Origin of the sequence: Mycolicibacterium septicum DSM 44393 (assembly GCF_000455325.1) — a bacterium.
GTDB lineage: Bacteria > Actinomycetota > Actinomycetes > Mycobacteriales > Mycobacteriaceae > Mycobacterium > Mycobacterium septicum.
Genome location: NZ_HG322951.1, coordinates 883,172 through 927,002, shown reverse-complemented (window position 1 = coordinate 927,002; position 43,831 = coordinate 883,172). Strand labels below are relative to the sequence as shown.

Genomic DNA, 43,831 nt, shown 5'->3' with positions numbered 1-43,831 from the left:
CGATGAATACGCTCAGCCTGCTGTGCTACCGCAGCCTTATCACGGCCATATTGCTACTCAGTTTCACCGCATTTCGGCCCTCGTGCAACCAGAATGGTCGTCAGCTGGTGCATGCCTTGCTGGCCGGGGCGTTCTTGTTCGGACCTCAGGTGTACCTGTTCTACGCGTGCGCGGCACGCGTAGGAACCGGACTTTCGGTCGCACTCTTTTTCATCTACCCCGCAATGGTAATGGCGCTAAGGGCATTTCGGCTACATCGCAAGCCGGTGTTCACCGACCTCGCACTGGCAGTCGTTGCGATCATGGGGGTTGGATTCATAACGATTGGTCCCGGAGTTAGGACGCCCCCGTACGTTGCGGCCGGCGGGATCCTGTGCGCCGCGGGGCTCTACGCGGTCTACGTGATGTTCGCCGCGGAGATGGCTAATGGGGCTGATCGAGTGATGGCTGCGAGCGCGGTGATGTTTGGCACCGCAGTTGGCCTAGGCGTGCTTGGCCTGTCAACTAGGCAGTTAGTGATGCCGTCCACATCAGCAGATTGGCTCACTCTCGTTTTGCACAGCACGGTCCTCGGCGTGGGGATGCTGTGCTACTACGCCGGCGTCTCGGTCACGGGCGCGCACTATGCGGCGATGATCGACTCTGCACAGCCGGCTATCGCATCGATGACCGGCGTGGTGTTACTCGGTGAACACTTGAGCACCGCCCAGGTCATCGGAATCATCTTTGTCGCCCTCTGCGTACTGGCCGGAACTCGATCGCAGTCTGTGTCCTGATTCCGGCCGGGTGGCACGTCCTCACTTAACGGTGTTGTCGCGGTTATGCGGCGGAACCAACTTTTGCCGCCATCGTCGACGAGTACGGTGGAGGTTTCTTCGACGAAACTACCGAATTCGACGGTTCTCGCCACAAGCATGGAATCGCTCTCTCGCATAACAGCCTTCCATGGTGCCCGCGCGACCGCTCGCAGCACAACGTCGAAGCGAAAGCCAATGCCGACCGGTCACCGACTTTGCACCAACGACTCGAACTACCGCCGAGCCTTAGATCAATCCCAGCTTGATACTCTCCAAAACGAGTGGATCACATTGTCCAAGAATGTATCCCAGATTGAAGGGCCGAACGAGGCCTTTCAGGTGCCCTAACGCCGCTAGTTGGGCACGCTTGCATTCTGCAAGATTGCCGGGGAAGCGAGATGATCGACCACGATGGCAGGGAGGAACTAGTTCAAGGGGGACACGGCAGCCCCTAGTCGATACCCCGGCGGGGCAAACGATTATCCCGGATATCCGACCAGTTCGGCGTCAGCGGTGTGATGCTCTCGGGCGTGGCACAAGGCGACCGGGGTGGCTTGCTATCCGGCACCGCAACCTCATTGCTGCCAGAGTGTCAGCGGTGAGGTTGGAGTCCCCCGACTAGGAGTTGGCTAGCGTAACCACACACCCCCGCGTCGACTCCATTGCGCCAAAGCCCCACTGCGCCACCGTGACAGTCAATTGTGCAGTCCGCCTGAGACGTAGTAATCCCCGATGTTATGCGCACGATGGCGGATAGAGTTGTGTGAGGCGATGATTCGTGCATTTCGCCAGTAGCGGTCGAGACCATGTGTTCGCGAGGTTGCTGAACCTCCTACGCTTTCAAAAATCTGATCTGTGATACGAGTCACCGCAGGCACGATGGCGATTTGAGCGCGATACGTGGCCACGTTGGTCTCGAGAGCTCGCGTCGAATGCTGCGGATCACTGAGCCGCTCGGCAAATGCTGCGTCCAGCGATTCTGCGGCGATAAGTGCCGCGGCTTCTGCAGCGAAGACCTGGCCGCTGATGTCTCCGACCTCGCTCACCAGCAGTGGATCCTGCGCCCGCACGAGTAGGAGACTGCTTCCGAATGGCGGAGTGGTACTTGTTTGAACATGGTGAATCTGACTCGTATGCGCGCGACGAGCGATACCGACCAAGACGGCTAGAAGGGTGAGCTGAAACATGGCTCCCTGAAACCAGGGTGTATCAGTCACGTCGGTAAACGGGCCGATGTTCTCGGGGGAAATGGCAACATTCGTGAAGATCGTGGTACCAGTACCGGTCAGCGCCTGACCGAACCCGTCCCAGTCGTCGAGGATCTCAACGCCATCGGTGTAGCGTCCGACCGCCACCGATCGTTCCCTGTCGCCGAACCGCGCACTGACGTCGATCCAATCCGAGAAAATCGTTCCCGTACTGAAGTGTTTCGTCCCGTTGAGCAACAGCTCGCCGCCAGGAGTCTCCACCACCGAGGTACGACCGAGACGGTTTGGGCCGCCGTGGCGCTCGCTCCACGCACTACCAATCATGTGCTTGTCGGTGACCACCCGCTCCGCCCACCGTTCACGTACCGAATCAGAGCTGGAACTCAGACGTTCCTCGAGGAAGGCGAAGTGGCCCCGGAAAGCATGAGCGATGTGTGAATCCGCCTCTGCGAGTTCAATGAGTGTGGCCATGAACTCGCGCCCGGAGTATCCAAGTCCACCCAGTTCTTCCGGAACCCTCATCGCGCCGAATCCCTCATCGAGCAGCTGGCGAAACTGTTTCCGAGGTAGCACTCGCTCGTTCTCGCGTTCGATCGTTCCCTTAGAAATCTCCGCAAACAGATTTCTAAACGAGCCAATAGTGCCATCATAACGAGACATCTGTGTCCTTCCGGGGACGAGCATCAGGTGACAAATTGTCAGAACTACCTAATGAGTACTGAGAGGGCGTAAGAGCGCGCTCTCCAGCAGCAACTTGGTGTAGGGGTGGACCGGCCGTTCGAAGACGTCCTTGGCCGAGGCGATTTCGACGATCCGCCCGTGGCGGAGCACCGCGATGCGGTCGGCTATCTCGCGCACGACGGCCAGGTCATGCGAAATGAACACGATTGTGACACCAGTCTGCGCCTGGAGTGACTTTAGGAGCTCCACGATCTTTGCTTGCACGGAGACATCGAGAGCAGATGTCGGCTCGTCGCATACCACGATTGCCAACCTTCCGGCGAAAGCGCGGGCGATGGCTACGCGTTGCTTCTGCCCACCCGACAGCTGCGCCGGTAACCTGCCGAGGAGTACCGGCGCGAGTCCAACCTCTGCGGCCAGGTGCTCCACAGTCTGATCGCCGCCCAGAAGCTGTATGGCTCGTTCGAGTGTTTGGCGTACGGTCCGCCGAGGATTCAGCGAGGATTCAGGATTCTGGAAGACCATTTGCACCGCCTGGCTGGGCGCGTGTTTGAACGTGCGCTGGTCCTGGCCGTCAATAGATGGCGATTCCTCCCTGCGAAAGTCTATTACACCTGTGTAATCCACCAGGCCTGCTAGCGCCCTACCAAAAGTCGACTTGCCACTACCGGACTCTCCAACAACTCCCAGGATTTCGCCTCGGCGAAGCGCGAGGTCGATCCCAGCCAAAGCAACGGAATCTCCGTATGTTTTGTATAGGTTGGCCACTTCGGCGACAGACGTTGCAGGCAGGTTCTCACGGGACGGGCCCGGCTCCTCGCCGTTCCGAAGACTCTCGAGATTGAATGCGGGGGTGGCCTGGATGAGGCTTTGGGTGTATTCGTGTCGGCCCGGCCTCCGGAGTTCACCACTCGACGTCGAATCGACCAGACGGCCTTCACGGATGACACCGATTCTATTACAGGTGGCTTCCACCAGTGCCAAGTCGTGACTGATGAGCATCGACGCAAACTGGTGTCGCGTTCGCAAATCGGCTAGCAGCGTGAACATCTCGGCTTGCGTCGTGGTGTCGAGCCCGGTCGTGGGTTCGTCGAGAAGGAGAAGCTTTGGTCGGGCAGCCAACGCCATCGCGATGACCACACGCTGTTGCTGACCGCCGGATAATTCGTAGGGATAGCGGCGCGCGAGCTGTCCGGCATCGGGGAGCAGAACTTCATTCAGGGCACGCTCAACCATCGCGGGTATGTCTCGACGTGGATGTCCCAACACAGCGAACACCTCGCCGATCTGAGATCCAACCCGCATGGTCGGATTCAACGCAGTCGTTGGATCCTGATAGACGATGCCGATCGTCTTAGCTCGAAAGAAACGCAGACGTTTCCCCCTGAGCCTGAGCATATCGGTTTCGGCGACGGAGATCTCTGATGCCTGAATTCTTGAGGTCCGAGGCAGACCGTTGGCGATCGCGAAGGCTGCAGTAGTCTTGCCCGACCCTGACTCGCCGATGAGCCCGTACGCCTCACCGTCATCGATGTCGATGTCGATTCCATTGACGGCGTTGATGACTCGGTCCCCCTGCCGATAGGTGACCCAAAGCCCGCGAACCCGAACCAGATGTTTGGCAGTCACCGGTCGTAGACCTCTTTCAGGTTGTCTGCGAACAGCATCACAGAGATGACCACGGAGGCGAGGCTGGCAGCGGGAAAGGCAAGCGTCCACCACGCTGTCTGCAGATAGAGCCGATTATCGCTGATGGCCAATCCCCAATCGGGGGAGGGAGGTTGGGCGGCGAGGCCAAGAAAGGACAGCGAGGAGATGACGAAGATGGCGTAGCCGAGATTGAGCACGGCCTGAACCACGACCGTGGGAAGGATGTTCGGCAAGATCTCGGTCACCATGATCCGCCGACGGCCTTCTCCCTGCAGGCGGGCCGCCGCGACGTACGGCTTGTCTCGCTGCGTCAGTACAGCTGCTCTTATGATGCGCGCGATAGTCGGCGTGTAGACGATTGCGACGATCACGATCATGGCGGGCGGGCTCGCTCCGACCGCTGACACGACAACAATGAGCATGATGATGGGCGGCAAAACCAGAAAGACGTCGAATACTCGCATCATCAGAGCATCGAACGGGCCGCGGAAGTAACCTGACGTGAGCCCGAGCAACGTTGCCGCGACGGCCGCCAGAACAGCGCCGGCTGGTCCGACGAGCATCGCAGGCTCTGCACCAGCAAGAACTCGTGCAAGTACGTCGCGGCCATAAAAGTCCGTGCCGAATGGGTGGTCTACGCTCGGTTGTCCGAATTTGGTGCCCGAGTTGCTGAAAGGGTCGACGATCCAGCGCCAGCCGATAGCGGCCGAGATCCAAAAGACCAAGATGCCGGCGCTAATGACGAAGGTTGGTCGCCGTAGTAGCTCCCGCCATCGAGGAGACGCTTCCGTTCCGTCCCACGCCACGCTGACCGTTTTCTCCGGCGTCATGAAACCCATTTCTGCTAGAGCTCGATTCGGCGATCGAGCCAAACCACCATCACATCTGAGAGCAAGATGATCAGGAGGCAGGAGATTCCGATAACCATGACGCACGATTCCAGCAGGAACACGTCTTTCTTCACCGCAGCGGTCACCGTGAGAGCGCCCAGGCCGGGGTAGCCGAATACCCATTCGACCACGGCGTTGCCGGAAAGCAGGGCGCCCAGACTGATGCCGAGCAGTGATACCGTCGGAATCATGGCATTTCGTGCTACGTGGTGCGTCACGACCCTCAAAGGCGGCAAGCCTTTGAGGACTGCTGTTCGGTGGTACGGAGCATTCAACGCGCCAACCACTCCAGTGCGCACCATTCGGGAGATGATCGGTATATAAGCGAGCGCGAGAACCGTCGCCGGCAGGACCATCGAGGAGAGCGGCACTCTGAGACTGTCTCCAGTAATGCTGGGCCTCGTCGGCACCACCCCAAGCACGATGCTAAAAAATAGGAGCAACACCACTCCTACGACAAACTCCGGCAACGCTGATATCGCCGAGAGGGCCATGGTGAGTGTTCGATCGATTTTTCGGCCCTCAGTATACGCTTGCAGGCAGCCCAACAATGCCGCGGCGAACCCGGCGATCGCAAACGCGATCAAGCCAACAACAATTGAGTTGTATAAGCGAGAACTCACCAAATCAACCACCGGCTCCCCGAAGACCAGGCTGGTTCCCCAATTCCCTTGAACGAATCCGGTGAGCCACTGAAGGTAACGCTCGGCGATACCACCATCCAGGCCGTTGCGAACGTTCCACGCTTGAATTTGCGCGGGCGTGGCGTGTGCCCCGAGGGCATTGCGCCCGGGGTCCCCGGGTACGACCTGCACCAGCCAGAATGCTGCCATCGAAACGACAAAAAGCACTGCAAATACTTGGAGAACACGCGCCACGATAGGACGGGCGCGGCCACCAGAAGCATTGCGCTCGGCGCGTGAAGATGGGTCAAGGGGTTCGTGTTGAGGAGCCGTCAGCTGCGATTTCGTCATCGTCAGCCTTCGACGGTTATCCCCGCGAACGGGAATCCGGTGGAGTAGTCGACCTTGCCCGAGAATTCTCCCTGAACTCTTGGCCCCAGCAGGAGCTTGCTCCGGACGAACGCGGGAACAATTAGAGGGACGTCCTCCCACTGAATTCGACCGATCTCAGTTGCGAGGTCTTGCCGCTTGCTTGCCTCTGACGTCGCGTCGTATTCAAAAGACAAATTCTGCAGCGCCGGATTCGCGTAATGAGACGCATTGAACAAGGCGCTCTTTGCGTAGATGTCCGCGATGAATTGAGACGGAATTTCCCATGGCCAGTTAGTAGCAGTCAGCGGAGCCGTGAGCCATGAGTTCTGCTCACCATAATAGCGCTCGGTAGTCTGCACCTCGACGCTGACGTCGAATCCTGGAATAGCATTCAGCTGCTGCGAGACAGCCTCGGCGAGTTGTTTGTTGTTCGTCGTAATCGTGAAGGCGAGATTTCGGCCACTCAGGAGGCGCCGAACTTCGTCAACGTTCTGTTCGCGTTGCTCAAGCCCTTTTGGGCGGATTGCGTAGTTCGGAAAGTAAGTCGTGTCATTGCCGAGATCAGCGTACCCGGCATACACGGTATCGATGATCGCCTTCCGATCGATGCCCCAGGCGATTGCCTGTCTTACGGCGGGATCATCGAAGGGGGCTGTAGTTACGTTGAGAAATATGCCGTCGAACCGCTGATACCCGAGGTCGACCATGCGGTACCGCTGGGCGTCCAGCGCACTTAAAGGATCCGATGTCGGAAATAGTGGATCGATGTGGTCAATTTCGCCTGCCTGAAAGGCCAGGATCGGCGCCTGTGGGTCCGAGTAGTAAGTGATGTCGACGCCGTCAAGCAGGATCTGGTCGGCATTCCAGTAGTGTGGGTTCTTGGAGTAATTCGCCCCAACTCCCGGTTTATAATCGCTCAAGATGAACTGTCCGGCGCCTATCGGGTTGTCGATCCAAGATCCCGTTTGATACCCAGCTGGTAAGACAACCGCGTTGGCGTTTGTCAGGAGATAAGGAAAATCGCCAAAAGGTCGACTCAGTTTGAATCGGACGACGCCATCGCCAACGGTCTCGACGCTCGAGAGGACGCCTTCGAAGGTGCTCTTGGCCGGCGACCCGCTGTCGGGAGCGATCAGTAACGAGAATGTGCTGGCAACATCAGTAGCAGTGAGTGCTGATCCGTCGTTGAACTTCGCGCCGCTACGCAGCGCGAAGTCCCACGACAAGCCATCGGGCGACGGCGACCAGCTCTCGGCCAGTCGCGGAATGAGCTTGCCGTCCTTGTCCTGACTGACGAGCCACTCGTTCACTAGGCCAACGAGGATCATCGCGTTGTACTCGCCGACCAGGAGTGGATCCGTATCTCCAACTGGCACTTCAGTACTGAACCGATACACCTTCTTGCCTGCGGCCGCGGACCCCCCGTTCGGGCTGCAAGCAACCACGCTCGCCCCGATTCCGATCGTTGCGAAGGCGGCCCCAGCCACGCGAAGAACATCACGCCGACGAAGAGGGGCGCCAAAGAATCGGTCGGTGGATGCGGGGGGCATGGACTCTCCTGTGTGCTGCAAGTCGGTCGGCGCATCGCTGGACTGAGACCGCGACGGCCAATACACAAGCTTGGCTCCTCGATGGAACCCGAGAAGGCTAGCGGCATTTCGCCCTGCCCCACCGCCCCCGCAAGCCACGAAAGCTCCCTACCGGCGCTCCGAATTCAAATCAGAGGTATCCGAACTCATATCAAGCAACCTCCGACAGCTGGAAGTCGGTTGATGCCGGCTGACGGCGACCACCGAGGTGGCCTGAACCGTGCTGCGCATTGCAAGCGACCCACGAGCGCGCTAGTGTCCGTCATCGCTCGACGTCGGGCCTGTTCCACTCACGGCCGGATGAAAGCTAAACGGCGCTAGAACTCGCTGGATTCGCCGTCGCTGGCAGCCTTTCCACACAGACGATTTGCCGCTACAGGCCGGCGCTGTGACGAAGAGAAATCAGGTAGAAGATGTCCGGAATTCCCAAGAAACAAATAAATATCTTCCTGTTCGAAGCAGCGACGATCAACCAGTTCTACTACGGGATCTGGGCACAGCCTACGGACAAGCGGCACTTGTTTCGACAGCCCGAATTCTGGATCAGACTGGCTAAGATCGCCGAGCGAGGATTGCTCGATGGTATTTTCTTCGCCGATTCTGCCACCGGTTTCGATACGTATCGGAACTCACTCGACCCCGCCGCGGTTGACGGAGTCTTTTTCCCGACCCTGGACCCCTTTCTTATAGCGTCGATCGTTGCCGCCTCCACGACCGAATTAGGAATCGCCGTTACCGCATCAACGACCGATAGTCATCCGTTCAGGCTCGCCAGAACCATCTCGACACTTGACCAGCTGTCGAACGGCAGGGCGGGCTGGAACATCGTATTTGGCAACACCCTTTCCGCAGCCCGGCACTACGGACGGGAGATGCTGACCCCACCGCAGTATTACGAACTCGCCGACGAGGTCATCGATATTATGTTGAAGCTTTGGGAAGGGTCTTGGGACGATGGTGCTGTCGTCGAGGATAAGAAATCGCGTGTCTTCGCACGGCCTGGGTCGGTTCACGGCATCGGCCACGTCGGAAAGCATTTCTCCGTCGGAGGACCATCTTTCGTCGATCCCTCTCGCCAGCGCGTTCCTCTGTTGTGTGAGGCGTCAGGCACCACCCGTGGCGTGGCATATGCGAGCCGCCATGCCGAGCTCCTACTCGTTGGAGCACCAACTCGCCAAGGTGTAGCCGAGTTGGCGCGAACAGCGCAATCGTCAGCGGCAGAGCACGGTAGAGCGTCTGGGTCCCTGAAAGTTACTGCCTACGTTGACATCATCGTGGGCCGCACAGCAGAGGAAGCTCTGGCGAAGGCCGCAGCATACGACTCTTACATCACCTTCGAAGGCGCGATGGTCTTCACCGAGTCCAAAGTCATATACGACGGTCTCCCCGATGACGCGACAATCGGTTCTCTCATCGCCGAGGGATGCCTCCCAGCGGGGGGCGCAGCAGATGGGTTCGGACGGGATCGCACGCTCGGGGAATTCCGGAGCGAATTCCACTTCCTTCGGCTTCCACACCGCGCTATCGGAACACCTGAACATGTGGTCGATCTTATTGAGCAGTGGATCGACGAGGACGGGCTCGACGCAATCAATCTGCGCCAATATCACGTATACGATACGCTAACCGACTTTGTGGATCTCGTGGTGCCCGAGTTACAACGGCGAGGGCGGTTCCGCACCGCGTATAACCCTGGCGAGACCCTTAGAGAACGGGTGCTTGGAAAAGGCCCCTGGGTAGCCGACGATCATCCCGCGACGAAGTATCGCGGAGCGTTCGCTTAACGCCACCCTGATCGTTGAGGCCACAGATTTGAGTTGCTGGTCCGAAATGGTCCTCTGACAGTGGTCCAGTTGTAAGACACTGTTGCCCCACGTTGGTGCGAAGGAGAATTGAGGATGCCATGGCGTCGAATAGTCTCCAGGCGGCACACCTGACCAGATTATTCGTAAACGAGCCTACGGCAACCGACTCCTCGGAGCCGGCCAGTGCGATTACCCAGAATAGGTGGACCCGGTCAGCTTGCTTCCAGCGTGACACTCAGTGTGCGCTCTAGTTGACTGACGCGCGCGTTGCGATCAACGGGTGCTGCGTTTATGACTATGCACCCATCAACTGTGGGCTGCCGGCAATCAATTCAGCTCTTCATGTGTGCGGGTTCGGGACATCTTGACCGTTCACCATCGGGAGATCGTTGACGAGCAACCCGCGCCCGCCATGGTCTTGTTGTGGTCATGTTTGGAGGTTTCGGGGGTTATCCACCGAACGTGACGTTCTGAGGTCGGCGGCCGATTGTTTAGCCGATCGGTGCTTACCGGCTCCCAGACAAGGGTTTTCGTGACCTTACCCATCTGTGAGATCAGCTCCCACATCTCCCTCAGCAGATCACCGCCTTGGCGTGAGGGCAGCATCGTCGCCGCAATGAAACCGGGAGAACCCAATGTCATCACCAGCACCGGAGTATTCGTTCTTGACCCGCCCGATGAAATCGGCATCGCGGGGAACCACAGATCGCACTGGGTAACTTCGCCAGGCTGGTAATGGACCCGGTCCACTGAGTCGATGCCCAAGTACTCGGGTCGGATCTCGCGAAGCCGAACCCGCAGTGGGTTCATCGTGAAGGGCCAGCGAAGCCGTTCCGCGATCACTGTGGCCAGCATTGATGGATACTCGGCCAGCAGGGCCCGAATCTATGCCTCGAACACCTTCACAACCGACCCTCGGGGCGCCCCCCGCTCATACCTCGGCGGCCGATCACTGGTCGACGCCACACGCACCGTGTTACACGCGATCCCGAGCCGGCGAGCGATCTCCTTGATCGGCACCCTCAGCCCAAGGCAGCCGACGGATCTCCGCCCAATCCGCGAGAGCAACCCCCCAGGATCAACCCGCAACAAGCTCACAGTTCAGAAGTTGGAACGGGGTCAGCTTTCAGGAATCAACGACAGTGGTGTTCTACGTCTACAACGAAAGTTATTACCATTCAAATTATTTCGACGAAGCTCTGCGCAGATCTCGCTGTCACAGCGTCGATGGGTTGAGTCGGGTCAAAGAACCGTTACGCGCTGACGTCTTCCAACACCTTCAGACACCGCGGACGCCGAACCCTTGAAACTGCTTGACGATGTCGCCGTCATCCATGGAGGCCACTACTCGATCGGCAGTGTCACCGTTCCTGCAGGATCGAGCCCTCGTTGAGCTGGAAAATCTTGTCGAACCGAGTACAGCCCTTTGAGCCAATGAACCAGCCGTACCGGCTCACACGAACGATTGCACGTTGCGATGACATGGCCGATGCGTGATTGTCAAGCATCCAACATTATCTTTTGCCCACCAAGACTTTCCGTTTCGACACGTTCGTGAGCATGCCTAGCATCCTCAAGCTTCAAGACATCGGCAATTCGTGCATGGCTAGGTAGCGACGACCCGAGAAGTTGCGTCAGCCTGGGCGCATCCTCATGTACAACGAGCTCGGCGATGGAGATTCCACGCTCCGCCACCGCCTTGTCGAAAACGTGCGCGGAGATGAAACGGCCGCCATCACGGACGGCAGCGATGATTCCGGGCGATGCGATCGCGGGGTTAAATAGCGCATCGACGCCATCGGGGATCCAATCACGCACTTGCGCAGCCATTTTAGCAGCGTTGGCTCGTTCAACCACGCCTGCGAAGCCAAGCGAGGCCAGATATTCATCATTTCTGGAACCCGAGACGAAGACGTTGGCGCCGCGCTCTGCCGCAATGATTGCAGCAGCCAGGCCTACAGGCCCGCTAGCACCGACGACCATGACGTTCGCCCCCTCCAGGGGCCCCATAAGATCTGTTGCTTGAGCCGCGGTTAATCCATTCAACGCAAAGAGCGCTGCACAATGTGGATCAGTATCGTGAGCAAGCTCCGCCACGTAGCTAGCAGGGACGGAGATGACGTCGGCGTAGGTACCTCGGCCAGCGTCCGGTCCGATCCACTGCACGTAGCCAGCAACGGGCGTGCCAGCCAGCAGATTGTCAGTCGGATCGAGAAGAGTCCCCGCAAAGTCCCAGCCCAAGATCGCCGGGTATTCGAGATTGCTGATCAGTTGCGGATAGTCGCCACGACGAAGCTCCAGATCGCTGACATTCACGGTACGCGTCGCAACTCTAACCCGCACTCGGCCCGGGAGAGTTAATGGCTCAGGCCGCTCACGAACATGGAGTACTTCTGGACCTCCGAACGCATCAAACTCAACAGTTCTCACTGGCTGTTCCTTCTATTGTGGGTCGAAATCTGCGCTCTAGATGTAGCTTCCGTCCCTCTGCTACATACACGTGCTCGCATCGTGCCAACTTGGCGCGTCGCCTGGCGTCCGATCGCCATGCATTGCCTCCCCGTGATCCGTACTGCAGAAACTCTGGCTGCACCAGCCTGCACCTGGCTCACGTTCGGCCGTACTCCGTGACGGCTTGTTGCGAGTTTGCCGCTGTAGCAACAACTTCCAACATAGATCGGTTGGATCACAGGACACTGAGACATCGTCGTATCCTCTCAACAGGTGACGGCTGAACGGTCACAGTGGGGCCGTTCTTGTCGATCTGGGGAAGATCTGTACGCCGCAGAAAGTCTCAGCCAACCGGGTCCAGATTGGCTGACGCACAAATAATCCGCGTGGTTTCCCCAGCGCCACTCCCTAAATGACGGGTATGCGCCGTAAGAGTAGCCACAACGCCAAGTTCACTGAATAGAACGGCAGCGCCAACCGAGCCGGCGGCTACGGGTCGGTATCAGCGCTAGCTCCCCGCCCCTCCCGGGCCTAGAGGTAATGGCAGCCCAGTGGCCGATGAGCCGGTCCGCCGCAAGTGGCAAAGCGCAAACCGGTTCGGATCTGCTCGCAGCAAATGCGGACAATAGTGCGGGAAACGAGGCCAAGTCACGCAGTAACGGTGTTAAGACCTAGAAACGCGACTCATCTCAACCCAGCTTTGCGATCGGTTCGTTGGCCAATTCGGAGCCAAGCCCCCTGGAAACCTCTCGCCCCCCGTCGATGAGAAGTCGGCGCACCTCATTCCTCACCCCTGCACCAAGAATGTTCTGCTGCACACCGCTGATCGCTAGCGAAGCCCTGATAACTCCGCGGTAGTCGATGATCGGCACCCCGACTGCGGCGATGCCGACAGTCACGTCCCCGTCGCTGACGGAGACACCAGAACTTCGGACATCCTCCAGGATGGGAAACAGCTCATCAGGCGTGACGGGCGTCGACTGCGTCAACCGTTCTAGCGGTTCTGACGACACGTACTCATTCCAGAACTCTCTCGACTCGGCTGCCAGCAGGACCCGTGAGCCCGCGCCAGCGTGCAGCGGCAAGGCACCGCCGAGGGTCAGTGCAAGGCTCTGGACGCGCCGCCCTTCGATCCGCTCGATACACACAGCCTGCGTTCCCCGGCGCACACACAGAAATACCGTTTCACCCGTTTCGTCATGAATCCGTTCCATGACGGGTAATGCCAGCTGCCTTTCGTCAAAACGCGAAACCACGGCAGTGCCTAGACGCAACAAGTGGAAACCAAGTCTGTAAGTACCCCGTCGAGCCCCGGGCTCGACCATATCCAGTCTCTGGAGACTGGCGAGAAGCCGATAGACCGAGCTCCTGGGCTCGCCGATGACTTCGGCAATCCTCGCTGGGGTGGGCTCACGTTCCCGCGAGAGCACATCGAGCACCTCGACTGCCTTCCGCACCAGCTTCAGCTCGCCCTCATTAGCCATTTCCCCATTATCTCGCTAGGCAGCCGAATCGTCCATTCAGTGAGATTGAAGTGGTCGCGTGATCATGCAAGCTCTATACAGCTTTCGAGGAAGCGATCTACGTTGGACCACTACCTGGTGCCACCAGCATATGTGCGATAAGGCCGCCAACTCGGAGCCAGTCTGCCTCTGCCGCCGTATCGATTCGGACTCTGGCATCCAGCTGACGAACGCCCGTCGTCGCACCGCTGACAGTAACGCGCACCGCCGCGTGGACGCCTAATTCGCCTACGAGGCCAGTGATGTCGAAGATCTCAGAGCCATCAAGGTCGAAGGGCGACAAGTCGGGGCACTCGATGGGGAGGACGCCCATGGCTACCAGGTTGGTGCGGTGGATGCGCTCGAAACTACGCGCAATCACGGCTTGGACACCGAGCAGTCTCGTCACTTTGGCCGCCCAGTCTCTGGCCGAACCAACGCCGTACGAGTACCCGGCGACAACGACGGTCGGCACACCCAATTTGGCGTAAGTCGTAGCTGCCTCGTAGATCGGAAGGATCGTGCCGTGTGGCATTACTGCGGTCCAGCCGCCTTGGCATTCAGGGGTGAGCCGATTCAGCAGTTTCGGGTTGGCGAAGCCACCTCGCACCATCACGTCGTGGTTGAGCCGACGGGAACTGTAGCTGCCGAGCGCATTCGGAGCTACGCCCCGGCTGGTCAGCCATTGTCCGGCAGCACTATTAACGTCGATGCGAGCAACAGGCGAGATGTGGTCGGTCGTGACGCCGTTCCCGAGCAATAGCAGGGGTCGGGCCCCGTGGATGTCGCCGTCTCGGTCGGGACGCGTCAATTTGGGGTCGGCGAATGGTGGCCGGCGGATTGATCCTGCTTCGTCGTCCCAATCGAAGGATGTGGTGCTCGGGTGCGGCAAATTTGCCCATTCGGTTGTCGTGAGCGGAAGCAAACGCCCACGGCCCGAAGGGCAGCACTCAGCGGCGGCGACGACGTCGTCGATTTCCCTCTCGGACGGCCAGATTTCGTCCAAGTAGACAGGGACGCCAGCAACGTTGACCGCCAGCGGTTCTTTGGTGAGGTCGACCGTGGTCCTTCCCGCGATGGCCATTGCTACCACGAAAGGCGGCGAGGCTAGGTATGCGAGTGCGACATCTGGGTGGATCCGCCCCGGAAAGTTTCGGTTCCCTGACAGCACGGCCGCAACGGACAAGTTGCGTTCGCGAATTTCAGCGGTCACGTCAGGGTCTAGTGGCCCGGAATTGCCCATGCAGGTTCCGCACCCGAAACCGGCTACGTGAAAGCCTAATTCGTCCAGAGCGGTCTGGAGTCCCCTGGACTGCAGCATTTCTGCGGTCCAGGAGGATCCCAGCGTCAGCGAGGTCTTCGTCCACGGCGCCGAGCGCAGCCCGCGGGCAGCGGCGTTACGCGCCAGCACACCAGCCGCCGCCATGGCGCGTGGATTGGAGGTGTTGGTGCAGCTAGTAATAGCGGCGATCACCACATCCCCATGGCGTAGCCTAGTTTCGTTTTCGGCTGGCACAGATGCCTCGGGATAGTCCTGCGCCAATTGATTAACGCTCAGCTTCTGGTCAGGGCGGAACGGCCCCGATATCGTCGGCTCGACGGTCGCAAGATCGAGTTCGAGGGTTTCGTCATAGCGGGCACTTGCTCGCCCAGGTGCATGAAGCAGCCCTTGCGCACCGAGGTAGGCACGGACTAGGGAAACAGTCGATTCCGGCCGCCCCGTGGCGACCAGATAGTCGATGGTGCGTTCGTCTGGCGGAAAATATGCCATCGTTGCGCCATACTCGGGGGCCATGTTGGCGATGGTGGCCCGATCAGGCACCGACAAACGAGTGAGTGCAGGTCCGTGGAACTCGACGATCCGCTGCACCACGCCATGTGTTCTCAGCAGCGACACAAGGGTAAGTGCAATGTCGCTGGCCAGTACGCAAGGATTCGGCTTACCGGTTAGCTTCACCCCTACGACTTCGGGCACCGGAATCATCAGAGGCTGGCCGAGCACTGCGGCCGTGGCTTCGATGCCTCCGACACCCCAGCCAGTAACCGAAAGCGCGTTAATCATGGTGGTATGGCTATCGGTGCCGACTACAGAATCCAATCTGGCCAGTCGCCGCTGGTTGTCAGTGCCGACTGAGACAACGTTGGCGAGGCTCTCCAGATTCAGCTGGTGGCAGATTCCGATACCTGGTGGGACCACTCGTAATGTGGGGAAGCGTGATTCGGCCCATCGCAAGAATCGGTATCGGTCGCCGTGACGGTTGTATTCGTGTGCGAGGTTCAGACTCGCAGCACCCAGATCACCGGCGACGTCGACCTCCAGTGCATGGTCTACAACAAGGTCCATGCGTAATCTGGGCGAGATCGAAGTTGCGCCGAGACCACGTTCAACTGCACGCTCCTGCAGGGTGATGATGTCTGCGAGCAGCGGGATTCCCGACGCGTCCTGCATCAAAATGCGCTCAGGGAAGAACGGAACACAGGCAGCACTTTCGCCAGCTACAAGCGAACGGGCATGTTCGGCCGTCACTGTATGTCCGTCGCAGTGGCGCAACACATTTTCCAAGAGCGCCCGCTTTACGTACGGCAAGGAGGGAATCGCTCCCAAACCGGCTTCTTCGGCCGCGTGCAAGCTGATATACGCGGTCTCGGGGCAGCCGGCCAGCGGACGCACCAAGTCGCTCAACAAACGCGTCACGACGGGTCCGCACGCGGTGTGGTTCCCGGGATCGTTCGCTCAGGTGGGCCGACGTATGTCGGCAATAACGGTGGGGGGATAGGCCCTTTGATGCGCGTCCCGTTGCCTAGTTCCTCCCACGCATGCGCCAAAATGCCCACTGCCCGTGACATGATGAATAGGCCCCGGCCTAACTCGGGTGCGAAACCCAATTCTGCGTAGACCACTGCGGTGGCGCCGTCGACATTCATTGGCACAGACTGCCCGCGCCTGCCTGCGAGCTGATTCTCTAACTCCTCGGCGATGGCTACGTAGTGCCCGCCGATCGCGCCGGCTTCCACGTGCGCATGCAGTGCTGTCATCAGCGGGTCTCGGCGCGGATCACGGGGATGGAACCGATGGCCAAATCCCGGAATGTACCTGCCGGACGATCGAAAGTGAGTAATCGTCTGAGCAACCACAGATGCGAGATCGCCGTTCTTGGACTCAGCGCGAATTTGTTTCAGAAGTTCCATGCACTGCTGGCCCGCGCCGCCGTGAACGTCGCCGAGGAGACCAACACCGGTCGACATCGCTCCCTGCAAGCCCACACCGCACGTCACCGCCATGCGGGCCGCGGCGATTGAGGGTGCTTGCGGGCCGTGGTCGACTGCCGCGACGAGCGCCCGTTCAAGTAATTGGGCATCAGCTGGCGCCGGAAAGTCGCCCCGAATCATCAACCAGATCAGCTCTGCGAAGCTTGCGCCGGAGATCAACTGTTCGATCGGGTAACCGCGTAGCCTAATTACTCCTGGCTCGATGTCGCTGACCTTGGTAGTCCACCAATCGGTCACATCGCGGCTCGAGGTTCGCATTACGGCATCCTCGCGCGCAGTGCTCATATCGCTTGCTCCTTCCGTAACTGGCCGATCTCAGCTTCTCCATAGCCGAGCTCAGCGAGAATCTCATCGGTGTGCTGCCCGAGTGTGGGTGGTGGCGTCTCAGGTGAAATACATTGCCCATCAATGTGTGTGGGAAGCCCAAGCACGCGTACCGGATTTGCGGTTACAGCAGGCGAGTCGACTGTGGCTACCAGTCCGCGGTGAGCAATTTGATCCGACGCCAGCGCAGTCGGGACCGACACGACCGGCGCGGCCGGTACCCCGGCGTTAAGCAGAATTGCGTCCCACTCAAGCGCCGATCTGTCCCTCAACGATGTTTCGAGTTCTGCGCGTAGCTGGTCACGGTTTCGTTTGCGATCCTCGCGTGTGCAGAAGCGTGGATCGTCGATCAGCTCCTCACGGTCCAGGACGTGACACAGGGTTTCGTACTGTTCCTGTTTGTTCGCCGCAATATTGAGTGCGCCGTCACCGGTGTCGAACGTGCCCGACGGCGCGGAGGTGATGTTCTCGTTCGCCATCGGGACTGGCTCTCGTCCGGCGATTAGATGATCGGATACCACCCATCCCATTGAGGTCAGCGCCGCATCGAGCATTGAAGTGTCGAGAAACGCTCCCTGCCCTGTTCGCAGTTGCCGCAACAGGGCCGAAGCGATCGCGAACGCCGCAGCGAGCCCACCAATGCTGTCGCAGACCGGATACCCCACCCGAAGAGGCGCGGTTTCCGGCGTACCAGTCACACTCATGATTCCGGCCATGCCCTGCACCACCTGGTCATAGGCCGGACGGCCGCGCATCGGTCCAGTCGACCCGAAACCCGACACCGCGCAGTACACAAGCCTTGGATTAATCTGCTGCAGCGTGCCCCAGTCAAATCCCAACCGATTGAGCACTCCGGGGCGAAAGTTCTCTACCAGTACGTCGGCGCCCATGATCAACTTCTCGAAAACCTCTTTTCCACCCCTGGACTTGAGGTCGACTGTTATCGAACGCTTTTGCGCGTTCTGTGCCAGAAATGACGCCCCGAGGAATCCGGCACTCAATTGCAGGTCAGCGCCTAGCTGCCGCGCCAGATCTCCCGTCCCCGGCGTTTCGATCTTGATCACCTCGGCACCCATAAGAGCCAACTGATAGCTCGCGAACGGCCCAGCCAGGACATTGGTCAAGTCCAAAACACGAACGTCTGCCAAGAGATTCGAGATCACAGGAAGACCTCCACGCTCCCCAGTCCTGCGGCACTTATCTCAGTAGCGGCCGCCGTTACGGCATCCACGTAGCGCCCTACCCGATCTGCAGTGAACCGCGACGTCGGCCCACTGGCTGACAGCGCCGCGACCACCCTCCCGTCAGACGCGACAATCGGCGCCGCTACAGCGGATGCACCGAGTTCTCGCTCCCCGTGCGTGACTGCGTACCCCGCCTCACGGATACTTGCAATCTCGCGGCTCAACGACTCCAGTTGAATGTCGGGGCGGATCTCAGCCAGAGCCCTCACCACGTGATCTGGAGCGCCAGTCAGCAGGATCTTGGCCGCTGCGCCAGCCGCGAGCGCATAGGGCACACCAACTTCGACGACGCTGCGCACTGTGGTCGTGCCCTCGACCTGAGCGATCGATACCCGATTCAGATCCTGGCGGATATAGATGTTCGCCGTTTCACCACAGGTGTCCACCAGCCGGGTCATGATCTGCCGAGCCTGCGAACTGATCTCCCACATGGCCTGGGACAGCGCAACCCAACGCAAGAATCCCGCTCCTAGCCCGTAGGTGGAATCTCCGCGGTCAGCGATCAATCCAAGAGCCTCCAACGTCGAGATCAGGCGCACCACCGTGGTTTTCGGAAGTGCGGTGTGCGCCACTAGCTCTCGCAACGTGCGGGTGGAGTGTTCGACGTCAAACAGTTCCAAGACATCCACGGCGCGCGCGATGCTGCGCACGCCGCCGTCGGCACGAGTTGACGCGGTGTCGATATCAGCCATACCGACAACTATAACCCATCTAGCGGATCAATAGGACCGTCTCATGGGTTGACGGCGCCGGGGTCGCGTGATTCTATTGGTGATGCAGCACACAAAACTGTCGTGCGGATTAGGAGAACCGCTTGTCGGTTCATTGAGTCGTACAAAGGAAACCCAATGAGTGAATCGGTGCTCGATCTCGTCGTCGTCGGCTGCGGAGCGGGCGGTTTGGCAACAGCGCTGCAGTTCCTGCAATCAGCACCCGGGGGACGGGTTATGGTGCTGGAGCGAACCTCAAGGGCGCAGCGCGGCGGCAACACGGCGTGGACGGGCGCTTTCTTCCGACTCACGGAAGATGGCTCTCCTGCACACGATTTCGTCTCTCGAATGATGGAACTGAGCGAAGGTAAGACCGATGAGGCCATCGTTCGACGATTGGCTGCGCTGGCCCGGCCGACAATCCAGTGGCTCAACGACAACGGTGTAGCGACAAAGTCCGACCTCACCTACTTTTTGACGTCGAAGGGTCCGCGCCTGATGCCTGCAGGGGGCGGCGCCGCGATAGTCGAGACCTTCGCCGCCCGCGTCGAAGAACTTGGCGGCAACATTGAATACAACACCACCGCACAGGATCTGATAACTGACCGCGGCGACGTCATCGGCGTCGAGGCGCTCGACTCGGCCGGCAGCAAGCGGCGCCTGTTGGCCCGGACCGTAGTCCTAGCGTGCGGCGGCTTCCAAGGCAACCCCGCATTGCTCGACCACCACCTCGGTGGCCGCGGCCATGAACTCTCGCCAATTGCACCAGGTGGCCGGTCAAATCGAGGTGAAGGCATCGAGATGGCCACCCGAGCCGGCGCCGACACCGATGGCCAATTCGACCAATTCCATGGCGAACCCGTCGATCCCCGCACCGGCAGCGCAGAAGCCCTGGTCATGGTCTATCCCTACGGAATCCTCGTCGACCACGAAGCACAGCGGTTCGTCGACGAGGCCGCCGACACCCCCGACAACACCTTCGAAGCCGTGGCCTACAAGATCTGGCGCGATGCAAATCAATACGCCTACCTAATCGCAGACCAAAAACTGATGCGCCACGACATTGCTCGCGCAGTTCTGACTGATCGCCGACCTGAATCTGCACTCACTCTGGAGGCATTGGCGCGCCGCCTCGATCTCGACCCCCAAGCGCTCGCCGACACGGTTGCGCGCTACAACCAAGCTGCCACTCCCGGGCCCTTGGAGCTGAGCAGTCTCGATGGCATATCAACCCGCGGGCTAGTCCCCGCGAAGTCGAACTGGGCCAGACCTATCGATGAACCACCCTACGTCGCATGGCCAGTCACCTGCGCGATCACTTTCACCTTCGGCGGCCTGAGAACTGACGAATTCGCGCGCGTGCTAGATGCTGCCGGAGAACCTATTCCCGGGCTGTTCGCCGTCGGCGAGGTCGCAGGCATCTATCACCACAAGTACCCCGGCGCCACCTCCGTGCTGCGCGCTCTCGCGTTCGGCAGGATCGCAGGCCAGACCGCGGCACACCGTATTCCCAACCCAACTGCAGTCCAATAGTCACTCCTGCCTCAACCTACAGAGGAACCATGGTCACAACTCCACCCCCGCGCACCGGATCGACCAGTGCCCGACGAGCTGCCATTGCCAGCCTTGTTGGCACCACGATCGAATGGTTTGACTTCTTCATCTACGGTCTCGCCGCCGCGTTGGTACTCAGCGACCTCTTCTTCCCAGCCATCGACAAGCACACCGGCCAACTGGCGTCTTTCGCCACGCTTGGCGTGGCTTTCGTCGCGCGACCAGTCGGCGCCGCCATCTTCGGTCATCTTGGCGACCGATTTGGCCGTAAAACCACCCTCATCGCCACCCTCACCATCATGGGTGCTGCCACCGGCCTGATCGGAGTCCTACCGACCTACGACGCCATCGGCCTGTGGGCGCCCCTCCTACTCATCGCGCTCCGTCTGATGCAAGGCCTGGCAGTCGGCGGGGAATGGGGTGGAGCTGTGCTGATGTCTGTCGAGCACGCACCCCCTTCAAGAGTCCGCCTATACGGATCGGCGCCACAGATGGGCAGTCCCCTCGGGCTTGTCCTGGCCACCTCCGTAATGTCGGCGGTGGCCACGCTGCCCAATAATCAACTCCTCACCTGGGGATGGCGTGTCCCATTTCTCGCTGGATTCATCCTCGTCATCGTTGGCCTCGCGATCCGGCTCGGCGTGCAAGAGTCCGAAGACTTTCAGGAAATCAAATCCGCGGGCCAGACTGCGAAACTCCCCGTACGGGACGTACTTGCCAACGCGAAAATCAGTTTAGGACTGAGCATTTCACTGCAAGCGTCGGTTAACGTTGTCTTCTACGTGATTTCGGTCTACTTCTTGACCTATGCCACGAACTCCCTTGGCCTACAGCGAAACACCGCTTTGTTGATCGTAATGAGCGCAGCTTTAGTCGATCTCGCCGCACTTCCATTGCTGGCGGCACTCAGTGACCGTATCGGCGCCCATCAAGTCTTTGCCGCTGGGGCGCTATTCACTGCCGTCGCTGCGTTCCCGTTCTTCTGGAGCCTGACCGGCGAGTCGGTCGCAATAACCTGCATCGTTGTGACTCTCATGATGATCGGCGCACACGCCACCACCTACTCTGTCGTCTCCAGTCTCATTGCAGACCAGTTTGACACCAAGGTCCGGTACAGCGGCACCGCACTGAGCAACGCACTTGGCGGTCTCATCTTCAGCGCCCCTACCCCATTCATCGCCGAAGCCCTCATCGGCGATAGCGGAACCGAATGGTGGCCCCTGGCCCTTATGACCCTCATCGCGGCAGCAATTTCGTTGGTCGCCATCGCATTTACTCCTCGCCGAACAACAACGATAGGCGGCAATCAACCGACCAACTCTCCACCTCATCCAGTGCCCTCCCACACCGCCTGAACCTGCCAACCGCATATCGACGAAGGATCCCAATGTCTGCCACCGACGCCCACACCACGACAGCCATCGAGCACTACAACATGCTCATCGGCGGCCAGTGGCGCCCCTCTTCAGATGGCTCGACTTTTCATTCCATCAATCCGTTTAACGGACGCGCATGGGCTGAAGTACCCACCGCCACCGAAGCCGACGTCGACGCCGCGGTCGTCGCCGCTCGTACGGCATTCGAAACCGGACCTTGGTCGCAGTCCACGCCACTGCAACGAGCCACCCTGCTGCGAAGGTTCGGCGATGTGATCCACGCAAACGCCGATGAACTCGCCCGCACCCAGGTGCTGGAGAACGGCAAGCTGATCCGTGAAGTGGGTGGCCAGACCCTCGCGCTGGCGAACCACTGCTACTTCTTTGCCGGCGTTGCAGAAAGCCCCATCGGCGAAACCTTGGCGAGCAGCGTCCCCAACATGCAAGTCTTCACTGTCCGTGAGCCCATCGGTGTCGTAGCAGCGATCACCCCGTGGAACAGTCCACTAGCCCTGCTTCTGTGGAAACTGTGCCCCGCCTTAGCCTCGGGCAACACGGTGGTCATCAAGCCTTCAGAGATCACGCCCGTTTCCACCCTGGTCCTCGCCCGCCTCGCCCAGCAAGCGGGCTTCCCCGATGGAGTCATCAACGTCGTTACCGGCGCGGGCCCCACGGGCGCCGCGCTTGCAGGCCACCCCGACGTGGACAAGATCGCCTTCACCGGATCAACTGCCGTAGGCAAAAAGATCGCTACCGCAGCTGCCCGGCGACTCGCCCGTGTCTCGCTCGAACTCGGCGGCAAATCACCGAACATCATCTTCCCCGACGCCGATCTGCTCAATGCCGTCAACGGCGTTATCTCAGGTATCTTTGCCGCAACCGGCCAGACCTGCATGGCTGGCTCGCGGGTCCTTGTCCACGCAGACATATACGATGAATTCTGCGCTGCACTGACCGAGCGGACTGGCCAGATCAAACTGGGCGACCCGCTTGACCCTGACACTGAAATGGGCACGGTCGCTTGTCAAGCGCAGTTCGACAAGGTACTTCACTATATTGAAGTCGCCAAACAGGACGGTGCGTGTCTGGCAACAGGTGGTGCCCGGCCCACGGACCCCGAGCTCAGCCAAGGTTTGTTCGTGCAGCCAACGGTTTTCACGCACGTCACCAACGACATGCGCATCGCGCGTGAAGAAGTGTTTGGACCCGTCGCTGTCGTCATCAAGTTCACCGACGAAGACGACGCCGTCCGCATCGCCAACGACACGTCCTTCGGACTTGCGGCTGGCGTCTGGACCCGCGATGTTGCGCGTGCGCACCGCGTGGCCAATCGCCTCCGCGCCGGCAACGTCTGGATCAACAACTACCGCAAGACCAACTACGTAGCCCCGTTCGGGGGCTTCAAAGAAAGCGGTCTCGGCCGTGAGAACGGGTTCCACGCCATCGAGGAGTACACGGAAGTCAAGACCGTCTGGATCGACACCGGCAACACGATCACCGACCCATTCAACCCGCGCGCATAAGCGCAGGCAGACCCCAATGCGTTACTGCTCGAGGGGGTCGACCTCGGCTCTGCGCCTCGACAACGCATGGAGTACTCCTCGATTGTGCGGATCTCGGCAGTCGACTTTCGTCTGTCACCAAACCGCCCACCATGGGGCCTCCTCGTGTGCGACCAGTAGGGCCCATCCAAGCCCCGCTCGGCCGGGCACGCAGATACCTGCACGCTGTCACGCAGATCCTATTCAAGCCATCCGCGCATTGGCATTGTCGAACGACCGACGGTGGGCAATCGGCCTCTACAAGGTCGCCCGACTACCCATCGGCTGCACAAACATGCCTGAATGCCCACGTCAGAAGCGTTGGTCGGGCTCAAGGGCGCGGTTACACTGGATGTTGAACGTAGAACAAGCGAGATGAACATGGCCCTCTCAGTTGTCGAAAAGTTTTCGGTCAAGTCTCCGACCCATACCGATGAGTTTGATCAATGGCAGTGCGAGTTTGCGAACTCACTGGTTGGGGACAAATTCTGGCCCACAACTACGCTGGATGGATTTAAGGGTGCCCTTCAACGCCGCTGGGTCGACGATCTTTTGTTCGTTCAGTTTAGAACAAATGGCTTTGGCGGCCGCTTTAACTCCAATAGCCCCTCGTCGGAGTACATCGGCTTCGGTTTTCCTGATCTAAACGAGCACGTAACATTTCGCGACGGCCACACTATCAATATTCCGCCGGGATGTTTCATATGGGATGTGGCCCAAATCCGAGACTTCACGAACACAGGAGAAGGCGGGGCGTGTTATATTTTTATGCCCCGAAGCGTCCTGCGCACAACCGCAATACGGGAACTTTTGGGATCAGGTTTTGGCGCTCCGGAGAACGCCTCTGTATTGAAGATAATCCGTGGGCTCGCGAGCTCTGTCTGCTCCGGATCCGAACCGTTGACGCCCACTGCCGCCGCGTCGATCCGGAACGCGTTCCTCGAGCTGTTGGCTGGTACGACTTCTGCGGCAAGCAACTCCACCAACGCGGCGGTCAGTGACGCAATGAGGACCAACATCGAACGTTGGGTCGAGACGAACCTGGTCGTAGGCGACCTATCTCCTTCAGACGCAGCGGCTGCGCATGGAATCTCTGTAAGGTCCTTGCACCGACTCTTTTCGGCGACAGACGATTCTTTTGGGTCGCTTGTCCGCCGCAAACGTGTCGACCGCGCCCGGCAGGATCTGCTCCGAGGCGGCGAATCTGTTCAAGCGACAGCAATGCGGTGGCGTTATGCAGACGCGAGCCATTTTTGTCGCGAATTCAAGAAATATTATCAGCAGACTCCGAGCGAGTATCGCGACAGTCAACTTACTGCGAGCTAGAACGCCGCCCGGGGTCTCAACGACCCAGGCAGCCCCAAATAGACGCCACCATCGCTACGCGGCGACGCCGACCGTCTGGAGTTCAGTGGTTCGGTCCCGCGTAGTCCGCCCCGCAGCAGCGGTACCCGGTTGCCATCGCTCAGCCTCCCAGCTCGCCTGGCCCAAAGCGGGCCGAAAGGCCTGTTCACTCTTGGCGCTGAAAGACAAAGTGACGGCACGATGGCACATGCCTTCAAGTGACACGTTGGGACAGACTTTGAGGAAGTGTCCTTGCTCACACCATCCCCCAACGCGGCTCGCGCCCGATCCGGGCGGTGCAACTAGGCGCTCTCAAACGATAACGCAATCACACCGCAGGTTCGCCTACGGCGCGGCTAGCAAGGAGATGCATTGAGCACCACACTGGAATCAGCATCCGATAGCGGCAAGCCACCGCAATCGTCAACGCCACAAGCCGGCCAACCAGCACTCAGACGGTGCATGGGGATGTTCCAGCTGCTATTCACCGTTTTGGCCTTCAACGGCCCGCTTGCAATCATCGTAGGCTATATCACGGTCGTAATAGGAATGGGCAATGGGTTAGGCGCCCCGATGGCGTATATCGCCTGCGGAATACTCATCTGGGTTTTTGCTGCGGGTTTCACCCGAATGGCCCATCACTTGCAAAATCCTGGGGGGTTCTATGCCTTCGTCACGGCCGGGTTAGGAAAACCAGCAGGCTTGGCGGCTTCCTTTCTTGCATTGGCTAGCTACTACTTTATCCTCCTGGGAGCTACCGCTTACAGCGGTCTGCTGATGCAGCAGTTAGTGAGTGGCACGTTGCATGGGCCGCACATACCCTGGTGGGTTTGGATGTCGGTTTGGGTGACGATCACCGCCACATTTGGATATTTGAAGCTCGACCTGTCCGCCCGCGTTCTTACATATCTTTTGGCTGGCGAAATCGTCATTGCCGGAATCTATGCCGGTTGCGTCACCGCGAAAGGCGGAGCGGAAGGCTTGTCATTCAATTCGTTCACCCCACAGATGGCAATGTCCGGTTCGATCGGACTGGCCCTTCTGTTCGCGATTATGAATTTCGGCGGCTTCGAAGCGACGGCGATCTACCGCGAAGAAGTGAAGGACCCTGATCGAACGATTCCGCGTGCAACCAATATCTTCATCATCACGGTTACTGTTCTATTCGCGATCTCGGCATGGGTAATCATTCAGGCCCTAGGCCCCAGCCATGCCGTCGCCGCTGCAGCTGCCAATCCAACTGGCGTGGTCTCTGACACGATTGGCCAGTTTGTCGGACGCTGGGCGCAGCTGGTCGTGTCGATCCTCGTCAATACGAGCGTCTTCGCTGGCATCCTAGCGAGCCACAACATCGCGTCACGATACGTCTACAATTTGAGCGTCGACGGGATCTTGCCGCGACGCCTCGCCAACGTTCACGGACGTCACGGTTCGCCGCACCGTTCATCGGTTGCGGTGTCGATCGCGACAGTGGTCGGGCTGGCACCGTTCATCCTCTTCAACGCCAATCCGCTTGTTCTTTACGCTCAACTGTCCGGTGTCTACGGCTACTCGTTCATTCTCTTGTTACTCCTCACCACTGTCGCCGTCTTTTGTTGGCTGCGACGCCAGACCCTCCCTGGAGTGACAGCTTGGCATCGAACGATCGCACCGGCGTTGGCGGGGATTGGCCTCTGTGGCGTGCTCTGGCTAACCACTACCAACTTCAAGCTTCTACTGGGATCATCTTCTGAACTGGCGTACATCACGATGGGTGGTGTATTCGCGACTGGACTGAGTGGAGTAGCTGTTGCGCTGCTGCTGAAGCGGAAGCGTCCCCATGTCTATCAGCGGATCGGTCGTCAGTGACCGTCCAACGCACGACAGGACCGACCTCGACGCGTGGAATTCAGACAATGATCGATGTTCATATTTCCACCCCTCGGTTTCAAATAGAGCTGACCGTCGTAAAGCCAATATGGCGCTCCACCGTCGTCGCGAAGCCACACCGACGACGGTTACTGCGCGATCACAAGTTCCAGGCCCGGCCGCGCGCCCTCTACGTCCCCCCCGCCCAGGCCGACTCGCATGATGTCCACAACAAGTTGTCCCACGTTGATGTCCGATAGTTGTGAGGGCTCCGGTCCCGGGAGGTGCCAATAGGCTAGCTTCCGACTTTGCCACGACACGGCGCACCTGGCGATGTTTGTCGCGAGACACATTGGAGGTAGTACACGTGGGGCATCCTTTGATCGAATCGATCCGTTGCGTCATAGATTGCGACTGGATGGCAAGAGCGGACTTACGATCACCGCGTCGGGTTACGCCAACCAGGTGCGTATTCCTTCCGTCTTGCGCCGGAGGATTCGGGTCTACGGACAACTGCTCCGACGTCCATTGCGACGACCACGATCTCGTGACGGTCCACAGCGTTCCGGCTGGGTCCGTCTTGACACGCCGGCCTCATACATGATCACACCGGGACAGCACGGTACGTGGCCACCGGGCCGATCTTTACGAGCCGCATACTGCCGTCTAGAAAGCCCAGCGGTACAGAAGGCGACTCGACAGTCACCACCGACACACCCGTCGATCGCAAGTCCGCGGCACGGTGCTTCCCGTACTCCGTCAACCCCGCGCGAGCAGAGGCACACACCGCGCAGCCATCTACATCGGTGCCCCACGCAGTCTGCGTCACATTCACGATGCGGCCCGACCCTTGCGCGGTGAGCAATGGAACGACAGCTTCGATGACGTTGACCGGGCCCAACAACTGACGACCAAAGATCGCGGTGGAATCCTCGGCGCCCGAATCAGGCTGAGCCACATCGTTGACAACGACGTCGATGCAGCCGAACCGTGCGACGCCCGCGGCCACCGCGTCAGCGGCGGCGCAGGCATCGGTCACGTCGACGCCGTACGCCGCCAGATGCGGACCAGCACCCACTGCTTCCACAATCTCGTCGGCCGTGGAACCCAAGGCGATGACGTCATCGCCGCGGTCGAGTGCCTCGATGGCAATACGGCGGCCTATTCCGCTGGATGCTCCATTGATCAACCAAGTCTTCACGACGCCCCTTTCCGAGTGTTTGCTAGACGTCGTTCCGATCACCGGTGCGGCGTAGACTTTGCTCATCGCATCACAGCTACGGCGAGCCCGCCCAGAGGTTGAGTGGCACCGCCGGAACCACACAGGGCGCTGACAATTCAGCTCAACCCGAGACATACTGGGTAAATGGAGGCCAACAGGCGGCTACATCAGTTCCTTCGCGCACGGCGCGAGGCCCTGACTCCGCCCGACGTCGGGCTAGCGTGGAACGCAGAAGGCCGCCGGGTGCGTGGTTTGCGTCGTGACGAGGTCGCCCGCCTGGCCGGCGTCAGCGTCGACTACTACACGCGTCTTGAACAGGGACGTGCCCGCAACGTGTCCGACCAGGTCCTCGATTCAGTGGCCAACGCCCTGAGGCTAGAACCGCTGGAGCGCAGTCATCTCCACACCCTGGCCCACCCGGCAAAGGAAAATGCTGCACCGCCCAATCCTCGGAGGGTTCGGCCGTCGGTACAACTGGCCCTCGATGGAATGGTCTGCCTCCCAGCCTGCGTACGGGACATGCGCATGAACGTACTAGGCGCTAACATCATGTGGCGCAACCTCTTTCGCGACCTTAGCAACATCACTCCGATCCAGAACATTGCACGCTGGACGTTTCTCGACCCGCGAGCCCAAGAGGTGTATCCGGAGTGGGAACGAGTCGCCCGCGAGATTGTTGACACACTTCAGAGGTCGGCGGCTAAATTCCCCACCGACCCCGACCTGGTTCAATTAGTCGGCGAACTCAACATCGGCTCTCCTGAGTTCTCCCGGTGGTGGTCGGACCGGCGCGTGTACCAGCGCTCCACCGGCGTCAAGCGAATCAGAAACACCGTAGTCGGCGAGATCGCGCTGAACTACGATGCATTCAGCGCGGTTGCCGGCGAGGACGAACAGGTGCTGGTGATATATACCGCACCGGTCGGATCTCCCGCCGACGAGCAACTTCGACTACTAGCCAGCTGGGACGCTGAAGCCACCGCCGAACCCGCTGACACCCCAGCTACCGTCACACAGGGAATACAGTCCGCGCCGTTCATCGAATCAACCAACCACCCCGCCTGATCCACCGTCACAGTCGCGAGTTGACCGTCGCTTGCATCGCTGAGGTTCAATTCCATCTCGGCGTCCTCCGATTACATCGGCCACGGTAAATCGTCCATGGCGTAACCGATCTCGCCCAGCGCGCAGTACTTTCCGGTCCTCTCTGGGGCAAGCACCGTGCCCTGTACAGGCGATTGCGAATCAAAACCACGCCCCAGATCGCCGATGGCGGTTGTAAGGAATGTTCCACGGCGTGGAGCCACAACGAACCGATGGGGCTACGGCGCCCGCCATCTCGTCAATTAGGGCGGCTCAGTAGGGCGAAGCCTTTCGACGAAATCAGTCGACATAGTCGGTCGACAACGTCGTGTCCTTCCATGCCTGCAGATCGCTGCTGAGCTGTTCAAACTTCTTCTCGAACCTCGCGAAGCAATCCGACCCCAATGCTAGTCGCACGGGCGGCACGTCGAGATGCGCAATGTCGACGATGATGCTGGCCGCCTTGACTGGGTCCCCGACCTGAGCGTGGTTCGAGTCGATCGACCACTTGCGGGTCCCGGCCGAGGTCTCGTAATCGTGAATGACCGTCGGCGAGGTCATCAGGCTGCTGGAGTCTAGGAAGTCGGTGCGGAATGCTCCAGGCTCGATCGCTGTCGAGTAGATGCCCAGCGGACCCAATTCGGCGCGCAGCGATTCGTTTAGTGCCTCGACGGCGTGCTTGGTGGCCGCGTAGACCCCCCATCCTGGTCCACCTGTCTGTCCAGCCACCGAACTGAGGTGGAGCAATCTTCCCGCGCGTTGTGCGCGCATCACCGGCAGCACCGCTCGGGTCACTCCGAGCAGGCCGAAGACGTTGACCTCGAACACTGCTCGGGCATCGATATCGCAGATCTCCTCGACCGCACCGACGATGCCGTGGCCGGCGTTATTGAGCAACACGTCGATGCCACCAAACCTTTCGGTAGCCTCGGCAATGGCCGCACTGATGCTGGATTCGTCGGTGACGTCCAGGGCCACGGTGAGTAGCCGATTCTTCTCCGACAGACGATTGGCGATCGTTTCGGGTTTACGAGCGGTGGCGACCACCTGGTCCCCACGCCTGAGCGCCTCTTCGGCGACGAGCATGCCGAATCCGCGGGACGCGCCGGTAATGAACCAAGTCTTCATGATGATGGTGTCCTGTCTGTTCGGGCTTGGTTTTGGTTGCTACGTCGATGATGCAACCGGCGATGGCCACAGTCAGCAGGTTATGTGGCACTGCCAGAACCACACGTGCACGGAGCCTCGGCCGGCGGGGAGGCCGCTGCCTCGGGCCGAAACGTGCACGAGCGTCATCCTCAGGAGAACTTGATCGAATCGCCGAACGCTAAGGGGCCCCACTCACCACCTGGATGACAACCCGACGCCACCCAGGCAACCCGAGCCGATGTCTCTACTCTCGCTAGTGCGGGGGTGTGTGGCTCAGCTCTGATGCGGAATCTTGTACACCGAGAGGGCGCCTAGATCAACAATCTGCATTGCGCCAGTGACATACCTAGCCTCGTCTGAAGCCAGGTAGAGAACCGCGTTGCTCACATCTACGGACTCGACATATGGAACTGGCATGGATGAAAGATCTTTGAAGGCTTTAGTGACATCAGGATCCGAAAAGCGCGCACCTTCACGTCCGCCCGAAAACAGCTCAGCAATCGCATCGTTCTCTAGCATGGGCGTCCGAACGTTCGTGGGGTGCACCGAATTAACGCGAATGGAGTGGGGTGCCAACTCGGCCGAAAGGGCGCGCATCAGACCGCTAACGCCGCTCTTTGCAGCCACGTAGTGTGCGACGTTAACCTCGGCAGCAATACCCGCAGTCGAACTGATGAGAATGACAGATCCACCCTCGTTCTGCGTCAACAGAGTTGGAACGGTTGCCTTAATCGTCTTCCACACCCCAGTCAGCCCCACAGCCAGCATGTCGTCCCACTGTTGCTCAGTGAGGGTCCACGCCGGGCCAAATCCGTTGATGTTGCATGCATTTGCAACAACGATATCTAGCCGACCCAGCTGCCCCACTCCGTTCATTACCGCCGCCTCCAAGGCAGTGGTGTCACGAACATCTGCTTGAATCGCTACCATACGGCGTCCAGTCTTCTCGACCAGGCGAACGGTTTCCTCAAGGTCTTCCGTCGACGCCAGCGGGTAGGGGACTGTATCGATCTGCTCGCAAATATCAACACCGATGATGTCTGCGCCCTCTTCGGCCAACCGCACAGCATGCGACCGGCCCTGGCCACGCGCAACGCCGGTAATGAACGCGACTTTTCCGCTAACTCGACCCATGAACACTGCCTCCTCAAATCACATTTTTGAACCAGCACAAGTATCTGTGTCTATTCAAATGTCGAATTGATCAACCGCGTCAACCGGAAGAATCACAACGCCAACGACATTCGGACATCTACACTGCAGCGCCAGCGCCCGATAACGTAGATGGGGCTGGCTCTCCAGCTCAAAATTCCGTTCAAATTCCGAGGAATGGAGCAATTCCGTGACCGCAGACAAATCAAGCCCCTTGACTCCCTCCAAGGGAGCCCGAGTTCTCCCACGCGACTTCCACCCCACCCAACGGCACCACAGCAAAGCCATCACCAAGGGTGATCCCGATACCGCACTATCTCCCTTGCTCGACACCGTGCTAACGAAGCTGGCCGATGGTGAGCCGTGGGCTGGCATCTGGTCATGCGGTCCCTGCGAACTCAATTTCGCCCCACCGCGCAATGTTGCAATGGTCGTGCTCGAAGGGAAGGCCCAGGTGACCTTCGATAATGGCGAATCGGTGACTCTCCGATCCGGCGATCTCATCAATGTAGAAAAGGGGTCGGAGTCGCTGTGGCAGGTTGATGAGTACTACAAAGAGTTCGTGGTCTGGTTTCCGTAGCCACAGCAACCACGTTGTCGATGCCCGCCGGCTGGCGCATCGACAACGTGGTTGCACGTTCGACAAAGTTCCATGGCACGACCATGGGACATTGCCGTGCCGAACCGACTGTAATCACTTGGTAAGAAATGCAATCCGCGGAGACCCGGCGGTCGCTTCTACACGTGGCATCGGCGATCAGCCGGGACTTCCGTCTGCACGCGCTAACACACGCCCAGCTTCGTCCCCGCTGGGATCCAAGCGACGGGTGGTCAGCTCGACCGGCAGGCGATTTCAATAGCGCGTTTCAAATAGCGCGCCAGATGGCCATTGCTTCCTGCCAATTTTCATCAATGTCGTACCACAAGATAGACGAGTCTGGCGTCACCCGCACGCAGACGGGTACCGGGAATGAGCTATCCAAACGCCGCCACTCATCGCCGCAGCACCCTAGCTGCGCATCGCCTCTGGCGACTCAGTTGGGCTCCAAAGACGCACATTCTCTGCGCATCCGCGCTCTAGGGGCCGATTGCTCACCCGGCGTGCACCGTCTCAGTTCGCAGCGGTCGACGCTGCGCGCATGAATCTACGTTGATAGCTGATGACCTGAGGGGAGCTGGTCCAGCGCGAGAGATAGACCGGATCCGTTGTGATCAGCACACGATCCTGCAGCAACACGAACTCTGGCTCGACCAGCATATTGCAGATGTCGGGGAACATCTCATCCCCTTCCATTGAGCACAAGATCAACCGGGTGTCTGTGAGGTTCGAAGCTGCCAACCATCGAAGTGATTGCCTGGCCGCGTCTAGCCCATCCTCAGGATGGCCGTCGGTTCGGTTGCGCAAGTGCGTCTTGGCACTCATCAACACAGTAAGCAGGTCCATATCAGCGTCAGCTTCCGCAAGAAAATCGTTGGAAATAAACCAATCTCGCATCTGCACGAGGAAGCTTCGATCGGCCGACGCTTCCCAGGCCGCCAGCAAGCCTTTAAGTTTCCGCGTTGCGTTGAGCCTGTTACGCAGGAACGCGTTGACGAAATAGGGGCGCGCCTGAAGCGCCAATGGGGTCTGATGCGGCTCGAACATGAGAGTGAAATTGACGCGGTAGCCTCGTGATTCGAGCTCGAGCGCCAGATTGTGGCCCCTCAGGTAGTCCTCGGGATGGCCATTGTCATAGCGGATCGGGAATCGGCCATCACCGCTCAGCAGTGCGTTCCAGTTTCCTGGTCCTATGGGACCAGTGTGTGGCACCTTCACCACTAATCGATGCTTGCCAAGGATCGATTCGTAGCGCAGCACCTCGTCGAGTATGGCGTTGAAGTTTGTCTCGTAGGGATTGTGCAGTTCGACGGAGATGTCACACCCCGGCCCCAGAATCCGACCAATCTCTCGCAGGACTTCATCGATCGTGCCGAACTGATTTCCGACGTTCTTCTCTGGGTCGTTCAGAAAAAGGTCATATACGATGCCCGGATTACACGTGAGATTGGCTACAAGCCGCGACCAGGGGGCGATCTCGCTGGGGTTGACGCTGTCGACCGAGAACAAGAGCGGAGTGGGCCGGCGCCGACTATTACTGTCGTACGCGATGTCCCGAACGAGATCTACTGTCGCAATGCCCGTATCATCGTGATGCCAGTCCAAACGGAATCCGGGGGGCGTTTGGCCGCGTGGTGGTCGGAATGTGTCGATGATTTCCCGGAAGGCGCGCGTAACGTGTACTCGCTGGTCGTGACGTAGCCGCGCTTGCTCAAACGCAAGGTGGTCGACGTATCGCTGCTGGTCGGTTTCCGCCAGGAATCTGTGCTCTTCAGATGGGGCCATCGATTCCTGGGCAGATAGTGCCGCGGCGGTGTTTGTGAACTCTTGCACGGTGCTTGTTCCAATTCCTCTAGTACGTGATGTGAGACTGGGACGAGATCCCTCAGAAGACGCGCAGCGGCACCGCAGCGGGCGCATCGAGTAGCCGGTCGAGTTCATCGTCAAGCTGCACCAGGGTTAGCGATGCACCAGCCATGTCCAAGGACGTGCAGTACTCCCCGACATAGCTGCGAGTCGGGTCAATACCGCGGTGCTGAAGTTGTTTGTGCGCGAGCCCATATAACAGGTACAGCTCGCTGATCGGAGTGGCTCCCAGGCCATTCACCATCAGAGCGACACGATCCGAACGTTTGAATGGCAGGTCGGCGACAATCGCATCCAGCAATTCTTCGACGATCGCCTCTGCCGACGAGATCTTCGCACGCTTACGTCCGCGTTCACCGTGGATGCCCACTCCCATCTCGACCTCGTCGCTGCCGAGGTCGAACAGCGGCGCGCCCTTGGCCGGCGGCGTGCAGGAGGTCAACGCAACACCCATGCTGCGCGTCACACGGTTCGTTCGCTCACCAATTTCGGCAACCTCATCGATACCTGCTCCGGATTCAGCTGCCGCACCCATTGTCTTGATGACGAAGAAATTTCCCGCGACGCCCCTGCGACCTACAGTGAACGTCGAATCTTGTACAGCCACATCGTCGTCTACCAATACAGTGCGAACACGAATGCCTTCCGCCGCCGCTAGTTCCGCTGCCATTTCAAATGCCATGCGGTCGCCCGTATAGTTGTTGACGACGTACACCACGCCAGCGTTACTCGCGAGTCGGCGGGTCGCTTCCAACACATAATCCACTGGAGGCGCCGCGAACACGTCCCCCGGACAAGCGCCGTCAAGCATGCCGAGGCCAACAGCCATTACGTGTGCCGGCTCGTGGCCGGATCCAGATCCCTGCAGCAAGCTAACCTTTCCCGGGCGCGGCGCGTCGGCACGGGCGATCAGGTTGCAGCTGGGGTCGTACTGAAGCGTCCCTGGGTTGGACAGTGCCAGCCCTTCTAGCATCTCTCCGACAAAGGATTTCGGATCATTGATAAACCTCTTCACGGTGGCTCCTTTTCATGTCCTCGTTGCGGTGGAAGTCGGATCGGAGTTCCATAGGCGCCCGGCGATCGCGTCAACCATCGCGGCGATGGCTACGGCGCCTGGATCAGGAGCTCCGAGGCTGCGAGAGCCTGTGTAACTAGCGCGACCACGTTTGGCTACCAGGTTCTTTGTGCCGTCAGCCGCAATCCGCGCAGCTGCGGCGGCGGCAAACGCTGCGTCACGGGGACTGTCGCCCGACTCAACGCGCTCTTCAAACACGTCGATCGCGGGTACCAAAGCATCGAGCAGCGTCTTATCACCCAGATCTGCGTTGCCACGCGCCATGATCCCGAGCACAGCCGCGCGAAGGGCGACTACGGTGCAGTTAGCGTCGTCGGCGCTATTCTGATCTAAAGATGCTGCAGCACGGAGGAATCCAGTGCCCCAGATCGGCCCTGACGTGCCGCCAGTCCGGCTTGTAATGATGACCGAAACGCGCCTCAGAAAGGCGGCGACGCTCGTCCGATCGATCGCGTCCCACTCCGCGACAACTACCTCGAATCCACGGGCAAGTGAGTAGCCGAAATCGCCATCTCCTGCCACTGCGTCGAGATCGCAGAAATACTCTTCATTTTCGATGGCTGTGTCCGCGATTGCACGGACAACCACTTCCGCAATGCCGACTGAACCTGCTGTGCTCATTGAAGTCCCATCTTCTGCCGATCCGCTATTGCCTTGTATCCAGAAGTCTTGCGTCAGCGAGCCACCGAAGGTCACTGAGAGAAACGGGTCCCCGAAGGGTCAGCCCATGAGGATTCTGAATCACTTTGGGAGGCTCCGGGTCACCGGGTTCACCGAGGTCGCGGATGACTAGTGCGGCATTCGAGAAGTTCGCCCCCGCTGTGTACTCGCTCTCAGTAATCACGCATGTCATCGCGGCCGATACTGCTGCCGCACAACCCACTGGTGAGTCCTCGATCGCGATACAGTCCGACGGTTGAACCGCCAGCTTGGCAGCCGCGATGAGGTAAATGTCCGGAGCGGGCTTCTTCCTCGCCACAACGTCGCCGGCCAGTATCGGGATCTGCTCGGCGAGACCCCGACCGAAGACGTGACGTGACACCGCTTGAACCGACCCGACGGCTGAAGTTGACGCAATGGCCACCGCCCATCCGGTAGACAGTGCCTCGTGCGCCAATCGGGCTACCCCCGGCCGTGCTGCGATCGCACCGGACCGGATCAAGTCCTGGTACGCACTTGACTTGCGTTGGTGAAGATTGTGCACGAGCACACCAAGCTGACTCTGATCGCTCGAAATCCCCAATTGTGCAAGGCGATCCGGGGTAAGGAATGCACGCAGCCGTTCCTTGCCGCCGCCGACAGCCAACAAAGGCCCGTAGTCGTTTACCGACCACTGCACAGGGATACCTAAGTCACGGAATGCTTGATTGAAAGCAACACGATGGCCGTCCTTCTCGGTGTCAGCAAGCACGCCGTCACAGTCGAAGATGAGCGCCCGCATCAGGGGTTCGCCCGCCCCGAGCTACCGAGGATCCGCATGTGTTCGACGACCATGTGCTCGACTGCCTCGCCTGTGCGCTTCATCAAATGCAATGGTTCCCATCTGTTTTCTGATTGAGCCGTTTGCAAGTAGTCGAGTGCCGAATGCATGTAGGCCCGCTTGAGTGCCGTCGAGATGTTGACCTTGGCGCAACCTCCCGAGACGAGTTCAGAGAATTGCTGGTCTGATAGACCGGTTCCACCATGCAGAGCTACAGGAAGCCCAGTGGAGTCGACGATGTCGCGAACTCGTTGATAGTCAAGTTTGGGGCTGGCGGCGTAATGGCCATGCGCATTGCCGATCGCTGGGGCGAATACGTCCACACCAGAGCGGGCGATGAAGTCCAGGCAAACTTCCAAACTCTGTCGCTCACTGGGTTCATCGCTACCAATCCCGTCTTCGACGCCGGTGATTGATTCGATCTCGCCCTCTACGTCTGCGCCATACGATCGCGCCTCCCGCACAACCTCGATCGTTTGAGCGAGGTTGTCAACAACAGACATCGCTGATGCGTCGAAAAGCACACTGTTCCAACCTGTTCGGAGACACTCGCTGATCACATCCCGGTCCGGGCAATGGTCGAGATGCAGAGCTGCAGGTACCCCGATACCCCGGGTCATGGCTGTCCAGTTTGCGTAGATCACCTCTGGGCCAAGAGTGCGGACAGTTTTCACCGACGTCTGCACGATAATTGGCGACGCCTCAGCACTCGCCGCAGCCAACACCGCATGCATTGTGTCGCTGTTCACGATGTTGACGGCGGGGACCCCATACCGATTCTCGAGCGCTGGTCTAAGGATGTCCCTCAGCGCAACTATCCCCATATATTCAACCTCCTTGATCTGAAGCCGAGACGCTTTGGCAATTCGCCTGTGGCGCAGTGGACGCCCCGGATCAACGACTGTCGCGACTATCCGGGGCGCCGACACTGCAAGCCATGGTGTGCCGTCCGATCGAGAGCACCGGCAATGCGACGATCGGGCATTTCCCCAGGGCACCAACCCATTAGCCTGACTGGCGGATGCTGCCGGGGAGCCTTGAGCACCTGATCGCGTCGAGCGGCTCTCCTAGGGCGCCAGCGCCTCAAGCGGCTCCGGTTGTAGGTCAGCTACGCGGGGAGCGACTTCGGTTCCTATGAGCTCGATGCTTCTGCGGTAGGCATCTGGGTTCGTCCCTCGACCATGCGCGGCCATCAACAGCGTTCCGAACCCACCGACCTCCTCGTAGAGTCGGCGGATCTTCTCAGCCACGGTGTCAGGTGAACCCACGATGAAGAAGTTGTCGACCATCCACTCGAACGTGATGTCGTCCGCTGAGATTTCAGATCCTCCGAGTAGCCGGGCGATATTGAGGCGCTTGAATGTTGGCAAGTTGTGTTCTCTCCACGTCTGCCCCATCGGACCGTCCAAGACGGCGGCGCGGGCCTGTTCGTCCGTGTCGGCGACCCAGTAGTCCCTCACGATCCTCCATGCATTCCGATCCGCTCGGTGTCCGGCTGTTTCGGCTGCAGCACTGTAGGTTTCCCAGTGCTTCAAAAGGGCCTCGACACAAACTTCTTGACTCACCGGGCTGAACCCGTTTCGCCCTGCCTGCGTCAGTGTCGGCGATTCGGGCTGCATTCCGGTCATCAGGAACTCAGGATGAGGCTGCTGCAGCGGTCGGAGATGTGGGCCGTGAAGCTCGTCGGCATAGGCCGGCATGTCTGCGGTCCAGTACTTGCCTTCAATCCGCCACGGGCCGGGTTTCGTCAGGATCGACTTGATGATGTCGATTGCCTCAATCAGCATCTCGGGATTGTTCTTGCCGGTGCCGAACAGTTGCGCGTCGCTCGGGAACGCGCCGGGCGCTAGGCCGGCCACATATCGGCCACCGGTCATGTGGTCAAGCCACATCATCCGATGCGCCAGAGCTACTGGATTGTGGTAGGGCAGCAGATGGCCGAGCGCACCGAGCTTGATTCGGGGTGCTACTTGGGATGCTGCAGCGATCATCAAATCGGGCGCCGGACACGTCTCATTGCCCAGTGTGTAATGCTCGGCGAAATAGAGCTCATCTAAACCGTATTGGTCGGACCACTTTGCAATCTGCAGATCCCATTCGATTACATCGCGCACGGTCTCACGTCCTGCTGCATAATCCAAGCCGTACGGAACGTTCAGAATCCCGAACTTCATAGTTGACCTCCGTCACAGTTTCCTTTGATGCGTTGCAATGCAACTTGTTCCGGGGGCCAGCCGGATTGATCACCGGCGCCATCGTCGTGAACGGAGACGCCAGTTCGTTCGTCGATCTAACGGGGCGGCGTGATCGACTCAGAAAGCTGAAGATTGCTGGCAGTTTCGGCTGCTCGCCGTGCCCGCGCTTCCTACACGGCCGTAGTCCAGTGGTGGGTCCATGCGGCGGTGTACAGCAACGTATCCGACGACGGTTGGCGCACCAGTTCAGCGCGGTGGCGCCCGACAACAATGTTCTGACCGAGGGGCATGCCACCATCTGCTGGTCAGGCGCCGTCTGACCTTGCGCAGATTCTCCGAAATGGAAGTTGAGCCGTGGAAACCGACGCAGTAAACGCCGGCATTGAGCTGTCGTGGACAAGAGCCGCGAGCGAGGTGCTCAGCGTGCCCGACGCCCTAGACCGTGCTTCGTTGGCACATTCACATCGGGAGTACCTACGGTTTCCCCACCTCGGTATCAGCCTGAGCTTCAGCGAGACTCAGGAGCGTAGTTCTCAACTAGCGCATTGGTTACGAGCTCATGGGGTTGAGCCCGGCGACCGTGTTGCTGTAATGCTGGACAACGTCCCAGCTTGGCCGCTGAGTTGGTATGCCATCCTGCGGAACAGGGCCTGCGTCGTTCCCGTCAATCCGCGTTACCGCCATTCCGACATCGGCCACGTGCTCAAGGATTCGGGCGCTCGCTTGGTGCTCACGTCGAAAGAGCGGATCGGGCTTGTCGAGGACGCGGTATCGGCGTCAGCACCCAACTGTCAGGTAGTTGACGTAGCTGCGGCTCTGGCTGCTGCCGAAGGGTTGGATGTGACAGCGTTGGGCGACCTGCCGAAAGCCAAACGCGACGACCTCGCTAATCTGCAATACACATCGGGGACGACGGGGTTCCCCAAAGCATGCATGCTGACACACGACTTCTGGCTACGCACCGGAGCAGTCGTGGGCGAATCCGCTGGCGTAGACCGCAACGATGTCTCCATCATGGCTCAGGCCTGGTCGTACGTAGATCAGCAATGGATGACGACCATGTGCGTGCTGTCTGGTACACCGCACGTCGTACTTGAGAGATTCTCGGCCTCAGGTTTCTGGCCAGCGATCCGCGCGAACGCCGCTACAGTCACTTACGTCCTCGGGGCCATGCCAGTCTTGCTGTATAAGCAACCAGCGACGACCTCTGACAACGAGAATCGAATGCGTGTAGTGCTTTGTTCGGCTATCCCGAAGGATCTCCACCGTCAGTTAGAGCAGCGTTGGTCCACGCCATGGCGAGAAGTCTATGGGTCGACCGAGACCGGTGTCGATCTGATCGCGGGAATAGATGACACCGACACTGTTGGCAGCGGGGCGCTCGGGCGACCGCCCGCCGGCAAAAAAGGTTTCCGTCGTTGACGAATTCGGTCACCCCGCGGACAAAGCCGTCACAGGTGAGATCGTCGTAGAGGGAAAGCCGATGATGCTGGGCTACTGGAATCATCCAGAAGCTACCGAGAAGGTCCTCGACCGAGGTCGGTATCACAGTGGTGATCGCGGGTACTTCGATAGCGCTGGCTACGTCCATCACGATGGTCGGATCAAAGACATGATTCGGCGGGGCGGTGAGAACATCGCCGCTGGCGAAGTAGAAGCGGTGATCAGTACTCACCCGGCGGTGTTGTCTGTTGCGGTAGTCGGGATACCCGACGACATCTATGGTGAGATTCCTAAAGCGTTCGTGATTGCCAACGCTGGGCACACCCGCTCAGAGGAAGTTGCGCGAAGTATTCTCGACCACGCCCATTCCCAGCTAGCCGCATTCAAGGTGCCAACGCTCATAGAGTTCTGCGATGCATTTCCCATGACTCCATCCCAGCGTGTCGAGAAGCGGAAACTGCTTGCCATCAAGTCAAATCATCGTTCCGGGTCGTATGAGTACGATCCGCGGTCTCGTCGCCACTAGGACGACTCGACGCAGTACGTGGCTACGCCGGCATCTTCCGGATCTTGACGATGTGTGGCACGGCTTCGTGCCTGGACGCGCCTCGCGACCTGGGTTGACGATCTTCGTGCATGAACCGCACGAGCATGTTTCGTGTTGACGACGATCCAAACCTGGCCCGGTGGGAGTTAGACAGCAGGCCACGTGGTCGTGGTTATCGAGCCGTGTTTTCTACACACCGTCGGAGAGCATTGTGTCGATTCGCGTGTCTTTGAGTGGGTAGCCGGAACCTTTGAGGGCAAGGACATCGGCATGGTGCCCGATGCGGTCGATCTTGGTTCCGGCCACTACTTGGTCGCCGAAGACGTCTCCCCTGCGTGCAAGCGGCAGGTTTGAAGTTAGGATCAACGAGCCGCTTTCTTTGCGGCTGGAAGACCAGTTGGAAGAACAGCGTAGGCGACGCCCTGTTCGAACGGGATGCAGCCGACTTCGTCAAGAAGCAGTCCGATCCGGACGCAACTTAGTCAACTCTGTGGGGAAGCCGGCCGACGTTGTGACTGCTTTGATTCAGGCGAGCCAGTCCAATGCGGTATCCAACCTGGACGACGTTGATGGCCAGGCCGATCACGAGGTGTGTTTACCGGTACCTGGTGGCCGAAAATCAGAACGCCGGCTCCTAGAATGGGCGATCACGGCGCGGTTCAGTGCGGTTTGATGGTCGAAGTCACAGTGGTCCAACGATTTCCAATCCGGCAACCCGCCCAAGGGCACATGGATCGCTCTCCGGGGGGGGCTTCACTGACGGTGACTTCATGCGAGAGCACCGCAGCCAGATACTTTTCGCGACTCCAGCCGCCCTCGCGGGCCTGCTCGGCCAACCTAGCGATGCCAACCTAGCGATAGAGTCGCGGATGCGCGGTGGCATTGAAAGCTTGGGCGTAGCAACCGACGCACTTGATCGGGCCTCAGCTATGATCTGGCTTCTACCGAAATGAAGCGAGCGGCAGTCAGTTCAATCACGTATATGGGGCCGAACTCCCTATCCCGACGGATTTAACCGGACGTTGCGGGCGTGGCCAAAGAGTGTCGCTGCTGAAGGCTAGAAGCAAGTCGGTCGAACTACTGCCAGCACGACGAAGGGCCGTGCCGCCAAATAATCAACGTATGTTGACCTACTGCCTGCGCGTCCGGCGAGACACGCGCCGTCTTGTTCGTCAGTGTTGTTGCGCCCGACTATGGCGAAAGGCAGAGTCCCGGCCGGCCGCGATCGAGGCGCTACTAGTGCCAGCAATCCAGCGCTGCGCGGCGCGTGCTTCAATCCATAGCCCCGCGCCTGTCTGCAGTTGGTCGATCGCACGGTAGCTCTTCAACAACGCGCGCACCGCGGGCTGATTGTTAGCGGCAATCGATGATGCCAATTGTTCAGCTACCGACATAAGGGCACCGTGCTCGACGACTTCAGTGACCAGCCCGGCACGTAGTGCATCGTGGGCCGAGAGATGGCTACCAGTCATGCTCATACGCCGAGCCATCCCCACGCCGACTTTCTGAGGTAGTCGGACGGTCATTCCCCACGTAGGCAGCAAGCCGACCCGAGTATGTGTGTCAGCGAATGAGGCTCTGTCAGAGGCGATAAGAATGTCGCAGTACAGTGCAAGTTCCAGACCGCCCGTGATCGCCGCGCCGTTAACTGCGCCGATCACCGGCTTCGTCATCTCGGGCCATCGAGACGTGAGATCCGGCAACGTGTCTGATATTTCCTTAAGGTCCAACCCCGCGCAGAAAGCGGGGTCCGCTCCGGTGATCACCACAGCGCTCACGTCCCTGGCATCGTCTGCTTCCGTGAGCGCGACTACCAGTGCGTCACGAAGGCGCTGAGACAACGCATTCCGCGCCTCGGGTCGATTCAGCGTCAGTATCAGCACGCCGCCGCGCGACTCTACGCGCAGGATGTCATCGGCCATGGTCATCATTCCACCTACCCAAATAGAATTCAGCTCCGGAACATCGCCACACACGCGCTCATCGACGTTCCGGCTCGATGAGTCTTAGCCGTGCCTTTGCACGCCAATTCTGTTCAAATGCACGGTATCTATGCATCAGCGCGTCCTGAACTCGAGTCGCACTACGCAATCGCCAAAAGGTGTCAGCAGCGAGTCCGTGCTGCAAACTTGGACAGTCCGACGGCCGAAAGTCCAGCGTCGTGGGCATCTCTGACTGCGGCGGATTCTCGTTGGAAAGCCTTCTCCGCCGTGTCAAGCGACGGCCTCAACAAGTCCAAATGCTGACGCACCGCAGATCCTTCGGGAGTCCAACGCTCGATCAGTCTTGTCGCGGCGGCGACCGGATCTTGATCCACGACCTCATCCAGCAGTCCCAGACGCAATGCTTCTTCGGCCGCCATGCGTCGCGACGAGAGGATGACGTCGATCACTTTGCTTCCGACAAGCCGCCGAAGCAGATAGCTTGAGGCATTCGAGATGACCAACCCGCGATGGTTCTCCGGAAAGTAGTATTCTGCAGTCGGCGAACCGATCCGGGCATCCAGGCATAGCGTCAGCTCCGCGGCGCCACCCACTGCGATCCCGTTGATCGCCGCAACCACAGGAACAGAAGTGCTTAAAGCAGCTCGCGTCATGTCATGGAAAGACTCAGTTTCTTCAATGATGCTGTCAGGCGCGGAGGAAAGCGCGTACAAATCGGCACCGGACGAGAACGCGCGCCCTGTGCCCGTCAGAACAATGCCGCGGATGCTCCGATCGTTCCCGTAATGCCGGAATGACTCAGCAATGTCCCGCCTCATATCATCGTTGAGCGCATTAAGACTTTCGGGACGATTGAGTCGCACTACTGCGATACCTGCAGTAGTAGTCACTTCGACGTAGTTGCTTACCAGTTTGACAGCTTGCATAGTCACACTCCGAGCTCGCAGGTACCATGGGCTCAGCCACTCGACTTGTTTCGAGAAGTACTGCGCCCGTGTGTGTCACAGTCAAGGTTATGTGCCACCGCGACTTGGATACCAGACCGTTCACCTGATCTGGCACAGGTATTCCGGCGCATGGCAGCGGTAGCCTAAGGCGGTACGGCTTACATGAAAGAGCCTAATTCGCAGTACTTTTCTACGAAATGGGCAATCAATCATGAGTCTGATGACGAAGTTCACCGAGACGTTCGGGATCGAGCATCCCATCGTGCAGGGTGGCATGCAGTGGGTCGGCCGCGCCGAACTCGTTGCGGCCGTGGCGAACGCGGGTGCGTTGGGTTTCATCACCGCACTCACT

The 43,831-nt window shown here is 59.4% G+C and carries 35 protein-coding genes and 1 pseudogene; 12 read left to right on the top strand and 24 right to left on the bottom strand.

Features of this window, described 5'->3' with window-relative positions; genetic code table 11:
• Nucleotides 1–776, top strand: a 776-nt coding sequence (locus TX88_RS04265; protein ID WP_084621798.1) for a DMT family transporter, incomplete at its 5' end; no start/stop codon positions are given.
• A gap of 716 nt (nt 777–1,492) precedes the next feature.
• Here TX88_RS04265 and TX88_RS04260 read toward each other — a convergent pair.
• Genes TX88_RS04260 through TX88_RS04240 form a run of 5 tightly spaced genes read right to left on the bottom strand, consistent with a single transcriptional unit; the run spans nt 1,493 to nt 7,771 of the window.
• The gene (locus tag TX88_RS04260; protein WP_162563080.1) at nt 1,493–2,665 is read right to left on the bottom strand and encodes an acyl-CoA dehydrogenase family protein; all 1,173 of its coding nucleotides are present in this window, start codon (nt 2,663–2,665) and stop codon (nt 1,493–1,495) included.
• Between the two features lie 48 nt (nt 2,666–2,713).
• Complete coding sequence (locus TX88_RS34150; protein WP_049924835.1) at nt 2,714–4,315, bottom strand: ATP-binding cassette domain-containing protein; 1,602 nt, start codon at nt 4,313–4,315, stop codon at nt 2,714–2,716.
• On the bottom strand, nt 4,312–5,166 hold the full coding sequence (locus TX88_RS04250) for an ABC transporter permease (protein WP_162563079.1): 855 nt from the start codon (nt 5,164–5,166) through the stop codon (nt 4,312–4,314). Before TX88_RS04250 ends, TX88_RS34150 begins: the two co-directional genes overlap by 4 nt.
• A gap of 14 nt (nt 5,167–5,180) precedes the next feature.
• Nucleotides 5,181–6,200: an ABC transporter permease gene (locus tag TX88_RS04245; protein ID WP_084621796.1), complete on the bottom strand. Its 1,020-nt coding sequence runs from the start codon at nt 6,198–6,200 to the stop codon at nt 5,181–5,183.
• 2 nt (nt 6,201–6,202) lie between these two features.
• Nucleotides 6,203–7,771 carry an ABC transporter substrate-binding protein gene (locus TX88_RS04240; protein ID WP_084621795.1) on the bottom strand — a complete coding sequence of 523 codons (1,569 nt, stop codon included), beginning with the start codon at nt 7,769–7,771 and terminating at the stop codon, nt 6,203–6,205.
• Nucleotides 7,772–8,223: 452 nt separating this feature from the next.
• On the opposite strand from TX88_RS04240, the gene TX88_RS04235 reads away from it, so the two are divergent.
• Nucleotides 8,224–9,594: an NtaA/DmoA family FMN-dependent monooxygenase gene (locus TX88_RS04235; protein WP_044514909.1), complete on the top strand. Its 1,371-nt coding sequence runs from the start codon at nt 8,224–8,226 to the stop codon at nt 9,592–9,594.
• A gap of 534 nt (nt 9,595–10,128) precedes the next feature.
• Here TX88_RS04235 and TX88_RS34900 read toward each other — a convergent pair.
• The 7 genes and pseudogenes from TX88_RS34900 to TX88_RS04200 all read right to left on the bottom strand — a co-directional run.
• A pseudogene (locus TX88_RS34900) lies at nt 10,129–10,660 on the bottom strand (IS21 family transposase); the annotation flags it as partial.
• A 455-nt stretch (nt 10,661–11,115) separates the two neighbouring features.
• A complete protein-coding gene (locus TX88_RS34140) occupies nt 11,116–11,958 on the bottom strand; it encodes an alcohol dehydrogenase catalytic domain-containing protein (RefSeq protein ID WP_409365873.1) in 843 nt (280 codons plus the stop codon).
• A gap of 797 nt (nt 11,959–12,755) precedes the next feature.
• On the bottom strand, nt 12,756–13,550 hold the full coding sequence (locus tag TX88_RS04220; protein ID WP_044514904.1) for an IclR family transcriptional regulator: 795 nt from the start codon (nt 13,548–13,550) through the stop codon (nt 12,756–12,758).
• Nucleotides 13,551–13,647: 97 nt separating this feature from the next.
• Nucleotides 13,648–16,263, bottom strand: coding sequence for an aconitate hydratase AcnA (gene acnA / locus TX88_RS04215; RefSeq protein ID WP_209446950.1), 2,616 nt, complete (start codon nt 16,261–16,263; stop codon nt 13,648–13,650).
• Nucleotides 16,260–17,123: a citryl-CoA lyase gene (locus TX88_RS04210; RefSeq protein ID WP_044514903.1), complete on the bottom strand. Its 864-nt coding sequence runs from the start codon at nt 17,121–17,123 to the stop codon at nt 16,260–16,262. Before TX88_RS04210 ends, acnA begins: the two co-directional genes overlap by 4 nt.
• Complete coding sequence (locus TX88_RS04205) at nt 17,120–18,325, bottom strand: CaiB/BaiF CoA transferase family protein (RefSeq protein WP_044514902.1); 1,206 nt, start codon at nt 18,323–18,325, stop codon at nt 17,120–17,122. Before TX88_RS04205 ends, TX88_RS04210 begins: the two co-directional genes overlap by 4 nt.
• Nucleotides 18,322–19,098, bottom strand: coding sequence for an IclR family transcriptional regulator (locus tag TX88_RS04200; RefSeq protein WP_044514901.1), 777 nt, complete (start codon nt 19,096–19,098; stop codon nt 18,322–18,324). The genes TX88_RS04205 and TX88_RS04200 overlap by 4 nt, the downstream gene beginning before the upstream one ends.
• Nucleotides 19,099–19,254: 156 nt before the next feature.
• Here TX88_RS04200 and TX88_RS04195 point away from each other — a divergent pair, with 156 nt between their 5' ends.
• The 5 genes from TX88_RS04195 (at nt 19,255) to TX88_RS04180 (ending at nt 26,779) form a co-directional block, all read left to right on the top strand.
• Nucleotides 19,255–20,649 carry an FAD-binding protein gene (locus TX88_RS04195; protein WP_044514900.1) on the top strand — a complete coding sequence of 465 codons (1,395 nt, stop codon included), beginning with the start codon at nt 19,255–19,257 and terminating at the stop codon, nt 20,647–20,649.
• 29 nt (nt 20,650–20,678) lie between these two features.
• The gene (locus tag TX88_RS04190; protein WP_084621794.1) at nt 20,679–22,025 is read left to right on the top strand and encodes an MFS transporter; all 1,347 of its coding nucleotides are present in this window, start codon (nt 20,679–20,681) and stop codon (nt 22,023–22,025) included.
• Nucleotides 22,026–22,057: 32 nt separating this feature from the next.
• A complete protein-coding gene (locus TX88_RS04185) occupies nt 22,058–23,569 on the top strand; it encodes an aldehyde dehydrogenase (RefSeq protein ID WP_084621793.1) in 1,512 nt (503 codons plus the stop codon).
• 321 nt (nt 23,570–23,890) lie between these two features.
• Nucleotides 23,891–24,913, top strand: coding sequence for a helix-turn-helix transcriptional regulator (locus TX88_RS33140; RefSeq protein WP_084621792.1), 1,023 nt, complete (start codon nt 23,891–23,893; stop codon nt 24,911–24,913).
• A gap of 390 nt (nt 24,914–25,303) precedes the next feature.
• The gene (locus tag TX88_RS04180; protein ID WP_209446949.1) at nt 25,304–26,779 is read left to right on the top strand and encodes an APC family permease; all 1,476 of its coding nucleotides are present in this window, start codon (nt 25,304–25,306) and stop codon (nt 26,777–26,779) included.
• 604 nt (nt 26,780–27,383) lie between these two features.
• On the opposite strand, the gene TX88_RS32700 is transcribed toward TX88_RS04180, so the two are convergent.
• Nucleotides 27,384–28,046, bottom strand: a complete 663-nt coding sequence (locus TX88_RS32700; RefSeq protein WP_162563076.1) for an SDR family NAD(P)-dependent oxidoreductase — start codon at nt 28,044–28,046, stop codon at nt 27,384–27,386.
• A gap of 99 nt (nt 28,047–28,145) precedes the next feature.
• Between TX88_RS32700 and TX88_RS04165 the strand changes: the two genes are divergently transcribed.
• Nucleotides 28,146–29,066 carry a helix-turn-helix transcriptional regulator gene (locus tag TX88_RS04165; RefSeq protein WP_044514898.1) on the top strand — a complete coding sequence of 307 codons (921 nt, stop codon included), beginning with the start codon at nt 28,146–28,148 and terminating at the stop codon, nt 29,064–29,066.
• Nucleotides 29,067–29,384: 318 nt separating this feature from the next.
• Here the strand turns inward: TX88_RS04165 and TX88_RS04160 are convergent, their stop codons facing one another.
• Nucleotides 29,385–30,212 (bottom strand): SDR family NAD(P)-dependent oxidoreductase, encoded by an 828-nt coding sequence (locus TX88_RS04160; protein WP_044514896.1) that lies wholly within the window; start codon nt 30,210–30,212, stop codon nt 29,385–29,387.
• A 294-nt stretch (nt 30,213–30,506) separates the two neighbouring features.
• Nucleotides 30,507–31,367, bottom strand: a complete 861-nt coding sequence (locus TX88_RS04155; RefSeq protein WP_044519068.1) for a mycofactocin-coupled SDR family oxidoreductase — start codon at nt 31,365–31,367, stop codon at nt 30,507–30,509.
• A 208-nt stretch (nt 31,368–31,575) separates the two neighbouring features.
• Here TX88_RS04155 and TX88_RS33135 point away from each other — a divergent pair, with 208 nt between their 5' ends.
• On the top strand, nt 31,576–31,965 hold the full coding sequence (locus TX88_RS33135) for a cupin domain-containing protein (protein ID WP_084621790.1): 390 nt from the start codon (nt 31,576–31,578) through the stop codon (nt 31,963–31,965).
• 531 nt (nt 31,966–32,496) lie between these two features.
• Here TX88_RS33135 and TX88_RS04150 read toward each other — a convergent pair.
• The 6 genes from TX88_RS04150 to TX88_RS04125 all read right to left on the bottom strand — a co-directional run bounded on the left by TX88_RS04150 (nt 32,497) and on the right by TX88_RS04125 (nt 38,578).
• Nucleotides 32,497–33,816 carry a transaldolase family protein gene (locus TX88_RS04150; RefSeq protein ID WP_049924830.1) on the bottom strand — a complete coding sequence of 440 codons (1,320 nt, stop codon included), beginning with the start codon at nt 33,814–33,816 and terminating at the stop codon, nt 32,497–32,499.
• Between the two features lie 52 nt (nt 33,817–33,868).
• Nucleotides 33,869–34,864, bottom strand: a complete 996-nt coding sequence (locus tag TX88_RS04145) for a dihydroxyacetone kinase subunit DhaK (protein ID WP_044514893.1) — start codon at nt 34,862–34,864, stop codon at nt 33,869–33,871.
• A gap of 12 nt (nt 34,865–34,876) precedes the next feature.
• Entirely contained in the window at nt 34,877–35,545 is a 669-nt protein-coding gene (gene dhaL / locus TX88_RS04140; RefSeq protein ID WP_044514892.1) for a dihydroxyacetone kinase subunit DhaL, read from the bottom strand.
• A 25-nt stretch (nt 35,546–35,570) separates the two neighbouring features.
• Nucleotides 35,571–36,365, bottom strand: coding sequence for an HAD-IA family hydrolase (locus TX88_RS04135; RefSeq protein WP_044514891.1), 795 nt, complete (start codon nt 36,363–36,365; stop codon nt 35,571–35,573).
• Nucleotides 36,365–37,228: a class II fructose-bisphosphate aldolase gene (locus tag TX88_RS04130; RefSeq protein ID WP_044514890.1), complete on the bottom strand. Its 864-nt coding sequence runs from the start codon at nt 37,226–37,228 to the stop codon at nt 36,365–36,367. The genes TX88_RS04135 and TX88_RS04130 overlap by 1 nt, the downstream gene beginning before the upstream one ends.
• A gap of 243 nt (nt 37,229–37,471) precedes the next feature.
• Nucleotides 37,472–38,578: an LLM class flavin-dependent oxidoreductase gene (locus TX88_RS04125; RefSeq protein ID WP_044514888.1), complete on the bottom strand. Its 1,107-nt coding sequence runs from the start codon at nt 38,576–38,578 to the stop codon at nt 37,472–37,474.
• 375 nt (nt 38,579–38,953) lie between these two features.
• Here TX88_RS04125 and TX88_RS32695 point away from each other — a divergent pair, with 375 nt between their 5' ends.
• The gene (locus TX88_RS32695; protein ID WP_084621789.1) at nt 38,954–40,021 is read left to right on the top strand and encodes an AMP-binding protein; all 1,068 of its coding nucleotides are present in this window, start codon (nt 38,954–38,956) and stop codon (nt 40,019–40,021) included.
• Nucleotides 39,951–40,568 carry a class I adenylate-forming enzyme family protein gene (locus tag TX88_RS32690; RefSeq protein ID WP_084621788.1) on the top strand — a complete coding sequence of 206 codons (618 nt, stop codon included), beginning with the start codon at nt 39,951–39,953 and terminating at the stop codon, nt 40,566–40,568. Before TX88_RS32695 ends, TX88_RS32690 begins: the two co-directional genes overlap by 71 nt.
• Before the next feature lie 210 nt (nt 40,569–40,778).
• On the opposite strand, the gene TX88_RS34895 is transcribed toward TX88_RS32690, so the two are convergent.
• The 3 genes from TX88_RS34895 to TX88_RS04105 all read right to left on the bottom strand — a co-directional run bounded on the left by TX88_RS34895 (nt 40,779) and on the right by TX88_RS04105 (nt 43,458).
• A complete protein-coding gene (locus TX88_RS34895) occupies nt 40,779–40,955 on the bottom strand; it encodes an ATP-binding protein (RefSeq protein ID WP_244438343.1) in 177 nt (58 codons plus the stop codon).
• Between the two features lie 806 nt (nt 40,956–41,761).
• Nucleotides 41,762–42,511 (bottom strand): enoyl-CoA hydratase, encoded by a 750-nt coding sequence (locus tag TX88_RS04110; protein WP_044519066.1) that lies wholly within the window; start codon nt 42,509–42,511, stop codon nt 41,762–41,764.
• A 182-nt stretch (nt 42,512–42,693) separates the two neighbouring features.
• The gene (locus TX88_RS04105; RefSeq protein ID WP_044519065.1) at nt 42,694–43,458 is read right to left on the bottom strand and encodes an enoyl-CoA hydratase/isomerase family protein; all 765 of its coding nucleotides are present in this window, start codon (nt 43,456–43,458) and stop codon (nt 42,694–42,696) included.
• Between the two features lie 232 nt (nt 43,459–43,690).
• Here TX88_RS04105 and TX88_RS33125 point away from each other — a divergent pair.
• On the top strand, nt 43,691–43,831 hold a 141-nt coding region (locus TX88_RS33125; protein WP_209447024.1), incomplete at its 3' end, for a nitronate monooxygenase.

Excerpts from the sequence above, each read along its gene's own strand:
- TX88_RS04260 (WP_162563080.1), bottom strand. The coding sequence starts at position 2,665 with ATGTCTCGTTATGATGGCACTATTGGCTCGTTTAGAAATCTGTTTGCG.
- TX88_RS04250 (WP_162563079.1), bottom strand. The coding sequence starts at position 5,166 with ATGACGCCGGAGAAAACGGTCAGCGTGGCGTGGGACGGAACGGAAGCG.
- TX88_RS04245 (WP_084621796.1), bottom strand. The coding sequence starts at position 6,200 with ATGACGAAATCGCAGCTGACGGCTCCTCAACACGAACCCCTTGACCCA.
- TX88_RS04240 (WP_084621795.1), bottom strand. The coding sequence starts at position 7,771 with ATGCCCCCCGCATCCACCGACCGATTCTTTGGCGCCCCTCTTCGTCGG.
- TX88_RS04235 (WP_044514909.1), top strand. The coding sequence starts at position 8,224 with ATGTCCGGAATTCCCAAGAAACAAATAAATATCTTCCTGTTCGAAGCA.
- TX88_RS04220 (WP_044514904.1), bottom strand. The coding sequence starts at position 13,550 with ATGGCTAATGAGGGCGAGCTGAAGCTGGTGCGGAAGGCAGTCGAGGTG.
- TX88_RS04210 (WP_044514903.1), bottom strand. The coding sequence starts at position 17,123 with ATGAGCACTGCGCGCGAGGATGCCGTAATGCGAACCTCGAGCCGCGAT.
- TX88_RS04200 (WP_044514901.1), bottom strand. The coding sequence starts at position 19,098 with ATGGCTGATATCGACACCGCGTCAACTCGTGCCGACGGCGGCGTGCGC.
- TX88_RS04195 (WP_044514900.1), top strand. The coding sequence starts at position 19,255 with ATGAGTGAATCGGTGCTCGATCTCGTCGTCGTCGGCTGCGGAGCGGGC.
- TX88_RS04190 (WP_084621794.1), top strand. The coding sequence starts at position 20,679 with ATGGTCACAACTCCACCCCCGCGCACCGGATCGACCAGTGCCCGACGA.
- TX88_RS04185 (WP_084621793.1), top strand. The coding sequence starts at position 22,058 with ATGTCTGCCACCGACGCCCACACCACGACAGCCATCGAGCACTACAAC.
- TX88_RS33140 (WP_084621792.1), top strand. The coding sequence starts at position 23,891 with ATGCCCACGTCAGAAGCGTTGGTCGGGCTCAAGGGCGCGGTTACACTG.
- TX88_RS32700 (WP_162563076.1), bottom strand. The coding sequence starts at position 28,046 with ATGAGCAAAGTCTACGCCGCACCGGTGATCGGAACGACGTCTAGCAAA.
- TX88_RS04165 (WP_044514898.1), top strand. The coding sequence starts at position 28,146 with ATGGAGGCCAACAGGCGGCTACATCAGTTCCTTCGCGCACGGCGCGAG.
- TX88_RS04160 (WP_044514896.1), bottom strand. The coding sequence starts at position 30,212 with ATGAAGACTTGGTTCATTACCGGCGCGTCCCGCGGATTCGGCATGCTC.
- TX88_RS04155 (WP_044519068.1), bottom strand. The coding sequence starts at position 31,367 with ATGGGTCGAGTTAGCGGAAAAGTCGCGTTCATTACCGGCGTTGCGCGT.
- dhaL (WP_044514892.1), bottom strand. The coding sequence starts at position 35,545 with ATGAGCACAGCAGGTTCAGTCGGCATTGCGGAAGTGGTTGTCCGTGCA.
- TX88_RS04135 (WP_044514891.1), bottom strand. The coding sequence starts at position 36,365 with ATGCGGGCGCTCATCTTCGACTGTGACGGCGTGCTTGCTGACACCGAG.
- TX88_RS04130 (WP_044514890.1), bottom strand. The coding sequence starts at position 37,228 with ATGGGGATAGTTGCGCTGAGGGACATCCTTAGACCAGCGCTCGAGAAT.
- TX88_RS04125 (WP_044514888.1), bottom strand. The coding sequence starts at position 38,578 with ATGAAGTTCGGGATTCTGAACGTTCCGTACGGCTTGGATTATGCAGCA.
- TX88_RS32690 (WP_084621788.1), top strand. The coding sequence starts at position 39,951 with ATGACACCGACACTGTTGGCAGCGGGGCGCTCGGGCGACCGCCCGCCG.
- TX88_RS04110 (WP_044519066.1), bottom strand. The coding sequence starts at position 42,511 with ATGGCCGATGACATCCTGCGCGTAGAGTCGCGCGGCGGCGTGCTGATA.
- TX88_RS04105 (WP_044519065.1), bottom strand. The coding sequence starts at position 43,458 with ATGCAAGCTGTCAAACTGGTAAGCAACTACGTCGAAGTGACTACTACT.